Genomic DNA, 55,929 nt, shown 5'->3' with positions numbered 1-55,929 from the left:
ACGAGGGTGAGTTGGCGGCCGCCCAGAGGTAGGGGTGGGCCTTCGTGCTGCGCTTGCAGTCGCTGCCGTCGGAGATGTAGCTGCCGGCTCCGACGCCGGAGGCGTAGGAGTCGCCGAGGGCCACATAACCGTCGGCTGCGGCCTGTCGGGACGCCTGCGCCGACGCGGCCCCGGCCAGGGCGGTGGTGACGGCGAGGAGGAACGAGCCGAGGAAGAGGACAATTCGGGAACGTCTCATGGAACCTCCCTTTAGCAGGATCTCTGCCGCGACCGTCGTACCAGTGACGCGTGTCGATCGGAAGCGTTCATGCCAAAACTGTTGCTGTTCGGTCCTGGGTGGAATCCGGTCGTGGGAACTTTCCGGCCTTGACGGCCCTTACGGGGTGCGTCACATTGAAGCCCGGCATCCGACACTTCAGGGGGCAAAGTCGGCCATGCAGATCCACGCATCCGGGCAAGAGGCCCACGCAACGGCCAAACCGACGAAAGCGTGATCGACCGTTCCAGGTCTTGCCATTCGGCTTCAATCGTCAATACCGTCATACATCTCACTCGCACCGGTCCGTCGACAAGCGGCTCCAGGGGAGGGCTCAGGACCGCGACGAACCGGCGCGGGGCGCGGTAGGGGGGTGCCGCGCCCGGTGACCGCATGCGGTGGCCGGGCCGTGCCGCGCGGTCGGCTGCCGTTCTCGCGGCCGACCAGATCTGCCAGCTCACCTGGCGTGCACGTCGGTTCCGTCCGCCGTGTCGTGGGGTGAGAACCCCCCTTTCGAACCGGACGAACAGCCGGGCCGCCCGAGGGGCGGGCGGTCCACCGGACGAGAGGGACCAGACTCATGAGTTCCGTCCTGCAGCCGGCGGCCGAGGACCAGGATCCGCCGACCGCCCGAACGTACCGGCCCGTCTCCTCCCACCTGGCCATCGCGCCGCCGGTGAGCGTGGTGATACCGGCCATGAACGAGGCGGAGAACCTGCCGTACGTCTTCAAGACGCTTCCCGACTGGATCCACGAAGTGGTCCTGGTCGACGGCAACTCCACCGACGACACCGTCGAGGTGGCCCGCGGACTGCGGCCCGGCGTCAAGGTCGTCGGCCAGAGCGGCAAGGGCAAGGGGGACGCACTGCGCTCCGGCTTCGAGGCCTGCACCGGCGACATCATCGTGATGGTCGACGCGGACGGCTCGGCGGACGGCAACGAGATCGTCAGCTACGTCTCCGCGCTGGTCTCCGGCGCGGACTTCGCCAAGGGGTCCCGCTTCGCCAACGGCGGCGGCACCGACGACATGACGTTCATCCGCATGCTGGGCAACCGGGTGCTGTGCGCCGTCGTCAACCGCAAGTTCGGCGCCCGGTACACCGACCTCTGCTACGGCTACAACGCCTTCTGGCGGCACTGCCTGGACAAGATCGACCTCGACTGCACCGGTTTCGAGGTCGAGACCCTGATGAACATCCGGGTCGTCAAGGCCGGCCTCAAGGTGCAGGAGATCCCCAGCCACGAGTACCTGCGCATCCACGGCACGAGCAATCTGCGAGCCGTGCGCGACGGACTGCGCGTGCTGAGAGTGATCCTCGGGGAGCGTTCCAACCGGCGCGCGCTGCGCCGGCGTCCGCGCCCCTCGCCGCTGCTCGACACGGTCCGGGGGAAGGTGTCTTGAGCGACCCCGGCACCCCGGGCGTCTCGGTCGTGATCTGCGCCTACACCGAGGACCGCTGGGAGGACGTCCTCGCGGCGGTCGCCTCGGTACGGGCGCAGTCACGGCCGGCCCTGGAGACCCTGCTGGTCGTCGACCACAACCGGGATCTCCTGGACCGTCTGGGCAAGGAGTACGAGAAGACCGACGACGTGCGGGTGCTCGCCAACACGGGCCCCCGCGGTCTGTCCGCCGGCCGCAACACCGGGATCGCCGCCTCGCGCGGGGAGGTCGTCGCCTTCCTCGACGACGACGCGGTGGCCGAGCGCGACTGGCTGAAGCACTTCGCCGAGGCGTACGACGACCCGCGCGTGATGGCGGTCGGCGGGCGCACCGAGCCCGTCTGGGCGTCGGGCCGACGGCCCGCCTGGTTCCCCGAGGAGTTCGACTGGGTGGTGGGCTGCACCTACCGGGGCCTGCCGCGCGGGCGGGTGCGGGTGCGCAACGTGCTCGGCGGCAACGCCTCCTTCCGGCGCGAGGCCTTCGACGCGGCGGGCGGCTTCGCCACCGGCATCGGACGCGACGGGAACAAGCGCCCGCTGGGCGGCGAGGAGACGGAGCTGTGCATCCGCCTCAGCCACGCCCGCCCCGGCGCGGTCCTGCTGATCGACGACCGCGCGGTGATCCACCACCGGGTGCCCGAAGTCCGGGAGCGCTTCCGCTACTTCCGTACGCGTACCTACGCCGAGGGGTTGTCCAAGGCGCTGGTGGCCCGCAGCGTGGGGGCGGAGAAGGGACTCGAGTCCGAACGCCGGTACACCACGCGCGTGCTGCCGGCCGGAGTGGCGCGGGGACTGCGCGACGCCCTGCTGGCCCGCCCGGGCGGCGCGGGGCGCGCGGGGGCGATCGTGGCCGGGGTGCTCACGGCGGCCGGCGGCTACCTGGTGGGGAGCGTGCGGGCCCGGCGGGGCGGGGTCACGTTCTTCGTGGTGGGCGTCGGGAAGGACGGCCATGACTGACGTACGCGTGCCGATCCTCATGTACCACGCGGTCGCGGGCGATCCCAGTGGGGCGACCCGCAACCTGTCCGTGTCCCCGGAGGCGTTCGCCGAGCAGATGGCGGTGCTCGCGGACCGGGGACTCACCCCCGTCACCACGGCCGCACTGGCCGCCCACTGGCGCTCGGGCCGCCCGCTGCCCGCCCGGCCGGTCCTCGTCACGTTCGACGACGGCTACGAGGGCGTGCACCGGCACGCGCTGCCCGTGCTCGCCGAACACGGTTTCCCGGCCACCCTGTTCGTCTCCACCGGCTGGCTGAGGGGGCCGTACGACACCGGCGGCGGCCCGGACGCCATGCTCGACTGGGACCAGGTGCGCGAACTGGCCGGCGCCGGCGTCGAGATCGGCGGGCACAGCCACAGCCATCCGCAGCTCGACCAGCTCGACGACCGCCGGCTGCGCTCCGAACTGGTCCTGTGCAAGGAGATCGTCTCGGACCAGCTGGGCTCCGCACCCGCCTCGTTCGCGTATCCCTACGGCTACTCCAGCCGCCGGGTGCGCCGGGCGGTGCGCGAGACGGGGTACGCCCAGGCGCTCGCCGTCGGCAACGGCCTCGCCCGCCGCGCCCAGGGACCGTACGCCCTGCGGCGCGTGACGGTGCGACGGTCGACGGACACCGCCGAGTTCGAACGGCTGGTGGAGGGGCGGGGCGTCGCGCGCGCCTTCGCCCGGGACCGCGCGCTGACCAAGGGGTACGCGGTGGTGCGCCGGACCCGGCGGGCACGGGGGCTGATCCGCCGGCCGCCGGACCGATGAAGGGCGACCGACGACGGCCGTGCGCCGTGCGCACCCCGGAAAACGGGTGCGCACGGCGCCCGTGTGACCGATCATGGCGGCATGTCCGCGCACCCACACGACGCACTGCCGATCCGGCTCAACGTCGACGACAGCGACTCCCCGTCCGACGTCGTCGACGCGCTGTTCCTCGGCCGCTTCGCGACGGGCGAGCAGCCGTACTCGCACGCCGTCAACATCGACCGCGTACGCTCCGGCGCGACCCTGCTGCCCGCGAACGCGCGGGTGCTGCGGATCGCCAGGGACGACGACCGCAGCGCCACCCTGGCCGAGGGCGAGGGCTGGACACTGCTGGCCTCCCGCTGGAACCGGGGGGCCGACGTCACGGTCACCGCGACCAGCGCCGACCTCGCCGCGAGGGTCCTGGACGAGGCCACCGACGGCGCGGCGGACGAGCCCGCACCGCAGCCGGAGAACGTCACCATGGGTTTCTGGTACGTCTCCCCGCGGCGCGGCCCGCACCGCACCACCCGGCAGATCTCGGCGGGCGCCTGGGAGGAGGTCCGGCCCAACTACACGGCGCCGGTGGCGGACGCGATGGACCGCCTGATGAGGACCACACCCGAGGACGTCTCGGGCCGGCTGCTCCTGCTGCACGGCCCGCCGGGCACCGGCAAGACCTCCGCGCTGCGCACGCTGGCCCGGTCCTGGCGGGACTGGTGCCAGGTGGACTGCGTGCTGGACCCCGAACGGCTGTTCAGCGACGTCGGCTATCTGATGGACATCGCGATCGGTGAGGAGGACGCGACGGGCAAGGGCCGCTGGCGGCTGCTGCTCCTGGAGGACTGCGACGAGCTGATCCGGGGTGAGGCCAAACACACCACCGGGCAGGCACTGTCCCGGCTGCTGAACCTGACGGACGGTCTGCTCGGCCAGGGCCGCAACGTCCTGGTGGGCGTCACCACCAACGAGGACCTGGAGCGCCTGCACCCGGCCGTGGTCCGGCCCGGCCGCTGCCTCGCCCGGATCGAGGTGGGCCGACTGACCCGCGCGGAGGCGGTGAACTGGCTGGGCGCCGAGGAGGGCATCGGCCGCGAGGGCGCGACCCTGGCCGAACTGTACGCCCTGCGCCGCGGCGCCTCCCCGACATCCCTCCCGGAACCACGGGGCGACACGGAAGCGGGCCTGTACCTGTAGGCGCAAGGACTGGCACGGGGGAACGAACACAACCGACCCCCGCCTCCCAGGGGCGCGGGGCTGTGCCGACTTGCGGCTCCGCCGCGCGGGCGCGACCAGCCGCAACGGACCCGCGGCCGGGGGCGAACGCCCACCGCCCCCGCGCTCACCCGTAAGCCGCACGCAGTGCATCCCGCACGGCAGCCAGTGCCTCCCCCTCTCCCAGCCCCAGCCGCCGTGCCCGCGAGGCGAAATCCTGCGCGGCGGACGCCAACTCCCGCTCCGCCGCCTCCCCCGCGGCGGCGATCAGCGTCCCGTTGCGCCCCCGCGTCTCGATCACCCCGTCCGCCTCCAGCGCCCGGTACGCCTTGGCCACCGTGTTCGCGGCGAGCCCGAGCGTCTCGGCCAGCCCCCGCACCGTCGGCAGCCTGTACCCCACGGGCAGCGCTCCCGACCGTGCCTGCTCGGAGATCTGCGCCCGTACCTGCTCGTACGGGGGCGCGCCGTCGTCGATCCGGATCTTCAAGGTCACGGCCCGATTGTCGCCCACCCCGACGGAAAAGAGGAGGCACCCCGGGCGCGGCCCCCGTAGCGTGCGCCTCCATGACAGTGTCCGTCCGTGATCTCCGCCCCGACGCCCGAGCCGACCTGGAGGGCTTCGCCCGCGTCCGGCACGCCGCGCTGCCGTTCGTCCTGGTCACTCCGGAGTCCCTGGCCCACGACCTCGACCGCCTCCACCCCGACGCCCACTACCGCCCGCTCGTCGCCGTGGCCGACGGCGAGGTGATCGGCACGGCGCAGGTGCACCTGACCCACGAGAGCGCCGAGCCCGGCCAGGGCAACATCAACGTGTACGTGCACCCCGAGCACACCCGCCGGGGCGCCGGGACACTGCTGGTGCGCGCCGCCGAGGAGCACCTGGCCGCGCACGGGGCGACCCGGCTGTTCGCCTGGGTGGTGGACGAGCCGGGCAACCGCTTCTTCGCCGAAGCGCACGGCTACCGGGCGAGCCGCGCCGCCCACTTCCTCCGCCTGGACCTGGCGAACGGCACCCTGCCCCCGCTCCAGGACCCGCCACCGGGCATGGAGCTGCGGCCGGCCTCGGACTTCGTCGCCGATCCGCGCCCGCTGTTCGAGCTGGACGCGGAGACGACGGCGGACGAGCCGAGCGACGTGGACACGGAGTTCACCGACTACGAGGCCTGGCTGGAGGAGACCTGGCGGCACCCGATGTTCAGCCCCGGGCTGACCACGGTGGCGCTGGTCGACGGCCGTCCCGCCGCGTTCTCCGCGGCCCGCACGGACGGCGGCACCCGGTACAGCACGGTCATGACCGGCACCGCCCGCGCCCACCGCGGCCGGGGTCTGGCCAAGCTCGCCAAGAACGACTCCCTGCATCGCGCCCGCGCGGCCGGGTACACGGAGGCGTTCACGGGCAACGACACCGGGAACGGGCCGATGATCGCGATCAACAAGTGGTTCGGGTACGAGATCTGCGGGACGGAGGTGCGGTATGTCCGCGCGCTCGGCTGACGGGCCGACGCTGGTGGAGGTGGTCCTCGTCAAGGCGGGACGGATGAAGATCCGTTACCCGGCCGAACTGCTCGCCGACGACGGCACCCGCGCCACCGTGCGCGCCCCCTGGGCAGGTGACGGCGTGCGCGACTTCGGCTTCGTCCGCTTCGAACCCGGTGACGTCTTCACGGAGCACTACTGGCGCGACCGGTGGTACTCGGTGAAGGAGGTCCGCGCCGCCGACGGCACCCTCAAGGGCCACTACTGCGACATCACCCGCCCGGCCGAGCTCTCCGGCGGCCGGCTGGTCGTCGAGGATCTCGACCTGGACCTGTGGGTCTCCGCGGACGGCACGGACGTACGGCGGCTGGACGAGGACGAGTTCGCGGCGAGCGGACTGCTCACCGCGGATCCCGAGGCGGCGGCCGTCGCGGTGGCCGCCCTCGACGAACTGGACGCCCGGGCCCGCGAGGGCGGGTCCGGCGCGCTGCTCGTCTGAGGGCCCGGGTCAGTCCGGGACCGCGACCACCGCGTACCGCTCGTCGTCCACGCCCCGGCCCCACGGCGCCGTGTCCTCGGACAGCCGCTCCACGTCCACCCGCCCGCCGAGCGGGGCCAGGAGGGCGGTGAGCCGGTCGGCGGGTATGCCCACCGGGCTCGCCGTCCCCCACACTCCCTCGACCAGCACCAGCCGTCCTCCTGGCCGCAGCAGGTCCCGCCAGTGCCGCAGCGCCCGGCCGGGCTCGGGCAGCGTCCACAGCACATGCCGGACCAGGACAGCGTCGTAGCGCTCCTCGCCGACCGGTGGTGCCGTCGCGTCGCCGACGAGGAACACGGCGTCACGCCCGGCGAGCTTCCGCCGGGCGAGCGTCACCATCGCCGGGGACCGGTCGACACCGGTCACCCGGTGTCCCCGCTCCTCCGCGAGGAGCGACGGACTGCCGGTGCCGCAGCCGAGGTCGAGGACATCGCCGGGCCGCCCCGGCAGCCAGGCCCGCAGCCGCGCCGCCCAGGCCGCGCGCACCTGGGGGTCGCGCAGCCCGTGGTCCGGCTCCTCGTCGAACGCGGCGGCCTCCACGTCCCAGTCGACACCCTCCGTACCCGATCCGTCACCGCCGTGGGTCGTCATGGCCCCAGAGTGACACCCACCACTGACAATCGATTCGTGACAGCGGACACAGACAGAACGGGACCGATGAGGAACTCTCCCCCGAAAGGTCTACCTCCGTGAGAACACGGAACCCGGTGGACCCCGAAGGAGGCAGCCATGCGCCGTGTCACCGTGCAGAAGCCCCCGAGGAAGACGGACGCCCGCCGGATCCGCGAGGAGGCCGACGAGCGCCCCGCGGGACGACCCGAAGTCCGCAAGGACATCGCCCGCATCTGGTGGCCCGACGACTGACCGTCCGGACACCTGCCCGATCCGGGCACTTACCTGATCCCAGCCTGAGCACTCCCTTAACGCGGCGATAAGGATCTCTCCGCGGCCTTCGACAGGCGATCTCGCTGGTTCGGGGGGCTAGTTTCCGAGCCACCCCCACGGGATTCCCCCCGCCCGATCCTGTGATCACTGTCGAGGAGTTGCCGCCCCATGCCCGCACGCCGCAAGGCCGCTGTCGCCACCGCCGTCGGTCTCGTTCCGCTCGCCCTGACCGGTCTGTCCGCCGCGCCGGCGTCCGCGCACGGCTCGATGGGCGACCCGGTCAGCCGGGTCTCGCAGTGCTACGCCGAGGGTCCGGAGAGCCCGAAGTCGGCGGCGTGCAAGGCGGCGGTCGCGGCCGGCGGCACCCAGGCGCTGTACGATTCGCCAGCTTGGCCCACTCGGCGTCGGAGTCCGTGCGGTCCGCGGTGACGACGACCTTGTTGACGGCCGGGTCGGTCGCCCGGGCGGTGCCCGGCATGATGGCGTCCCGCTCGAGGTGGTGCGCGCGCTCCTCAGCCCGGCGAGGGGGTTCGCCACGGCTCTCGCCCTGGCGCCGGCCGGCTCGACGGTCTCGGCGGCGGCCTCGTCGAGCACGTTCACCACGAGGGACGTGCCCCGGGACCGGCGGTGCGGGGTGCCGGACGCGTTCGTGGCCGGCTCCGGCCCGGCAGGCCGTGGACCTCCCATGGTGCCGGGCGGAAGGACGTCCCCGGCTCCCGCCGCGGTCGGTCCGCACGCCCCGGCCGACGGCGGACTGTCGACGCGCACCCTTCGACGGCGGCCCCGCGCCCCGGGCAAGGGCGAGCCCCCGCACGGCTGTCGCGTGCGGGGGCTCGTCGTGCTGCCGGCTGCGAGGTGGGACACGTGGGGCCGGCGGCGCCGGCCGGCCCCGGTGTCCGCTCCTAGGTGAGGGTGACGCCGTAGGCGCTCAGGGCCTCCGTCACCGGCTGGAAGAAGGTCGTACCGCCGAAGGTGCAGTTGCCGCTGCCGCCGGAGGTCAGACCGTACGCGGTGCCGTTGCTGCCGTAGAGCGAACCGCCGGAGTCACCGGGCTCGGCGCAGACCGTGGTCTGGATGAGGCCGGAGACGATGTCGCCGCCGCCGTAGTTGACGGTGGCGTTCAGAGCGGTGACCCGGCCGCTGCGGGTGCCGGTGGTGGAGCCGTCGCGGATGACGGTGGTGCCCACGCTCGGGGTGGCCGCACGGGTGATGTCCACGCCGTTCGCGGTGCCGGGCCGGCTGACGGACCCGGTGTACCGGACGATGCCGTAGTCGTTGCCCGGGAAGCTGGTGCCGGCGGTCGAGCCGAGCACCGTGGTGCGGCTGGAGTTGCCGTACCAGGTACCCGCGCCCTGGGTGCAGTGACCGGCGGTCAGGAAGTAGTCGACCCCGCTGCTGGAACGGACGTTGAAGCCGAGGGAGCAGCGACCGCTGCTCGAGTAGATCGCGTCGCCGCCCTGGATGAGCTTGCTGAACGTACCCGGGGTGCGCTTGACGGTGATCGCGTCGGCGTCGTCCCCGGCCTGCTGCTTGATCTTGTTGATCTCGGCCTGGGAGACGGTGCTGTCGACGGTGAGGAGCACCCGGTTGGTCTTGCTGTCGACGGCCCAGGCGGTGCCCGGGACGTCGGCCTTCAGCACCGAGCCGCTGACGCTCTTGAGCTCCGCGGAGCTGAAGGTGGCGGGGGTGTCGGCCGCGTTCGCGCTGGGGATCGCGATCGCGGCGGCGGCCACGAGGCCGGTGGATACGGCGATCAGCCGAGTCCGTCTCGAGAGGCCGCTGCGGGGGGTGGTGCGCTTGATCCTCACTTCTCGTTCCTCCACAAAGGAAGTAGGGGGGCCCTCGTGGGGTTGCGGGCCCGGTGAGGCGCAGCCAGGGAACCGGGTGCCCGGATTCCGAACACGCCGTGCTCCTGACAAGCGCTGTGGGCGAGTATTCGGCCGACCGACCGTTCGGCGCAAGGGTGCCTTTTGGACGTCGCCCTTTGAACGGTCTAGGAGATTTGGTCCGGGTGTGAAACCGCGTCATCAGTGGTCACACCCGCAGCACGACCGGCCGAACAACCGCGCGGTGTCCGGAATTCGACCCTCCGGATAATCGGCCCCGTCAGCAGTCGCAGCCGCAGCAGCCGTCCTCGCCGCAGCAGTTGCAGCACTCGCAGCAGTTGCAGCAGTCTCCGCACCCGCCGCAGGGACCCTGCCTGGACTCGCGGGTCCAGGGGTCCTCGTAGGTGCCGCAGCACAGCCGGCAGGTGCAGGCGAGCCCCAGCCACACGGCGCAGCCGGCCAGCAGCCCGCGCCGGTCGCGGCGCGGCGGTCCGGGGGGCAGCGGGCCACCGGGAGTGCCGGGCGGCGCGTAGAGGCCGGCTCCGTGGGCACAGGAGACCGTACCGAAGGCGCGATGAACGGAGTTGGGCAATTCATGGACGAGCAGCCGGTGCGCGAGACCGCCGTCCTCGAACTCCACCTCGCGCAGGGCGAGCCGGATGCCGTGCACCGCGTCGTCGGCGAGCCGGCGGGCCTCCTCGAGCGGGGTCCTGGTGGCGGTGAGCGGGTTCCAGGCGCCCGAGGCCGCGTCGGCCTCCCGGTCCTCCACGGCGTCCAGGAGGTGCGCGAGACGCCCGAAGAGGCGTCCGGCCTCCGCGAGCGGTACGGCGTTGTGCGGCCGACCGGCCAGCACCGCGGTGTGCGCGAAGGCCGCGGCCGTCGCGGTCTCGGTCGGCTCGGTGACGGTGAGGATCGGGGTGCCGGGCGCGGCGAGGGTCTCGATGCCGGCCTGCCGGTCCACGGCGTCGACGAGGACGGCGGTGTCGAACCCGACGGCCGAACCGCTCCGCGCCCCCGCCCGGTCCCAGCTCGCCGCGAGCCGGCGCGCGGCGAGCGCGACCGGCCTGCGCGCCAGCACCCCGTCGCCGTCGGCGACATGGTCGCGCACCTTGGCGGAGGCGAGGACGAGGGAGACGGCCGCCGCGAGCCGCGCGCCCTCACCGTGCACGACGGACGCGGTGCGCATACCGCGCAGCGGACACGGACCCGCGGTGCGCCGTCCCGCGGCCGGTTGTTTCGCCTGAGCCTCCGTCAGGACGGATATGAGGAGCCCGTCGTAGTTGGTGACGATCCGCGCGAGCTGTCCGTGGTCCCCGCGCAACGCGAGGCACAGCCCGCACAAATGGGCCGTCCACTGGACGGTGAGCTTCTCCCCGAGCCGGTGCCGACACGGCCTGACCATTCCGAACACGACGTTCCCCCGTGCAGTTGTACGACGTTGAGCGGCGGCAGCGTATCGACCCGGGCGTTCACCCGTACGCACCTGTCTTCACCCGTACGCCGGGAAGAATCATATTTCACTCACAGTCAGCAGCCGTTTGCCCCAGGACCCTTGGGAAACCCGGACTCTCGACGGATCAGCTGTGCACCAGTACCGTCACAAACCCCCCGCGCGGCGTCTATCCACTTGGCGCGACGTCCGCATCATGGACGACCATAGGGATGCGGAAAGACAAAAAAGACCGCTGTGAGAGGAGGCGTCCATGGGATCGGTACGCAAGGCGAGTGCCTGGCTTGGCCTCGTCGACGACAACGAAGACGAGCGTTATTACGACGACGACTACTCCGACGGGACCGAGCCCGGCGAGGCCTGGGTCACCGATCCGCGGGTCAAGGTGGCCGCGGACGTCGCCGAGGAGAGGGGCCGCCGGATCGGCACGGTCACCCCGGACAGCTTCCGGGACGCCCGCGCCATCGGCGAGCTGTTCCGCGAGGGTGTTCCCGTCATCATGAACCTCACGGCCATGGACGCCGGTGACGCCAAGCGCGTCGTCGACTTCGCCGCGGGCCTGATCTTCGGCCTGCGCGGTTCCATCGAGCGGGTCTCCAACCGGGTGTTCCTGCTCAGCCCGGCCGACACCGAGGTCGTCAGCGGTGAACCGTCCGCGCACCGGTCGGACGGCTTCTTCAACCAGAGCTGAGGCAGGGCCGTACACCGGTCCTGCCTCCCCGGAGGCTCACCGGAAGGCGTCGAGCCCGGTGAGCGCCTTGCCCAGCACGAGCTGGTGCATCTCTACGGTGCCCTCGTAGGTGAGCACCGATTCCAGGTTGGTCGCGTGCCGCATCACCGGATACTCCAGCGAGATCCCGTTGGCGCCCAGGACCGTCCGCGCCGTGCGGCAGATGTCGATGGCCTCGCGGACGTTGTTGAGCTTGCCGAAGCTGACCTGTTCGGGACGCAGGCGGCCGGCTTCCATGCGCCGCCCCAGGTGGTGGGCGAGCAGAATCCCCTTGTGCAGTTCGACCGCCATGTCGGCGAGCTTGGCCTGGGTGAGCTGGAACCCGCCGATGGGCCGCCCGAACTGCTCCCGCGACTTCGCGTAGTCGACCGCCGCCTCGAAGCAGCTCCGCGCGGCGCCCATCGCGCCCCAGACGATCCCGTACCGGGCGTGCGACAGACAGCTGAGCGGGCCCTTCAGACCGGTCGCCCCGGGCAGCACGGCGTCGGCGGGCAGTCGTACGTCGTCGAGGACCAGCTCGCTGGTGACGGAGGCGCGCAGCGACCACTTGTGCTTGATCTCGGGCGCCGAGAACCCGGCGCTGCCGGCGGGCACCACGAAGCCGCGGATCCCGTCGTCGGTCCGCGCCCACACCACGGCGACACCGGCCACGGACCCGTTGGTGATCCACATCTTGCGCCCGTTGAGCACCCAGTCGGTGCCGTCCTTCTTGGCGTGCGTGCGCATCGAGCCGGGGTCGGAGCCGATGTCGGGTTCGGTGAGCCCGAAGCAGCCGATGACCTCGCCGGACGCCATCCGCGGCAGCCACCGCTGCTTCTGTTCCTCGCTGCCGAAGCGGTGGACGGCGTACATGGCGAGCGAGCCCTGCACGGAGACCAGCGACCGGATCCCGGAGTCGGCCGCCTCCAGCTCCAGACAGGCGAGTCCGTACTGGACGGCGCTCGCGCCCGCGCAGCCGTAGCCGTCGAGGGACATGCCGAGCGCGCCGAGCGCGCCGAGTTCCCGGGCCAGCTCCCGGACGCCGGGCAGCTCACCCTTCTCGTACCAGTCGGCGACGTACGGGAGCACGCGGTCGGCGGCCCAGGTGCGCACGGTGTCCCGGACGGCCAGGTCCTCCGGCTCCAGCAGGTCGTCGAGGCCGAGGGGGTCGGCGGGGTCGAAGGGGGGCGACTTCACGGACGCGGACATGAGGCATCCTCCGGGGCTGGTCCGGGGTATCGACCAGCGCTGCTGGCCGCGGCTCGGGGCGACGCTACGACGCGGCCTCCCGCACGTCCACCCGGCCGGGGTGGGGTACGGGTCACACCTTCAGCTCGGAGCCCCGGCACTCCGCGGCCTCCCGCGGCGCGGGCACCTCCACGGCCGGCGGCTCGCACTGCATCGTCCGCGGCAGACGCGACGCCATCACCGCACCGAGCAGCAGCAGACCCGCGCTCACCAGCAGGGTCACGTGCAGTCCGTGCACGAAGGAGTGGCGTGCCGCGTGGCGCAGGGCGGTCCCGGCGGGTCCGCCGAGCCGGTCGGCCACCTCGTAGGCCTCCCCCAGCGAGTGCGAGGCCGCCGAGGACGCCGCCGGGGACACCCCGGGTATGCCGGTGAGGCCGGGGGCGTAGGCCGCGTTCATCACGCTGCCGAGGAGCGCGATGCCCATGCCGGCGCCCAGCTGGTAGGAGGTCTCACCGATCGCGGCCGCCCCGCCGGCCCGGTCCGGCGGCGCTTCGCTGAGCATCGACTCGTAGGCCCCGAACAGGGTGGTCTCCAGGCCGAAGCCGAGCAGCACGAAACCGGTCAGCAGCAGGGGCCAGTCGTCCTGTCCGCCCATCGCGGTCAGGACCACCACCGCGGCGGCCGTCAGGCAGAAGCCGGAGCAGACCATGCGGCGCGGGCCGAAGCGGCGCAGCATCCGCGCGCCCGCCAGGCCCGCCGCCATCGCCGCGAGCGTCAGCGGCAGCAGACGCAGCCCGGTCTCCAGCGGGGAGAGCCCGAGCACGAGCTGGAGGTACTGGGCCGCTATCAGCTCCAGGCCCACCAGGGCCAGCATCGCCAGCACGATGCAGCCCACGGACGTACTGAACGCCGGCCGGGCGAACATCCTCAGGTCGACCAGCGGATGCGCGCGGCGCCGTTGCCGGCGCACGAAGACGGTCAGCAGTCCGGTGCCCACGAGCAGCAGCAGCACGGTCCACACGCCGGAGGCGCCGCCGCCGAGCCGCTTCACGCCGAGGACCACCGCGAACAGCCCGGCGGCGGCCGTCAGCGCGCCGGCCACGTCCCAGGGTCCGTCGTCGTCGCCCTTCGACTCGGGCAGCAGAAGCCGCCCGACCGGGAGGCTGACCAGCATCAGCGGAATGTTGACCAGGAACACCGAACCCCACCAGAAGTGCTCCAGCAGGAAGCCGCCGAGCAGCGGGCCGACCGCCGCGCCCACGGCGGCGACCGCGCTCCAGACCCCGATGGCCAGGGCCCGCTCGCGCCGGTCCGGGAAGACCTGGCGCAGGATCGACAGCGTCGCCGGCATGATCATCGCGCCGCCGACGCCGAGCAGCGCCCGCGCCACGATCAGCACCTGGGCGTTGTCCGCCAGGGCAGCCATGCCCGAGGCGACGCCGAACAGGGCGTAGCCGAGCAGCAGGACGCGTCTGCGGCCGACCCGGTCGCCGAGGGTGCCGAAGAGGATGAGCAGCGAGGCGCAGACCAAGGGGTAGACGTCGACGATCCAGAGCAGTTCCATCGCGCCGGGCCGGAGGTCCTCGGTGACGGCGGGGACCGCGACGTGCAGCACGGTGGCATCGACGGCGACCAGCAGCAGGCTGACGCACAGGACGACGAGCACCACCCAGCGGTTGGCACCGGCCCCGGCCGCCCGACGGCGCAGCGCGACGGCGGCCGTGGTCGTCCCGGACATGTACGTACCTCCCAGATGTTCCCTCGCGATCGACGGGCTCACGGGGTCGGGGACTCCCCCGTGACTCGGCCGGAGAGGAGCGGTGGTCTCCGGCTCGTGCGGCGAGCGGCGAGTGACACGTCAGAGTACGCGAGGGAGAGCCGGGATCGAGTGGCGGGTCTCTCACTGCTCCGGCGGATCGGTGTGGCGTGCACCACTCGCTTTGTCGGGGTCGCGCGCCCCACCGGGCGGGCCGGTTCCGTGCCGGGTCGATAATCGGGCGCGTGAACGATCTCGATGTGCGCGCCGCCCCGGCCCGCCCCGGAGCGCTGCGCCGCGCCGCGCCGGCACTCCTCGGGTACGCCGCCGTGCGCGCCCTGGGCCTGGCCGTGCTGGCCCTGTGGAGCGGGGCGCGCGGCAAGGACGCGTACACCCTGCTGACCGCCCGCTGGGACTCGCTCTGGTACGCGAGGGTCGCCGAGTCCGGGTACGGCTACGAGGTGCGGCTGCCGGGCGGCGACGTGCACTCCGACCTGGCGTTCTTCCCGCTGCTCCCGTGGCTGGAGCGACTGGTGGCGGCGGTGTCCCCGCTGTCGTACGCCGACGGGGGCTTCGTGGTGAGCCTGCTCGCCTCGCTCGCGGCGGCCTGGGGGATCTTCGCGGTGTCCGACCACGTGTACGGGCGCCGGACCGGGGTGTGCGCGGTGCTGCTGTGGGCGGTGCTGCCGGTCGGGATCGTGCAGTCGATGGCGTACAGCGAGTCCCTGTTCACCGCGGTCGCCGCATGGTCGCTGTACGCCGTACTGACGGGACGCTGGGTGACGGCGGGCGTCCTGGCGGGCCTGGCGGGGCTGACCCGCCCGGTGGGGGTGGCGGTGGTCGCGGCGGTGTGGGCGGCGGGCATCTCCCCGTTCCTGTGCGAACGCGTCCGTGCGCGGGGGCACGTCCTCACGCGCGGCCGCTCCTCCCCCGCCCGGGAGCGCACTCCTTTCGCGCGGGATCGCAGCGCGGCGCCGGAGGACGGCGCGCGGGCCGGGGAACGCGCCGGTGCTTCCGCGATCGCCCGGCGCGTCCATCCGCCGGAGGGCGCTCCGCACTCGGCGGACGCCCCCGGCGTGCGCCTGCGCCGGGTGCTCGGCGCACTCCTCGCGCCCCTGGGAGCCGCCGGTTACGTCCTGTGGGTCGGCCACCGGACCGGCGACGGACCGCTGGGATACCTCGGTGTGCAGGCCGGGTGGCGGAACGGTTTCGACGGGGGGTACGCCTTCGCCCGCTTCGTCGCCGACAAGTTCACGTCGTTACCGTCCGCCCCGGCGGGTCTCGGTCTGGTGGTCGGCGTCGGCCTCGTGGTGTGGCTGTACGTCGTCTGCGTGCGGCAGCGCCAACCGCTCCCCCTGCTGGTGTACGCCGGGGTCGTCACCGCGCTCGCCCTGTGCGCGTCGAGCTACTTCGGTTCGAAACCGCGACTGCTGCTGCCCGCCTTCCCCCTGCTGCTACCCCTCGCCCTGGCCCTGGCCCGGCTGCGTACGCCCAGGTCCGCGCTGATCGTGGGGGCGGTCGCGGCGGCCTCGGCGGTGTACGGGGCCTTCTGGCTGAACGGCTCCGGTCCGCCCTGACCTGACCAAAACGGACGGTGAGCGCCGGGGAAATTCCGCACCAGCCCCCGGTGAACGAATTCAAAAGCGCGATAAAACCGTCCCCCCCGGAATGATCAAAGGAATTGAAGTCCACAGCATCCGGGGTTTGCGGATTCACCGGCGATAAAGGCCCTCCTGAGAGGAATGCCACATCACATCGTCATCACAAAGAGCCTGATTCGACGGGGTTCCGTACTCACTCGCTGTAACGTCGATTGGGTGCGTACCGAACGGAAGCCCACCCGTCTGGACCGGGTGTTCGCGAGGCTGGATCGTGAGCCGGAACGACCGGCTCACATCGGCGTGCCGCGAATGAGCCGGCACCGGGTGGTGTTGTTCACCGCCGCCCTGGCCTTCTATCTGGCGATCGTGTGGGCCGTGCTGATCACCTCCTGGCTGGTCCGGCTGGACTGGCAGGTGATGTTCTTCCGCCCCTACCAGCAGTGGTCCGAGATCCACGCGTTCGTCGACTACTACGTGGTTCTCGGCCAGCGCGGCCCGACGGCGGTGATGGTGGCGTCCTGGCTGGGCTGGCGCTCCTGGCGGCAGCACACCCTGCGCCCGCTGCTCGCCCTCGGCGTCTGCCTGTTGCTGCTCAACGTCACCGTGGGGGCCGCGAAGTACGGCATGGGGCGTCTCGGACCGCACTACGCGACCGAGATCGGCTCGAACGAGATGTGGCTCGGCGGAGACATATTTCCCAGCGGCCACACCGCCAACGCCGTGGTGACCTGGGGGATCCTGGCCTATCTGGCCTCCACCCCGAGAGCCCGCCGCTGGCTGTCCGCGCTGTCGGCCGTGACCTCGCTCGGTGTCGGACTGTCCACCGTCTACATCGGGACCCACTGGCTGAGCGATGTGCTCCTGGGCTGGGTCGCGGGCCTGCTGATCCTGCTGGCGCTGCCCTGGTTCGAGCCGGTGATCGCCCGCACGGAGACGCGGATCTTCGACCTGCGCGCCCGCTGGCGGGACCGCCGGAAAGGCTCGGCGCAGACCGGCCCGCTCGAGCGGCCCGTCATGCTCAAGCCGCTCACCGACCGCGCGGACACGGCTCCCGAGCCGGTCACCACGGGCCGTCCGGCCACCCGGTCACCCGCCTATCTGGCGCCCGGGCCGCACACGGGCCGCGCGGAGCGCTCCCCGGTCACCCCGGCGGGCAGCCGCCGCCCGCCGCACGCGGAGCGCCACCCGCGCGGCACGACGTCGGCGACCCGTCCCTGACGGACGCACACCACGGCCCCGGCTCTCCGACGAGGGAGCCGGGGCCGTGACCGTGTGTCAGCCCTTCCAGGCGCGCGCCACCAGGCCGTCCCGCACCTCGAAGTTCAGCCGGCCCGTGCGGTACTCCATGGTGATGACCGCCCCCGGGGGCAGCGCCCGCACCGTCGACCAGCCGCGCTCACGCGCGAGGTGCTCGGCCCGGTCCGCCGCGAGGCCGACGTAGGCGTCCGGACTGTCGTGGGGTTCCGCGGAAGGTGTCGGAATGGGTGCCATGCGGCCACGCTAAGCCCCGGAGCGGGGGAGCCGGAAGCCCGGACACCGGGCCGGATCTCCGGCGGTCACACTTCTGTCACAGGATCACGACAGACGTTCGCGACGGCGACCGTCACCCGGGCGGGCGTTTCGGTACGCCTTCCGCGGGAATTCGAACGTAATTCCCGTACGCCACACCACAGACCCGATTAACTCCGGTGGAAAGTTCCGGTGGAAGTACTCCCGGAGCCCATTCCCCTTTCCCCTGCCGCGCATGCTCACCCAGACCGGTGTGCACAGAAAATACGTAGTTCCGCCACACGATCCGCCACGTCCTCTGTCGGAGACCGACAGGAGCGAGCATCATGGCGTGGGCCCGGGGGTACATGTGGCGCTGATCTCCCCGCGGGCGAGAAGCGAAGGGGCGAATGACATGGGGACGCAGACCGTCCAGGCCGCGGCGCGGCCGGCGCGCCGGCCGCGCCGCGGTCGGCTGGTGATCGACTGGCTGACCACCACCGACCACAAGAAGATCGGTCACCTCTACCTGATCACGTCGTTCGCATTCTTCCTGATCGCCGGTGTGATGGCGCTGCTGATGCGCGCCGAACTGGCCCGGCCAGGGCTGCAGCTCGTCGACAACCAGCAGTTCAACCAGATGTTCACCCTGCACGGCACGATCATGCTGCTGCTGTTCGCGACCCCCAGCTTCGCGGGGTTCGCCAACGAGCTGATGCCGCTGCAGATCGGCGCGCCCGACGTGGCCTTCCCGCGACTGAACATGTTCTCGTACTGGCTGTTCCTCTTCGGCGGCCTGATCGTGCTCGGTTCCCTGCTGGTGACCGGGGGCCCGCCGGCCTTCGGCTGGTTCGCCTACGCGCCGCTGAACAGCATGCAGTACTCCCCCGGCCTGGGGCCGGACCTGTGGATCATGGGCCTCGCACTCTCCGGCTTCGGCACCATCCTCGGCGCGGTCAACTTCATCGCCACCATCGTCGGGATGCGCGCCCCCGGGATGACGATGTTCCGGATGCCCCTGTTCACCTGGAACACGCTTTTCACGTCGATCCTGATCCTGCTGGCGTTCCCGGTGCTCGCGGCGGCTCTGCTGGTGCTGGAGGCGGACCGGCGGTTCGGCTCGCAGGTCTTCGGGTCCGCCCACGGCGGGGCGGTCCTGTGGCAGCACCTGTTCTGGTTCTTCGGCCATCCCGAGGTCTACATCATCGCGCTGCCGTTCTTCGGCATCGTCACCGAGATCATCCCGGTCTTCAGCCGCAAGCCGCTGTTCGGCTATCTGACGCTGGTGGGCGCCACCATGGCCATCACGGGCCTGTCGGTCGTGGTGTGGGCGCACCACATGTTCGCCACCGGCGCGGTGCTGCTGCCGTTCTTCTCCTTCATGAGCTTCCTGATCGCGGTGCCGACGGGCGTGAAGTTCTTCAACTGGACCGGCACCATGATCAAGGGGTCGCTGTCCTTCGAGACGCCGATGCTGTGGGCGACCGGCTTCCTGGTGTCGTTCCTGTTCGGCGGACTGACCGGGGTGCTGCTGGCGTCGCCGCCGCTGGACTTCCACGTCACGGACTCGTACTTCGTCGTCGCGCACTTCCACTACGTGGTCTTCGGCACCGTCGTCTTCGCGACCTTCGCCGGGTTCTACTTCTGGTGGCCCAAGTTCACCGGGAAGATGCTCGACGAACGGCTCGGCAAGATCCAGTTCTGGACGCTGTTCGTCGGCTTCCACACCACGTTCCTGGTGCAGCACTGGCTCGGCGCCGAGGGCATGCCGCGCCGCTACGCCGACTACCTGGCGGTGGACGGCTTCACCGCGCTGAACACCGTCTCCACCATCGGCGCCTTCCTGCTCGGCATGTCCACGCTGCCGTTTCTCCACAACGTCTGGAAGACCGCCAGGTACGGCGAGAAGGTCGAGGTCGACGATCCCTGGGGCTTCGGGCGGTCACTGGAGTGGGCGACCTCGTGTCCGCCGCCCCGGCACAACTTCACGACGCTGCCCCGGATCCGTTCGGAGTCGCCGGCGTTCGACATGAACCATCCGCAGTACGCGGCCGTGACGTCCCAGCCCGAGCCGGAGGGCGAACAAGCCGGCTCCGGGCCTCGCTGATCGCGTCGGTCGGCCGGGGGCGGCCGGCCTGCCGAGATGTCCACCGTGCGGGCGGCCCGCCGGCCGCCGCGGACGGCCACCGTCCCGGAGGGGGCGGCGGCCGGGCTCGTGGGCCGACCGCGGCACCGTGAAGCAGGTGCGGTTCATGCTGCCCTGCGGCACCCGGCCCTCCCCGTCCCGCCGGCGCGCCACGGACGGGCAAGGTCCGGGGAGGGCCGGCGGCTCGGACGACCGCCGGAACGAGCGGAGCGGCCAGTCGGCGCTCCGGGCGGGTGCGGGCGGGCGCTCGTCGTGCTCGAGAACGCTCTGCGGCAGCCGGCTGCCGCAGGCCGCGGTCAGAGCGAGGAGCGCGGCCTGCGGCAGGGGTCTCAGCAGCCCGGAATGTCCGGTGGCGATCCATCACCGCTCAGCTGCACCAGCGCGCACAGGGACTTGACCGACACCTTCCAGGTGCCGCCGTCGTCGACGGACGTTCCGGAGGCGTCCGGGAGGGCGGTGGCGCCCCTGAGGGCGACCGTGAACCTCACGTCCGCCTCGGTCGGCGAGGTGAACGTGACGTCGGTTACCTTCGCCTGGAGCTGTCCGACGCGGTTGTCACCGCTGAACGCCTCGAGCACGGGGCCCAGCAGTTCACCGTTCTGCAGGAGCTGCTTCTTCTCGTCCACCGGGGTTTCGGGGTCGAAGAACTTCTCCCAGTTCCGCCGGATCTCCCGCTCGGCCGCCTCCCGGTCCGCGGGCGCGCTGACCGGTGCGCTCGTCGTGCCGTCCGCCGACGAGGTGGGGGACGGGCTGTCGCCGCCGTCGCCGCCGCACGCCGCGAGCCCAGGCGCGAGGACCAGGGACAGCGCCGCGGCCAGCGCCGTGCCCCGTCCCGTCGCCCGTGGGCGGCGCCCCGTCCGCGGGTTCCCCCGCCCGGTGCCACTGCCGAGAACCATCTGGCCCACCAATCGGGTGCCGGTCCGGACCATGCGCCCGGTGCTTTCAGGGTCGGCCGCCAGGAGACGTAGCGCAAACCATGCGGACGGTCCCACTGCGGACCGCACACCTCGTCCTCCGGGCGGGCTGGACCGCGCTCGCCGCCGGCGCGGTGCCGTGCGTCATCGGCTGGTACGGCGTCCCGGGCGAGCGCTACGCCGAACGGCAGCTGCCCGTCCGGTCTCCTGCGGCCTCCCCGAGCCGTGCTGATCGCCGCCGGGGCGGCGTCGCTCGCCCACGGCCCGGACGCGGTCGCCGCGAGGGGTGTGGCGGAACTGTACGGCCTGCCGGCCGCCGCCGAGCAGCGGCTGCCGCCCGTCCCGCACGGCCGGCCCGCCCGCGTGCACGTGCTGCGCCGGGGCGCGGTGGTGTTCGCCGGGGGCCGGCGGACCCGGCCGGTCCGCCTTCGCGCGGTGGCCGTAGGGCCCGTCCGGCCGGCCGGACGGGGCGCCGTGTCCGGGCGGGGGGCGGCTCAGGTGCTGCTCGTGGTGCGGTCGGCGGACGTACCCGAGCGGTGTTCACTGCACACGGCGAAGGAATGCGAGGACCCTCCGGTACCGAAGTCAAACAACGCCCTTCCGTATCAAACCAGTTGACACTTACCTTGGGTAGCGACGATTTCGAGCCAACCACTTCGTTCCCTGATTTCCGGATTTGTCGACCGCCGGACAGGGCGCCCCCTGAGCCCCCTCACCTGCTCAACCGCAGTACATCAAAGGAAAGTTGACACCGAGCGGCCGATCCCGCGCCAGGCGTGACCGTACGCGCCGGATGGTTCGATTCCGTTCGCCCCGGGGCGTGACCACCGCCGCAGATCGCCCGTTGTCTTCTTCATGAGCCGGGACCCACCCGGACCACGGGCCGGGAGCCACCCGGCCTCGCCACGCACCGCATCCCGAGGGAGCCACCCGTGCCGCGCATGCTCGACGTCAGCGACGAGGTACGCGCCGAGATCGGCGACGAAGAAGCAGCCCGCCTGCTCGCCGGAGAGTCCGCCCCGGGCAGTTACGACTGCACCTCCTGCCGCACCCCGGGCGACACCCAGCAGGAGCGCACCAGCACCGTCCTGTTCGTCGGGGAAGAGACCGCCGTCCTCGCCTTCGCCCACGCCGGCTGCCTGCCCTCGCAGGTCGTCCAGGTCACCGAGGAACAGCTCCAGGGGGCCGTGCGGGCCATCGGCGGCGACACCGGGGGGCCGGCGTCCGCGCAGGCCGCACCCGAACAGGCCGTGCTCGGGGTGACCAGCGGACTGGTCCTGATCTCGGAGGAGTTGCATCCGGCGCTGGTCGTGGAGCCGACCGCGCCGGTCGCGCGGCCCGGTTCGCCCGGGTCCGGCGACGACTTTCTGCCGCTCCTCATCGAGCAGGGCTTCATGCCCCTGACCGAACTGTCGGCCGTACCGCCGACGCTGCACGGCTGGTCGGTGCTGCTCGCCGCGGGTCAGCTGCACGCCGTGCTCCAGCCGAACCCGGCCGGCGGCCGTCCGGTGGCCTGGTGGCAGGCGCACCAGCCGCTCCAGGTCACCGACGGCTGGCGGTCGGCCGCCAACAAGCACCAGCAGGTGCTGATGTTCGCCGCCCCGGTCGGCTCGATCGGCCGCCAGCCGCGCGAGGACCTGCTGCGCGACGCACTGGACAAGGCGGCGGCGAACGGCAAGCTCGTCGCCGCCGCGCTGCCCCTCGCCGGCCTCTGACCGACCCCGCCGCCCGACCGGAGCACTGCCGGCGAATGCCGCAAAAGGACCGCATCCCTTACGCCACGAGGTCGTTTGGACATACGTGCACGCATACGACGTTCCCCGCCGCCAGTCCTTCGTCTCGGTCCCCACACCCGTGCGCCCGGCGCAGGTCTCCCGGAGCGGCCTCTCGGCCACACCGATCTACGACGCCCTCTACACCGAGTACGTCAGGTCCTTCCGTTCGCTGCCGGGTGACCGCAGCGGCGAGGAGGAGCTGGGTTTCACCGCCTTCGGGAACATCCCGCGCGGTACGGGCTCGTACGGCGACGAGAGCCCGAACACGTTCGGCGCCTCCCTCGTGAGCGGCGCCCACGGTGCGGGGGCCGACGGCGGCCGCCAGGGCACCGGGCCGCAGTGGCAGCGGGTCGGCACGGTCGGCCGGCCCGCCTCCGGGATGCACCACGTGCCGGCCGGGCTGCCGCCGACCCCGCGCAGAGGCGCCTGACCCGAGGCACGGCGGAGGGGCGGCCCCACCGGGGCCGCCCCTCCGCCGTGCCTGCCGTCGGCTACTTCTTCCTGCCGCGCTTCTCCCGCACCCGCACCGAGATGTGGATCGGCGTCCCCTCGAAGCCGAACTCCTCGCGCAGCCGCCGCTCGATGAAGCGCCGGTAGCCCGCCTCGATGAAGCCGGAGGCGAACAGCACGAACCGCGGCGGCCTGGTGCCGGCCTGGGTGCCGAACAGGATGCGCGGCTGCTTGCCGCCGCGCACGGGGTGCGGGTGGGCGGCGACCAGCTCACCGAGGAAGGCGTTCAGCCTGCCCGTCGGGACCCGGGTCTCCCAGCCCTCCAGGGCCGTCTCGATGGCCGGGACCAGCTTCTCCATGTGCCGGCCGGTGCGCGCCGAGACGTTCACCCGGGGCGCCCACACCACCTGGCCGAGCTCGGTCTCGATCTCCCGCTCCAGGTAGTAGCGGCGCTCCTCGTCGAGGGTGTCCCACTTGTTGTACGCGAGGACGAGGGCGCGGCCCGCCTCCACGGCCATGGTGACGATCCGCTGGTCCTGCACCGAGATGGAGTCGGCGGCGTCGATGAGCACGACGGCCACCTCCGCCTTCTCGACTGCGGCGGCGGTGCGCAGCGAGGCGTAGTAGTCGGCGCCCTGCTGGAGGTGGACACGCTTGCGGATACCCGCCGTGTCGACGAACTTCCAGGTCTTGCCGCCGAGTTCGATCATCTCGTCGACCGGGTCACGGGTGGTGCCGGCGAGCTCGTTGACGACGACCCGTTCCTCGCCCGCGACCTTGTTCAGCAGCGAGGACTTGCCGACGTTGGGCCTGCCGATCAGGGCGACCCGGCGCGGGCCGCCGACGGCGGTGCCGAAGGTCTGTGCCGGGGCCTGCGGCAGCACCTCCAGGACCTGGTCCAGCATGTCGCCGGTGCCGCGGCCGTGCAGGGCGGAGACCGGGTACGGCTCCCCCAGGCCCAGGGACCACAGGTACGCGGCGTCGGCCTCGCCGCTCGGGCCGTCCACCTTGTTGGCGCACAGCACGACCGGCTTGCCCGCCTTGCGCAACAGCCGGACGACGGCCTCGTCGGTGTCGGTGGCACCGACCTTGGCGTCCACGACGAAGACGACCGCGTCGGCGGCCTCGATGGCGTACTCGGCCTGGGCGGCCACGGAGGCGTCGATGCCGAGGACGTCCTGCTCCCAGCCGCCGGTGTCGACGACCTTGAAGCGGCGTCCCGCCCACTCGGCCTCGTAGGTGACGCGGTCGCGGGTGACGCCCGGCTTGTCCTCGACGACCGCCTCACGACGGCCGATGATGCGGTTCACGAGGGTCGACTTGCCGACGTTGGGGCGGCCGACGACGGCGAGCACGGGCAGCGGGCCGTGGCCCGCCGCCTCGATGGCGCCCTCGACGTCCTCGAGGTCGAAGCCCTCCTCCGCGGCGAGCTCCATGAACTCCGCGAACTCGGCATCGCCCAGCGCCCCGTGGTCGTGCTCGTGCGCACCCTCGTACGCGTCCGAGCCGTCGGGCTGGATGTGGTCGTTCATGAAGTCCGTACCTCTGCGTTCATCGTGGTGATCGGTGGAACGTCCTCATGCGCGAGGCCGGTCCACTACTCAGTGTCGCCTAGCGCCCGGTGAGGCGCCTGGCGTTTTCCAGGTGCGCGGTGAGCTGCTTCTGGATGCGTTCGGTCGCCTCGTCCAGCGCCTTGCGCGTACGTCTGCCGCTGCCGTCGCCCGCGTCGAAGGGGTCGCCGAAGACGACGTCGACGCGGGAGCGCAGCGGGGGCAGTGCCTTTATCAACCGTCCGGGCCGCTCGGAACTTCCCAGCACGGCCACGGGAACGATCGGCGCGCCGCCGCGTACGGCGAAGTACGCGAGTCCCGCGCGGAGGGCGGCGAAGTCGCCCTCGCCCCGTGTGCCCTCGGGGAAGATGCCGAGGACTCCGCCCTGCTCCAGCACGCCCAGCGCCCGGGAGATCGCCGTGCGATCGATGCTGTGCCGGTCCACCTTCAGCTGGCCGATGCCGGTCAGGAACGGGTCGAGCGGGCCGACGAACGCCTCCTTCTTGATCAGGAAGTGCGTCGGCCGGGGTGCCACGCCCATGACCATGGGTCCGTCGATGTTGTGGGAGTGGTTCACCGCGAAGATCACCGGTCCGGTGACGGGGACCCGCCAGGCGCCCAGCACACGCGGCCTCCACAGCCCGTACATCAGGCCGACGCCGATGCGCCGGCCGACCTCGGCGCTCCGCACCGATGGGACGTCGGTCACTTCCCCGCCCGCTTCTCCTCGACGAGGGTGACGAGACACTCGATGACCTGCTGGAGCGTGAGGTCGGTGGTGTCCACCTCGACCGCGTCGCCGGCCTTGGCCAGCGGGGAGGTCTTGCGGCCGGCGTCGGCCGCGTCCCGCTTGATCAGGGCCTCACGGGTGGTGTCCAGGTCGGCGTTTTTGAGCTCACCGCTGCGGCGGGCTGCACGGGCCTCCGCACTGGCGGTGAGGAAGATCTTCAGGTCGGCGTCGGGCAGCACGGTGGTGCCGATGTCGCGGCCCTCGACGACGATGCCGGTGACGGCGGAGGCGGCGATGGACCGCTGCAGCTCGGTGATCCGGGTCCGTACGTCGGGGACCGCGGAGACCGCGCTGACCTTGGAGGTGACCTCCTGTCCGCGGATCGGTCCGGCCACGTCGACGCCGTCGACGGTGATCGTGGGGTTCCGGGGGTCCGTACCGGAGACGATCTCCGGCTTCCCGGCGACGGCGGCGATCGCGGACGGGTCGTCCGTGTCGATGCCGTTGGTCACCATCCACCAGGTGATCGCCCGGTACTGGGCGCCGGTGTCCAGGTAGCTCAGGCCGAGCTGCGCCGCCACGGCCTTCGACGTGCTCGACTTGCCCGTGCCGGAGGGGCCGTCGATGGCGACAATCACGGGCTGGGCGGCGCCGTTTTCCACGGGGGAACACCTTCCTGGTGCAATGGAGTGGTGTGTGCGGGACGCGGACACGCCCCGCACCAGATTACCGGCCCCCCGGAACCCTTCCGACAAGCGGACGATCCGGCCCCCCGGGGAAGGGGCGTTCCCGGGGCCCTCCCCCTCCCCGGGGGGCGCCCCGGCCCGTCACTGCCGGATCGCCCAGCCCCGCTCCCGCAGCCCCGCGGTGAGGACCGGGGCCGCCTTGGGGTCCACCGCGAGCTGGACCAGACCGGCCTGCTGTCCGGTGGCGTGCTCGATGCGGACGTCCTCGATGTTGACGCCGGCGCGTTCGGCGTCCGCGAAGATGCGGGCCAGCTGGCCGGGCTGGTCGTCGATGAACACCGTCACGCTCTCGTAGGCGCGCGGTGCGGACCCGTGCTTGCCGGGGACGCGGACCTGGCCGGCGTTGCCACGGCGCAGCACGTCCGCGATGCCGGTGCTGCCCTCGCGGCGCTCGTCCTCGTCGGAGGACTGCAGCGCGCGCAGGGCGCGCACGGTCTCCTCCAGGTCGGCGGCGAAGTCCGTGAGCAGGTCGGCGACCGGCCCCGGGTTCGCGGAGAGGATGTCGATCCACATCCGGGGGTCGGAGGCGGCGATCCGGGTCACGTCCCGGATGCCCTGCCCGCACAGCCGTACGGCGGCCTCCTCGGCGTGCTCCAGGCGTGCGGCGACCATGCTGGACACCAGGTGGGGCATGTGGGAGACGAGGGCCACGGCCCGGTCGTGGGCGTCGGCGTCCATGACGACGGGCACGGCCCTGCAGTGCGAGACCAGTTCCAGGGCGAGGTTCAGCACCTCGGTGTCGGTGTCCCCGGTCGGGGTCAGCACCCAGGGACGCCCCTCGAAGAGGTCCCCGGTGGCGGCCAGCGGGCCGGACCGCTCGCGGCCGGACATGGGGTGGGTGCCGATGTACGGGGTCAGGTCGAGCCCGCGCTCCTGGAGTTCGCGGCGTGGTCCGCCCTTGACGCTGGCCACGTCGATGTAGCCGCGTGCCGCACCGCGCCGCATGGCGTCGGCGAGCACGTCGGCCACATGGGCGGGCGGGGCGGCGACGATGACCAGGTCGACCGGCCCGTCGGGCGTCTCGTCCGTGCCGGCGCCCAGCGCGGCGGCCGTACGGGCCTGCTCCGGGTCGTGGTCGGCGAGGTGGACGACGACGCCCCGTCCGGACAGGGCGAGCGCGGCGGACGTACCGATCAGTCCGGTGCCGATGACGAGCGCGGTTCTCACTGGGCGACGTCCCTGCGCGGGGCCGCCGCGGCGCCGGGGCGGACGTACGCGACCTCGGCGCGGGGCTTGCCGGACCCGGTGCGCGCGGGGACCCGGACGACGCGGGGCCGGGCACCGTCGACGTCCGGTTCCTGGGCGCGGGTCGGGGGGCCGTCGACGGTGCCGAGCTTGCGGACGGCGGCAGGGAAGTCGCCGTGCGGGTCGGGCGTGGCCGTGAACCGGAGGCCGGTCAGGTCGTCGGTGTGCAGGCCGTTGCGCTCCGGGACCGCGGTGAGCGGCGCGCCGACCCGCTCCTCCATGTGACCGGCCTCGCCCCGCTCCGACTGGACGGCCCCCCGGACCGCGCGTACCGCCACGACGATGCTCCTTGCTGACGTGCGTGTGTGCTGTTCCGTCGTCCAGCGTAGTCAGCCCGCGCGGGGGCGGCGCCGGACGCCCGTCCGCTGAGACGGGCGGTGCACGCCTTCGGCGATGCTCTTCCGCGATGTGCTTCTTGTCCGGCGCATTCGGTGCCAGGATGCGGGAACCGCGGCTTGCGGGAGTGATGACACGGCCCCTCGTGCGACGCGCCGCACGGTCCTTCCCCCGACAGGTGCGGCGGCGCCGGCTGCGGGCCGCGGCTCGGACGGCGGGACGGCGCCTCGTCGGACACCGCCGGGCAGGAGCTGATCCCGGCCGCCGAACGTCCCCGTGGACGGGAGGATCGTGGTCACCCGGCCCGAGGAGGGCGACTTCAAGGCGTTCCCGGCGATCCGCACCCATCAGGACCGTGCGGTGGCCGACGTCGCGGACGGCACCGCCGGCCGCGCCCGCCACGGCGGCCGGTGCAGGAACACCGACGGCTCGGTGGAGCGGGGCCCGCGACCCGGCCGCTGCCCGAGGCAGCGGATCACGGCGGAGGGGAATCCGGTCCACCGGGCGTGATCCACCGCGTACGCTCCCGGGCATGCGCCCCGAGACCCTGGTCGGTGACCACACGATCTACGCCTGTGTCATGGGCTCGCGTGCCTTCGGTCTGGCCACCGAGGGCAGCGACACCGACCGCCGGGGCGTCTTCCTCGCGCCCACTCCCCTGTTCTGGCGCTTCGAGAAGCCGCCCACGCACATCGAGGGCCCGGCCGAGGAGCAGTTCAGCTGGGAGCTGGAACGCTTCTGCGAGCTGGCCCTGCGCGCCAACCCCAGTATCCTGGAGTGCCTGCACTCCCCGCTGGTGGAGCACGCCGACGCCACCGGCCGCGAGTTGCTGTCCCTGCGCGAGGCGTTCCTCTCCCGCAGGGTCCACGAGACCTTCACCCGCTACGCCCACGGCCAGCGCCGCAGACTGGAGGCGGACGTCCGCGCCCACGGCGCCCCTCGCTGGAAGCACGCGATGCACCTGCTCCGCCTGCTGATCAGCGCCCGCGACCTGCTCCGCACGGGCGCCCTCACGATCGACGTGGGCGAGGACCGCGAGCCGCTGCTCGCGGTGAAGCGGGGCGAGGCGTCCTGGTCCGAGGTGGAGTCCTGGATGGCCCGGCTGGCGGAGGAGGGCGCACGGGCCGCCCTGCGCAGTCCGCTGCCCGAGGAGCCGGACCGGCGCCGGGTCGAGGACTTCCTCGTCCGCGCCCGCCGCGCCTCGGCCCTCCAGGCGGATCCGTACGACGAGGTCGTGCAGGGCGTCGTAGGCGGAGGGGGCACCGGGCAGGACTGACGCGGCCTGCGCCGCGCCGCCGCGCGCCTCGGGAGCGTCGGGCAGCAGGGCGGCGAAGGCGACCCGCATCCGGGGGGCGCGGTCGGGTTCGCTGTAGGTCCGCAACCGCTCCGGACGCAGCCCGGACACGTCCGTCAGCCCGGTCTCCTCGCCCAGCTCGCGCCGCGCGCTCCGCGGACTCGTCCGGCCGGACGAAGCCCCCGGGCAGCGCCCACCGTCCGGCGTACGGCTCCTGGCCGCGCTCGACCAGCAGCACGGTGCAGCGCGCCCGCGCGGAGGGTGAAGACGGCGAGGTCGACGGTGACGGCGAACGGTTCGAAGGCGTGCCTGTCGTAGCCGTCCATGGCCCGCGCCCCCTTAATGGCCGAGGGGACGGTTAAGGGGGTGCGGGCCGGTCCCGCAAGCCCCTAGAGGTCGACCTCCTGCATCAGCATCCCGACCTCGGTGTTGGACAGCCGGCGCAGCCAGCCCGACTTCTGGTCGCCCAGGGTGATCGGCCCGAAGCCGGTGCGCACCAGCTTTTCGACCGGGAAACCGGCCTCGGCGAGCATGCGGCGCACGATGTGCTTGCGGCCCTCGTGCAGGGTCACCTCGACGAGGTAGTTCTTGCCGGTCTGCTCCACGACCCGGAAGTGGTCCGCGCGGGCGTAGCCGTCCTCCAGCTGGATGCCGTCCTTGAGCTTCTTGCCCAGGTCACGCGGGATCGGGCCCACGATGGCCGCCAGGTACGTCTTCTTCACGCCGTACCTGGGGTGCGTCAGCCGGTGCGCGAGCTCCCCGTGGTTGGTGAGCAGGATGACGCCCTCGGTCTCGGTGTCCAGCCGTCCGACGTGGAAGAGACGGGTCTCGCGGTTGGTGACGTAGTCACCGAGGCACTGCCGGCCCTCCGGGTCCTCCATGGTCGACACGACACCGGCGGGCTTGTTCAGCGAGAAGAACTGGTACGACTGCGTGGCGACGGTCAGGCCGTCGACCTTCACCTCGTCCTTCTCCGGGTCGACCCGCTTGCCCTGCTCGAGCACGATCTCGCCGTTGACCTCGACCCGCGCCTGCTCGATCAGCTCCTCGCAGGCGCGCCGGGAGCCGTAGCCCGCGCGGGCGAGCACCTTCTGCAGCCGCTCCCCCTCCTGCTCGGCGCCGGGGAAGGTCTTGGGCAGCTTGACGTCCTTCTTGCCCGCGTACCGCTCCCGGTTGCGCTCCTCGACCCGCGTCTCGTACTCACGGGACCTGGCGGGGGCCGTACGGGCCCCGCCGCCCTGCCGGGGGGACTGCTTGGGGCCGCCCTTGGCGCCCCCGCGCGCGGAGCCGCCCCGACCGGACTTCGGGCCGTCCTGGGTGGCCCCGGGGCCCACGTCGTAGCGGCGCTCCTCGGGGCGGGGCTTGCGGGGGCGGCCCTGCCCCTGCTTCTGGTCCCTGTCGTTGCCGGCGCCGCGGTGATTACCGCGTCCGCCGCTCTTTCCGCTGCCGCTGCTTCGCATCAGAATTCCGTCGTCGTCGTGTTCGTCGGTGGACCGTCGTCCGGGTCCGGGGCGTCCGGATCGAACGACGGCACGCCTTCCTGTGTCTCGGCCTCGATCGCCTCCGCCTCCGGGAGGAAGGGCGCGAGTTCCGGGAGCTCGTCCAGACCGCGCAGGCCCATCCGCTCCAGGAAGTAGTTCGTCGTCGTGTACAGGATCGCACCTGTTTCGGGTTCCGTGCCCGCCTCCTCGATCAGACCGCGCTGCAGGAGGGTGCGCATCACGCCGTCGCAGTTGACTCCGCGCACGGCGGAGACGCGGCTGCGGCTGACCGGCTGCCGGTAGGCGACGACCGCGAGGGTCTCCAGGGCGGCCTGGGTGAGCCGGGCCTGCTGGCCGTCCAGGACGAAGCCCTCGACGGCGGCGGCGTACTCGGGGCGGGTGTAGAAGCGCCAGCCGCCCGCGACGAGGCGCAGTTCGAAGCCGCGGCCCTGGAGAGTGTACTCGTCGGCCAGCTCACGCAGCGCGTCCGCGACCCGGCGCTCGGGGCGCTCCAGGATCTTCGCCAGGTGCTCCTCGGTCGCGGGCTCGTCCACGACCATGAGGACCGCCTCCAGGGCCGGCTTGAGGGCGAGTTCCGCTGCGGTGCGCGGCCCGGCGGGGGTCCCGGTCGTCTCCTCGCTCACGGCTTCCTCTCCTCCTCGGGCCGCTGCGGCGGCCGGTCGAACTCGTCGGTGACCGTCGGCACGGCGTTCCCGTCCCCGCCGGTCCAGCGCACGGTCAGTTCGCCGAGCGCGGTCTCCTGGTCGAGGGCGACGGCCTTCTCGCGGTACAGCTCCAGCAGGGCGAGGAACCGGGCCACGACGGTCAGGGGGTCGTCCGTGTCCTCGACGAGGGCCCGGAAGTCCGCCTCGCCGAGTTCCCTGAGCCGGGCGACGACGATCCCGGCCTGCTCCTGCACGCTGACCAGCGGGGCGTGGATGTGGTCGACGTACACCTGCGGCTTGGGCCTGGGCTGCATCGCCTTGACGGCGAGCCCGGCGAACCCCTCGGGGCCGATGCTGATGACGACCTCGGGCAGCAGCTCGGCGTGGTGCGGTTCGAGTCCGACGGTACGGGGGTGACGGCGGCCCTCGTCGTCGAGACGCCGGCTGAAGATCTCGGCGATCCGTTTGTACGCGCGGTACTGCAACAGCCGCGCGAACAGCAGGTCCCGGGCCTCGAGGAGCGCGAGGTCGGCCTCGTCCTCCACCTCGGCGGCGGGCAGCAGCCGGGCCGCCTTGAGATCGAGCAGCGTGGCCGCCACGACCAGGAACTCGGTCGTCTCGTCCAGGTCCCAGTCGGGTCCCATGGCCCGGATGTACGCCATGAACTCGTCGGTCACCTCGGACAGCGCGACCTCGGTGACGTCCAGCTTGTGCTTCGAGATCAACTGGAGCAGGAGATCGAACGGCCCCTCGAAGTTCGCCAGCCGAACCGTGAACCGCCCGTCGTCGTCCTCACCGGCGCCCGCCCGGGGGACACCGCCTCCGGGCTCCGCCCCGGCCGTGTCCTCGGTGACGTCCGCCGCCGGCCCCGACGCACTCGAGACCGTCCCCACGCCCTCCGCCCGCGCCGACGCCCCCGGGGAGGACTCCCCGGGCACGGCGGTCCCGAGCTGTGGCGCACCCACCGGTTCGACCGGCGAGAAACGTCCCGGCGCCCTCGGGTCCGGCTCGTCCGCCCCCGCGGGCCACGCGGGCGGCGCGGCACCCGCCGGGTCCGGCTGCGGGGCCGGGGCCCTGTCCCGCGACGTCACCTCCGGTGGGGGCGGCGTGGCGGTCCCCGCGCCCTCCTCGGGCGCCCCGCGCCCGGCGGCCGGGGCGTCCGGCGTCGCGCCCGCTCCCCGGCCCAGGGTGCGGCGGCGGGGCGGCCGGGCGCCGGGGGCGGGTGCGTCGTTCGAGGTCATGACCTCCGCAGGCTACCGCTACCGTCCCCGCAGGCGTCGTACGAGGATGCTGGCGTCCCCGCGGCTCTCCAGGTCGGCGAGGACCACGGCGACCGCCTCGCGGACGATCCGGCCCCGGTCCACCGCCAGCCCGTGCTCGCCGCGCAGCACCAGACGCGCGTGTTCGAGGTCCATCAGCTCCTCGGCGGACACGTACACGGTGATCTTCTCGTCGTGCCGCTCACGGCCGCTGGGCCGCCGCGCCGCCGCCCGCCCCCGCTTGCGCTGGGCCGCGCCGTCCTGTGCCGTATGACGCCGCCCGGAGCCCGCCGCGTCGCGGCTGCGGGACTCCCCGGCCCCGTCCGGCTCCGCGTCCGCCGCGACGTGCTCCGCGCCCTCGCCGCCCTGCGCGGGCACCGACTGCGGCGCGTCCTCCACGGCGGCCGCCGCGTCGCCCTCCCCCGCGGGTGCGGGGACACGGGCGTCGCCGTTGGCCTGGCGCCTGGGGGTCGACGCCTGGAGCGCCATCCCCCCTGTCGTACGGAAGAGTTCGTCGGCCCCCGGCAGACTCACTCGGCGTGACACCGGGCGAGCACCTCCCTGGCGAGCTGGCGGTAGGCGGCGGCACCGACGGAGTTGGACGCGTAGGTGGTGATCGGCTCACCGGCGACCGTGGTCTCCGGGAACCGGACCGTGCGCCCGATGACCGTGTGGTAGACGTGGTCGTCGAACGCCTCGACCACCCGCGCGAGCACCTCACGGCTGTGCACCGTGCGCGAGTCGTACATCGTGGCGAGGATCCCGTCGAGCTCCAGGTCGGGGTTGAGCCGCTCCTGGACCTTCTCGATCGTCTCGGTCAGCAGCGCCACACCGCGCAGCGCGAAGAACTCGCACTCCAGCGGCACGATCACCTTGTGCGCGGCGGTCAGCGCGTTGACCGTGAGCAGGCCGAGCGAGGGCTGGCAGTCGATCACGATGTAGTCGTAGTCGTCCATCAGCGGCTTCAGCGCCCGCTGCAGCGTGGACTCGCGCGCGACCTCGCTCACCAGCTGCACCTCGGCAGCCGACAGGTCGATGTTGCTGGGCAGCAGGTCCATGTTGGGGACCGCGGTCTTCAGCAGCACCTCGTCGGTCGCCATGCCCCGCTCCATGAGCAGGTTGTAGACGGTGAGGTCGAGTTCCATCGGGTTGACGCCGAGACCGACCGACAGCGCGCCCTGCGGGTCGAAGTCGACGAGCAGCACCCGGCGTCCGTACTCCGCGAGCGCGGCGCCCAGGTTGATGGTCGACGTGGTCTTGCCGACGCCGCCCTTCTGGTTGCACATCGCGATGATCTTCGCGGGACCGTGCTCGGTCAGCGGACCCGGGATCGGGAAGTACGGCAGCGGGCGCCCGGTCGGGCCGACGCGCTCACGGCGCTGGCGCGCCGCGTCGGGCGCGAGCGTGGCCGCGTACTCGGGATCGGGCTCGTACTCGGCGTCGGGATCGTAGAAGTGCCCCTCGGGCAGTTCGTCGTAGTCGGCGAAATGGTTGTGGGGCGCGCCACTTCCGTCGCCGGCCATGGCGTTCACGTGATGGCCATCCATGCTCTGGTGTCCTGGTTGAGTCACCACCGAAGTCCGGTGTCCCCGGTGGGCTGCGAAGGTGCGCACAGCCACGGAGCCGACAGCAGCGGATCCCGTGGGCCCCTGGTCCGGCGCAGGCATTCCTGGTTGGCCACCCCCGGGAGTAAATGTCGACTCATTCACAAGTCGTCTTACCTCCTTGGTGACCAGGAAACTTCTAGACAGGTCAGCGTGGCACCATGCCGACGATTGGCGACTCTATGGCGTGTCGACCGTTCGCAGCAACACAATCCGCCGGACCCGACCCGATGTGTCGGCATTGAAACATCCCTCTGTCAAGGGCGTACGGCCGTCGCACGGCAGGTCTCACGAGTGTGCGAATCGGTGGAAGGGTTATGTTCCGGACGAGTTGTCCAGAAATCAGGAAGTGACCATACACACATAGGGCCGGACCTTGTGGGCAAGGTCCGGCCCGGTGCACGGCGTTGACGACACATGTTGACGTATCGCCTTTGACGGCCGCTGAATTGGTCGACTTACCGGCCCGGTGGATCAGCCGAGCAGCGAGGCGAGCCCGACGTGTTCCAGGCCGTGCGCCTCGGCGACCTCCTTGTAGACCACCTTGCCGTCATGCGTGTTGAGGCCCTTGGCGAGTGCGGGGTCGCGGCGCAGCGCGTCCGCCCAGCCGCGGTCGGCGAGTTCGACGATGTACGGCAGCGTGGCGTTGGTGAGCGCGTAGGTGGAGGTGTTGGGCACCGCACCGGGCATGTTGGCGACGCAGTAGAACACCGACTCGTGGACCCGGAAGGTCGGCTCGGCGTGCGTGGTCGGGCGGGAGTCCTCGAAGCAGCCACCCTGGTCGATCGCAATGTCGACAAGGACACTTCCCGCCTTCATCCGCGAGACCAGCTCGTTGGTGACCAGCTTCGGCGCCTTGGCGCCCGGGACCAGCACCGCGCCGATCACGAGGTCGGCCTCCAGGCAGGCCTTCTCCAGCTCGAAGGCGTTGGAGACGACGGTCTGGATCTTCGTGCCGAAGACCCTGTCGGCCTCCTTGAGCTTGTTGATGTCCTTGTCGAGCAGGGTCACGTGGAAGCCCATGCCGATGGCGATCTGCGCGGCGTTCCAGCCGGAGACGCCGCCGCCGATGACGACGGCCCGGCCGGCCAGCACACCGGGGACACCGCCGGGCAGCACACCGCGGCCGCCGTGGGCGCGCATCAGGTGGTAGGCGCCGACCTGGGTGGCCAGCCGGCCCGCGACCTCGGACATCGGGGCGAGCAGCGGCAGCGCGCGGCCGGGCAGCTCGACGGTCTCGTAGGCGATCGCGGTGGTGCCGGACTCCAGGAGGGCGTCCGTGCACTCCTTGGACGCGGCCAGGTGCAGGTAGGTGAAGAGGGTCTGGTCCTTGCGCAGGCGGTGGTACTCCTCCGCGACGGGCTCCTTGACCTTCAGCAGCAGGTCGGCGGTGGCCCAGACCTCGTCGGCGGTGTCCAGGATCCGCCCGCCGGCGGCGACGTACTCGCCGTCCGGGATCGAGGAGCCCACGCCGGCGCCGCGCTCGATGACGACCTGGTGGCCGTGGCGCACCAGTTCGTGGACGCCGGCGGGGGTGATGGCCACCCGGAACTCGTTGTTCTTGACCTCGCGGGGGATGCCGACCTTCACGTCGATCACGGTCCTTGGCTCAGAGGGTACGGGGATGTCACTACGCATACCCGGGCGCGCTTGGGCACACCGGGAGAGACCGCGGAAGATTGCGCGGCAGAGCCAGTCTAATGAAGGTGTTCCCGCTGTCTAGCCTTTCATTACTTCATCCTTCAGCGGATGGGCTACGGATTTCGCAGGTGTTAGCTCTGTGTTCCGGTTCCGAGTCCTCCTCCAGGGCCTCCTCTGCCAGCATGCGCTCGGCGGTGCCCCGGTGCAGCGCGGCCGACGCGGGGTCGCCGAGGTGCTGGAAGGAGTCGGCGAGCCGCAGGTGCAGCGCGGCCTGCAGGCGGGTGTCCTCCGCGCGGCCCGCCCACTCCACGGCCTCCTGGCAGGTGCGCAGCGACTCGTCGAGCCGCCCCGCGTACTCCTGCACCCGGGCCAGCTCGCTCAGCGCCCGCGCCTGTGCGGCCACGTCACCGTTCCTGCGGTGCCCGGCGACGGCCGCGCGCCAGTTGCGCAGTGCCTCTCCGTAGCGGCCCGCGTAGGTGTGGGCGGCGCCGATGCGGCCGTAGAGCCGGGCGGCGTCCTCGCCCTCGCCGCGGGCCAGCCGCTCGGCCAGGGCACGGCCGAACCAGTCGGCGGCCCGGTCGTAGTCCCCGAGCTCCAGATGGGCGCCGCCCACGGATTCCATCGCGCGGCCGGTCGCGTACGGGTCGTTCGCCTCACGCCCGGCGTCCAGCGCGGCCCGGTAGCGCCCCAGGGCGTCGGCGGTGCGGCCGGTGCGGGCGTCGAGGTCGCCGAGGTTCAGCAGGGCCGCCGCCCGCTCTCGGGGCAGGTTCCGGCGCTCGGCGACGTCGAGCACCAGGTCGTGGATGTCGTACAGGTCGCTCGCGGCGGCCCGGGTGCCGAAGTGCGCCACCATGGCCCGCACCAGCTGGGACATCAGGCGCCGGGCGAGGGTGTCCAGCTCTCCGTCGGCGACCGCGAGCCGCGCGGAGGCCAGCAGCGCGGGACGGCGGGCACGCAGCCAGTCGGCGGCGGCCCGCGGGCCGGGGAAGCGCAGGGAGCGCGGCATCTCGAGGAGCTTCTCGCGCGCCCGGAGGCTGTCGGTCTCGGTGATGGCCCGGCACGACTGGAGCAGCCGTACCGTCCGCTCCAGCATCCGGGCACGGGCCAGCCGGAGCTCGGCGGGCCGCTCGTGGTCCTCGGCGAGGGCGCTCAGCAGGGGGTGCAGACAGCACGGCACCTCGTACTGCGGCAGCGGCGAGCCGCCCACCGGGTGCAGCAGTCCGTGGGCGGCGAAGTCGTCCAGGGTGGTGCGGGCGGACTCCACCGAGCAGCCGGCCAGGGCGGCGGCGGTGTGCGGGTCGACCAGACCGGCCGGGGCGAGGCTGAGCAGCCGCAGTGTGCGGGCGGCCGGTGCGGGCAGCGAGGCGTGCACGAGCCCCAGGACGCGGCTGACGACGGTGTCCTGGCCGGGGTCCGTGTGCAGTTGCCCGGCGAGATCGGCGACGGCGGCCTTGGGCCGGGCGGCGAGCCAGCCCCCGGCCAGCACCAGGGCGGCCGGCTGCCCCTGGCACTGCTCGGCGAGCCGTTCGGCGGACCGGGGGTCGACCGTGACGCGCACCGATCCGGTGAACCGGGACAGCACCTCCACCGCGGACTTGGTGTCGAGGCCGCCGAGGGTGCAGGGACGGACGTCCGCGATGCCGGTCAGCGGACCCGCGGAGACGGCGACGGCCAGGCAGTCCGGGTTGTCCGGCAGCAGCGCGTCGACCTGCTCGGCGTCGGCCGCGTCGTCCAGCAGGAGCAGCACCCGGCGGTCGGCCAGCCTGGTGCGCAGCGCCTCACCGAGCTCGTCCTCGGCCGCTCCGGCGGGGGCGGGCGCCTCCAGCGCGTCGAGCAGCTCCCGCGCGGCACGCCCGACGGGCACGCGCGTGCCGTCGGGTTCGCTCAGCCGGGCGCGCAGCACGCCGTCGGGGTAGCGGTCGGCGACCTGGCGTACGAGTTCCCCGGCGAGGGCGCTGCGGCCGGAGCCGGGCCGGCCGGCGATGAGCAGCACGCGTGCGCGGGGCGCCTTGCGGCCGGAGAGGGTGTCCAGTCCCGCGCGCTCGATGTCGGCGCGCAACTCCTTCAGCTCCCTCGTACGGCCCAGGAATCGACCCTCGTCGGCGGCGTCCCGAAGGAGCCGCACACCGTCTGGGTCCACCGCCTGATCCGTCACGGGCCTCACTCCCGTCCCACCGCGCGCAAGCCCGCCGGGACTCCGGACCGGGCGTTTTCCAGAGCCTAGTTCACGCTCTGCGACGTTCCCGGTGGAGCGCGGCGGGCGTATCCCCCGATCGGATCAGCTGATGGTCATATCACCATGTATGCAGGAGGGGATCAGGCCTCGAACGGACGCGCCGGCCACGGCGCCTGAGCCGGACGCAGCGCGTCCAGGCCGTCACCGGCCCGTGCGGTGACCAGCGCGAGGACGCCCACCGCCAGGCAGTTGTTGTGCAGATCACCGGCCAGCACGCCGCGCACCAGCTCCTCGGCCGGGACCCGGGCCAGCTCCATGTCGGCCTCCTCGTGCTCGACCTCGAAGCGCGCGCCCTCGGCCTCGGACAGCCCCCGGGCCAGGAAGATCCGTACGGCCTCGTCGCAGCCGCCGGGCGTGGTGTAGACGTCGGTCAGCACCCGCCAGTCCTCCGCCTTGACGTGCGCCTCCTCGTACAGCTCGCGCTGGGCGGCGTGCAGCGGGTTCTCGCCGGGGACGTCGAGCAGGCCGGCCGGGATCTCCCACAGCTTGTGGCGCACGGGGTGGCGGTACTGGCGCAGCACCAGGACCCGGTCGGCGTCGTCGAGGGCGAGGACGGCCACGGACCCCGGGTGGACCTGGTAGTCGCGGTGGACCACGGTCCCGTCGGGCATGACCACATCATCGGTGCGGACGGAGGTCTTGTTGCCCGTGAACGGGGTCCGGGTCCCACGGATCTCCCACTCCTCCGGAGTGTCCTTGATCGTCATGGCTGTCCTTTCCGGCGTACGGCGGTCGTGCGCGTGCCGTGCGTGAGCATGTGCGAAAAAGTGGCCGGGGCGCACACCTGTGAAGGTTCGCGCCCCGGCCACCGTACAACCGGGTGTGCTACTTCGAGATCTTCCGCTCGACCGAGGCCTTCACCAGGCCCGCGAAGAGCGGGTGCGGACGGGTCGGACGCGAGCGCAGCTCCGGGTGCGCCTGGGTCGCGACCAGGTACGGGTGGACCTCGCGCGGGTACTCGACGTACTCGACGAGCTTGCCGTCCGGGGAGGTGCCGGAGAAGACGATGCCCGCCTTCTTCTCCAGCTCCGCGCGGTAGGAGTTGTTCACCTCGTAACGGTGCCGGTGACGCTCCTCCACGTACTCCTTGCCGTCGTACACCTCGCGCACGATCGAGCCCTCGGCCAGCTTCGCCGGGTACATGCCGAGCCGCATGGTGCCGCCCATGTCGCCCTCACCGGCGACGATGTCCAGCTGCTCGGCCATGGTGGAGATCACCGGGTGGGCGGTGCCCGGGTCGAACTCGGTGGAGTTGGCGTCCGAGATGTCCGCGAGGCTGCGCGCGGCCTCGATCACGATGCACTGCAGGCCCAGGCACAGACCCAGCAGCGGGATCCGGTTCTCGCGGGCGTACTTGATCGCGCCGACCTTGCCGAGCACACCGCGGTCGCCGAAGCCGCCCGGGATGCAGATGCCGTCGACGTCACCGAGCTGCGCCTGGGCGCCGGCCGGGGTCTTGCAGTCGTCGGAGGTGACCCACTTGATCTTCACGCGGGCCCTGTTGGCGAAACCGCCCGCGCGCAGCGCCTCGGTGACCGAGAGGTAGGCGTCGGGCAGGTCGATGTACTTGCCGACCAGGGCGAGGGTGATCTCGTGGTCGGGGTTGTGGACGCGGTCGAGCAGGTCGTCCCAGGTCGTCCAGTCCACGTCCCGGAACGGCAGGTCCAGCTTGCGCACCACGTAGGCGTCCAGGCCCTCGGAGTGCACGACCTTCGGGATGTCGTAGATCGAGCGGGCGTCGGGGCAGGCGACCACGGCGGCCTCGTCGACGTCGCACATCAGCGAGATCTTCCGCTTGATCGCGGTCGGCACCTCGCGGTCGCAGCGCAGCACGATCGCGTCCGGCTGGATGCCGATGTTGCGCAGCGCCGCGACCGAGTGCTGGGTCGGCTTCGTCTTCAGCTCACCCGAGGGGCCGATGTACGGCAGGAGCGAGATGTGCACCACGAACACGTTGTCGCGGCCGACCTCGTGCCGGACCTGGCGGACGGTCTCCAGGAACGGCAGCGACTCGATGTCGCCGACCGTGCCGCCGACCTCCGTGATCACCACGTCGACCTCGTCGGTCGCCATGCGGCGGATGCGGTGCTTGATCTCGTTGGTGATGTGCGGGATGACCTGGACGGTGTCGCCCAGGTACTCGCCGCGCCGCTCCTTGGCGATCACCGTCGAGTACACCTGGCCGGTGGTGACGTTGGCGGAGCCGTCGAGGTCGCGGTCGAGGAACCGCTCGTAGTGGCCGATGTCCAGGTCGGTCTCGGCGCCGTCGTTGGTGACGAACACCTCACCGTGCTGGAAGGGGTTCATCGTCCCCGGGTCGACGTTGAGGTACGGGTCGAGCTTCTGCATCACGACGCGCAGACCCCGGGCCTTGAGCAGCATGCCCAGGCTGGAGGCGGTGAGCCCCTTGCCGAGCGAGGAGGCGACACCCCCGGTGACGAAGATGTGCTTGGTCGTCGAGGATTTGGGTGGCATGGCCAAGAGGGGGCTCCCGTGGTCGCGGCTTGTGGGTGCGGTTCCGGGGCTTTCTGGCCCACCGGTCCACGGGCTACCAGCGTAACAGCGCCTCGGGGCGACGGCTCCCGAACACGCTCCGCACGCGTGCCGTCACTGAAGATTACCGCACACGGGCCCCCACCCCCTGGTCACTCCTTCGGCGGACCCGGGTTGTCCCGAGCGGCACACAGATCATCTACGTGCGTCGTATCCTGCTCGGACACTTGCTGCCGAGCCCGGCCGGCCGAACGGCGCCACCCCCGCCCGTGACTTCCGGAACAACGTGAGCTCGTCAGTTCGTTGAGCAGAGATCGACGCTTTGCCCCCATGGCCGAGCGACTGTTGTGCCTCACGGCTCAACGACGTATTTCAAGACCCCTTGACCGCACTAGCGACAGCCCCTTACGGGGTAACGTGGCCGTTCGACTGGAGTTGCACGTGGCCGGGCGCATCGAAGACTACGCACTCATCGGAGACATGCAGACCGCCGCGCTGGTCTGCCGGGACGGCACGGTGGACTGGCTGTGCCTGCCCCGTTTCGACTCCCACGCCATCTTCGCCGGCCTGCTGGGCACCGAGGAACACGGCTTCTGGCGGCTGGGCCCCGCACACGCCGGGGACGCCGAGCCACCCACGGCGACCCGGCGCGGCTACCGCGGCGACTCGCTGATCCTGGAGTCGGAGTGGGACACCCCGCGCGGCACGGTCCGGGTGACGGACTTCATGCCCCCGCGCGACGGCGCCCCCCAGCTGGTCCGGATCGTCGAGGGCCTCTCCGGCCGGGTGCCCATGCGTTCGGCGCTCCGGATGCGTTTCTCGTACGGCAGGGTGGTCCCGTGGGTGCACAAGCACGAGGGACGCACGGTCGCCGTCGCGGGCCCGGACTCCGTGTGGTTCGACACCTCCGTGCAGACCTACGGCGAGTCGCTGACCACCTACGCGGACTTCACCGTCGCACCGGGGGAGCGGATCGCGTTCACCCTCTCCTGGGAGCCCTCGCACAAGCAGCCGCCGCCGCTGCCGGAACCGGAGCAGGCGCTGGAGGCGACCGAGGAGTTCTGGCGCGGGTGGGTGGAGCACTGTACGTACCACGGCCCCTACCGGGAGGCCGTGATCCGCTCCCTGATCACGCTCAAGGCGCTGACGTACGCCCCGACCGGCGGCATCGTGGCCGCGCCCACCACCTCCCTGCCGGAGGACATCGGCGGCGTCCGCAACTGGGACTACCGCTACACCTGGCTGCGGGACGCGGCGATCACCCTGTCCTCGCTGCTGCGCACCGGCTACCGCGAGGAGGCCCGCGCCTGGCGCGAGTGGCTGCTGCGCGCGGTGGCGGGCGACCCGGAGAACCTGCAGATCATGTACGGCATCGCCGGTGAGCGCGAGCTCGGCGAGGCGGAGCTGGACTGGCTGCCCGGCTACGAGAACTCCGCCCCGGTCCGGGTGGGCAACGGCGCGGCGCACCAGCTCCAGCTGGACGTGTACGGCGAGGTCACCGAGGCCCTGCACCTGGCCCACATGACCGGTCTGGCCCGCAACGACTACGCCTCGCTGCTCCAGCTGAAGCTGATCCGCTACCTGGAGAAGCACTGGCAGGAGCCGGACGAGGGCATCTGGGAGGTGCGCGGCCCGCGCCGCCACTTCGTGCACTCCAAGGTGATGGCCTGGGTCGCCGTCGACCGCACCATCAAGCTGATCGAGTCCGGCGACGCCCACGGCCCGCTGGAGGAGTGGAAGCAGCTGCGCGACGACATCCACCGGGACGTGTGCGAGAAGGGCTACGACAGGCAGCGCAACACCTTCACGCAGTCCTACGGCTCCAAGGAGCTGGACGCCTCCCTGCTGCTGATCCCGCAGGTGGGTTTCCTGCCGCCGGACGACAAGCGGGTGATCGGTACCGTCGAGGCGATCCAGCGCGAGCTGTCCACGTCCGACGGGTTCATCCTGCGCTATCCGACGGAGGGCAAGGACGAGGGCGTCGACGGCCTGCCGGGCGACGAGGGCGCGTTCCTCGCCTGCTCGTTCTGGATGGCGGACGACCTGGCGATGATCGGCCGGGTGGACGAGGCGCGGAAGCTCTTCGAGAAGCTGCTCTCCCTGCGCAACGACCTCGGCCTGCTGGCGGAGGAGTGGGACCCGCACCTGAAGCGCCAGGTCGGCAACTTCCCGCAGGCCTTCAGCCACGTCCCCCTCATCGACACGGCCCTGCGGCTGACCGCCTCGGGGGCGTACGGCGGCTGAGGCCCGCCAGCCCGGCGCGAGCGCCCTCAGGGTGCGCTCGCCGCCGGGTTCGCCCGCCGTGGCGGGGGCCGGGGCGATCCCGTCCGGGCCGGCCGGCGGCTGGGCGGCGGCGTCCACGGGCCTGCGGCATGCGGCATGCGGCGGAGACGGCGACGGCGGCGCAGGGGTTGCCGGACCGCCCCTGGCACGACGCCCGGCGGCTGGACATCGACCTGCTGCTGTGGCGGTCGCGCGACCATCCGGACCTGGCCGACTTCGTGGACCGCGCGATCGGTCCGGTGCTGGACCACGACCGCCGCTCCAAGCCGCCCCTGCTGCCCACCCTGGAGAGTTATCTGGCGCACGCCGGACGCAAGGCGGAGACGGCCCGCGAACTCCACCTGAACCGGCAGACGCTCTACAACAGGCTGGCCCGCATCGGCGAGTTGCTGGCCACCGACCTCGACGACCCGCACACGGTCCTGACCCCGGGTCTGGCCCTGCGGGCGCGACGGCACGTGCCCTGACCGGGGCCTCCGGTTCAGAGCGGCCGGGGCTGGGTCAACTCGTCGTACACGCTCAGCACCTGGGCGACCGTCTCGTCCTCGGTCGGCCAGGTGGCGGCCTGTCGCACGCCCCGCTCCCTGAGCGCTTCCCGGCGCTCCGGATCGCCCAGCAGCCGCACGACGGCGTCCGCGAACGCCCGCGCGTCGCCGTACGGGACGAGTTCGGCGGCGTCGCCGACGAGTTCGGGGGTACCGCCGACGGCGGTCGCGACGAGCGGAACGCGCGCGTGGAGGGCCTCCTGGGCGAGCGGCGAGCGCGACTCCCACCGGCTCGGCAGCAGCGCGATGTCGGCGGCGGCCAGCAGATCCGTGATGTCGTCGCGCCGCCCGATGAGCCGGACCGGCAGCCCCTCGTCCTCGATCCTGCGCCGCAGTTCGCCGCGCAGCGGCCCCTCCCCGGCGAGCACCACCAGCGGCACGGGGTCGAGGCACCGCCACGCGTGCACGGCGTCCAGCAGGACGTCGTAGCCCCGGTGCCGTTCGAGGGAGCCGACGGCGATGAGCAACGGGCGTTCGACGGCGCCGAGTTCGGCCCGGACCTTGGGCCGCAGCCGGTCTGGGTCGTCCGGCGCCGGGGAGGTGCGGGCCCCGGGGAGGGACGCCGCGGCCAGTCGGGCGTCCCGCGCGCCCGTGCGGCGCGCCCGGTCGACGAGGACGGAGGTCGTCCCGAGCACCACGGTGGCCGCCTTGACGACCCGCCGCTCCAGCACGCGCAGGAAGTGGGCGCGCGGCCCGTCGGCGTGCGCCCGGTCGTGCCAGGTCACGATCAGCGGGGTACGCCGTCCGCTCAGGGCCAGCACGGTGCGGAGGGAGGCGTGCAGCCCGTGCGCGTGGACCAGGTCGGCGCCCGTGCAGGCGGCCCGGAGCACGGCCACCGATCCCGGGTCGCTGCTGCGCGGCACGTGCACGTGGTCGGCACCGACGCCGGTGAAGTCGTAGGTGTGATCCGCCTCGCGGGGGGCGCACACCGTGACCCGCACGCCCCTGGCGACCAGCCCCGCGGCCAGCGAGCGCACATGGGCGCTGCCGACGGCGTCGCCACCGCCCAGCACCTGCACGGTGCGCAGCGGTGAGTGGCTGCTCACGGGGATCACGTGGCCGGGCTCCTGGTTCGGTTCGTGCGGTCCCGAAGAACGTACAGAAGGATCGGGCGCGTTCCTCGCCGTACTCCGTCAAGGATGCCAGGCCACAAGGCCGTTGCGGTGACGCCGGCTTCCCGGGCCCGCAGCGGACCGTAAGTCACCCACCCGAGTGACGGAACCTCGCTCTCCCCGGTACGGTCCCGCGGCTACGCGTCCGCCCGTGCCGTCGCCAGCAGCTCCTCCGCGTGGGCGCGTGCCGTCTCGGAGTCCTCCTGGCCGGCGAGCATGCGGGAGAGCTCGCGGATGCGGTCCTCGCCCTCGAGCACCTTCACGCCGGAGCGGGTGACCGAGCCGTCGTTGGTCTTCTCCACCAGCAACTGCCGGTCGGCGAACGCGGCCACCTGGGGCAGGTGCGTGACGACCACGACCTGCGCCGTCCTCGCCAGCTTCGCGAGCCGCCGGCCGATCTCGACCGCCGCCTTGCCGCCGACACCGGCGTCGACCTCGTCGAAGAGGTACGTCGGCACCGGGTCCGTGCCCGCGAACACCACCTCCACGGCCAGCATCACGCGCGACAGCTCACCGCCCGACGCGCCCTTGGCGATGGGCCGGGGCGGCGCCCCGGGGTGCGGGGCGAGCAGCAGCTCGACCTCGTCCACGCCCGACGGCCCGTAGGCCACCGTGCGCCCGCCCACCTCGACGCCCTCCGGGTCCTCGGTCTGCCGGATGTCGAACGACACGCGCGCGTGCGGCATCGCGAGCGAGGCCAGCTCGGCGGTGACCGCCGACGCGAACCGCTCCGCCGCCTCCGTCCGCGCGTCCGTCAGCTCCTGCGCCAGGACCCCCAGCTCCGCGCGGAGCGCGTCACGCTCGGCGGTCAGCTCCCCGATCCGCTCGTCGTCGCCGTCCAGTTCGGCCAGCCGCGCGGCGCCCTGCTCGGCCCACTCCAGCACCGCCGCGATGTCCTCGCCGTACTTCCGGGTCAGCGCGGTGAGCGCGGCCCGCCGCTCCTCCACCGCCGCCAGCCGCAGCGGATCGGCGTCCAGGTCGTCGGCGTAGCCCGCCAGCTCCCCGGCCACGTCGCGCAGCAGGATGCCGACCTCCCCGATCCGGTCGGTCAGCGCGGCCAGCGCCGGATCGTGCGTCCGTACGGCTTCCAGGGCCCGCTGGGCGCCCGCGACGAGCGTCCCGGCGTCCACGCTCTCGGGGTCCTCCGGATTGCCCGCCAGCGCGGCGTGCGCGACCGCCGCGGCGGACGCCAGCGCCTCGGCGTGCCCGAGCCGCTCGGCCTCCTCCGCCAGTTCCACGTCCTCGCCCGCACGGGGCTCCACGGCGGCGATCTCCTCCAGCCCGAAGCGCAGCAGGTCGGCCTCCTGGGCCCGCTCACGCGCACGCGTGGTGATCTGCTCCAGCTCCGTGACGACGGCCCGCAGCCGCTTGTACGCCTCGCTGTACTTGCCGAGCGGCACGGCGACCGCGTACCCGGCGTAACGGTCCAGCGCCTGCCGCTGCCGGGACAGCTTCAGCAGCCCCTGCTGGTCGGTCTGCCCGTGTACGGCCACCAGGTCGTCGGCGAGTTCGGCCAGCAGCCCCACGGGCACGCTCCGCCCGCCCAGGTGGGCCCGTGACCGCCCCTCGGCGGAAACCGTCCGGCTGACCAGCAGCGTCCCTTCGTCGAGCTCGGCCCCGGCCTCCTCGGCGCGTACGACGGCCGTGGAGCTGTCGGGCACGGAGATCCGTCCCTCCACCACCGCGTTCCGCGCGCCGATCCGCACCAGGGCCGCATCCGCCCGTCCCCCCAGCAACAGGCCCAGGCTGGTGACCACCATGGTCTTGCCCGCGCCCGTCTCACCGGTGACGGCGGTGAACCCGGGCGACAACTCGACGACAGCGTCATCGATGACCCCGAGCGACCGTATCCGCATCTCCTCAAGCACGCACACGACCTTACGAGGTCGAAGCCGGGGAGTGCGACCGCCCCGCCCTTGTCACCCACGGGAGTGGATGTCCCAGGGGCTCGGGGCCGTGCCGGCGCACGACTCCGCCGCGCGGGCGCGACAGGCCACGGACCACTCCACCGGGACGGCTAATGCGGTGCGCCCCGCCACCCGGACACGGGCAGGGCGAACTTCGCCACCAGCCGGTCGGTGAACGAGGCATGGTGCAGTCTGGCCAGTCGTACCGGCACCGCCCCCCGCCGCACCTCCACCCGCGCGCCGGCCGGCAGCTCCACCGTCCGCCGCCCGTCGCACCACAGCACCCCCGGCGGGATGTGCGGCAGCACCTCCACCGCCAGCACCGAGTCCGGCGAGGTCACCAGCGGCTTGGCGAACAGCGCGTGCGCCGAGATCGGCACCATCAGCAGCGCCTCGACCTCCGGCCACACCACGGGCCCGCCCGCGGAGAACGCGTACGCGGTGGACCCGGTGGGGGTCGCGCACACGATCCCGTCGCAGCCGAAACCGGTCACCGGCCGCCCGTCGATCTCCAGGACGACCTCCAGCATCCGCTCGGCGGACACCTTCTGCACGGCCGCCTCGTTGAGCGCCCAGTCCGTGTGCACGATGTCGCCGTTGCGGTGCACCACGACGTCGACGGTCATCCGCTCCTCGACCTCGTACGCCCGGCTCACCACCCGGTCGACGACCTTGTCCAGATCGTCCCGCTCGGCCTCGGCGAGGAACCCGACCCGTCCGAGGTTGACGCCCAGCATGGGCACCCCGGAGGCGCGGGCGAACTCGGCGCCGCGCAGCAGCGTGCCGTCGCCGCCCAGCACGATCAGCAGCTCGCAGCCGTCCAGGCACTGCGGGGTGGCCTCCTTGGCGGTCTCCACGTCGTCCGGCAGCGGCAGGTCGCGGGCCTCGTCCTCCAGGACCCGTACCCCGAGACCGGAGCGCAACAGGCCCTTGACCACGAGCTCGGCGCTGCGGATGGCCGCGGGCCGCCCGGTGTGGGCCAACAGGAAAACAGTACGAGCTCGGTTCTGTGTCAACGCGGCCCCTCCGCAACAGCACGGTCAACGTCGGCCGGGTCCAGTTCCGGAGCCCCGGCCCGCAGCCACAGAAAGTACTCGACATTCCCGGAGGGGCCGGGCAGCGGACTCGCCGTCACGCCCCGCGCTCCGAGCCCCAGCTCCCAGGCCCGGTCGGCCACCCCGCGCACGGCCTCGGCGCGCAGCCGCGGGCTGCGGACGACTCCGCCGCTGCCCAGCCGCTCCTTGCCCACCTCGAACTGGGGCTTCACCATCATCACCAGGTCGGCGTCCGGTTTCACGCACCGCTTCAACGCGGGCAGCACCAGTCCGAGCGGGATGAAGGACAGATCCCCCACGACAAGGTCCACAGGCTCCCCGTCGATGACCTCGAGCGTCAACTCCCGTACGTTCGTACGGTCCCTGACCGTGACGCGTTCATCCTTCTGCAGGGTCCAGGCGAGTTGTCCGTATCCGACGTCCACGGCGACCACGTGCGCGGCCCCGGCCCGCAGCAGGACGTCGGTGAAGCCACCGGTGGAGGCGCCGGCGTCGAGCGCCCGGCGCCCTTCCACGACCAGCCCCCGCGGCACGAAGGCGTCCAGGGCGCCGGCCAGCTTGTGGCCGCCGCGCGAGACGTAGTCCGGGTCGCCGGCGTCCTCGGCGACGACGATCGCGGCGGCGGTCTCCACCTGTGTGGCGGGCTTGGTCGCGACCGTCCTGCCCACGCTGACCCGCCCGGCGGCGATGAGCTGGCTGGCGTGCTCACGCGAGCGCGCGAGCTTGCGGCGGACCAGCTCCGCGTCGAGACGGCGGCGTGCGACTCCTGCCACGTTCGGTTCAGCTCCTGTGTCCGTGTGTCGAATGGGACGGGGGGCCCGAAGGGCCTCGTCGAGGGGTTGTGGTCGGGTGACGGGAGGGACCCGGAGGTCCCGGGCGGGCGTCGAGCGCGGTGAGCGCGTCGCGCAGCCCCCGGTGTACATCCTCGTACACCTCGACGTGGCCGTCCGTGGTGAGGTGGTCGGCGTCGGCCAGCCGCTCCACGTGGGCGTCCACCTCACGGTGGCCGGTGGGGGTGCGCGGCACGCCCAGGGGCGCGGGGGCGGCGGGGTCGTCCTCGGGCGGCGGCTGCACGGTGCCCGTGCCCTCCGCCTCCGGCACTGCGTCGTTCATGCCCCGACGCTACCGCGAACGCCCGGTGTACCGTCGTCCGCGATGGCCACGATCGGGGAGTGCCGTGCCGCACTCGACAAGCTCTCGGACAGCCTGCGGGGCGCCGAGGGGGACGTCCGCGCGGCCGCGGCGCTGGACCGCTCGGTCAGCTGCCACGTCACCGACCTGGACGTGACCTTCGCCGGCCGGCTCGCGGGCGGAGGGATCGAGGTGCACGACACCTTTCCCGGCCCGCCGCGCGAGAGGGCGCGGATACGGCTCGCGATGACGGGTGACGACCTGGTGGCCCTGGTCGACGGCGAACTGCACTTCGCCAGGGCCTGGGGTTCGGGCCGGGTGCGCCTCGAAGCGGGGCTGCGGGACCTGTTCCGCCTCAGGAGGCTTCTGTAGCTCCCGCCTTCTCCGCCGCGCCCTTCGCCCGTGCCGTGCGGGCGGCCGGCACCACCAGCGGGGTGCCCGTCTCGGGATCGTCGATGACCTGGCAGCGCAGCCCGAAGACCTCCTCGACCAGACCGGCGGTGACGACGTCCTTCGGGGCGCCCTGGGCGATGACCTTCCCCCGGCGCAGGGCGATGAGGTGGGTGGCGTACCGGGCGGCGTGGTTGAGGTCGTGCAGCACGGCGACGAGGGTGCGTCCCTGCTCCTCGTGCAGGTCCGCGCACAGGTCGAGCACGTCGATCTGGTGCTGGATGTCGAGGAACGTGGTCGGCTCGTCGAGCAGCAGCAGCGGGGTCTGCTGGGCCAGCGCCATGGCGATCCACACGCGCTGCCGCTGACCGCCGGAGAGCTCGTCGACGTAGCGTTCCGCCAGCTCGGCGACGCCGGTACGGGCCATCGACTCCTGGACGACGCGCTCGTCCTCGGCGGACCACTGGCGCAGCAGGCCCTGGTGCGGGTACCGGCCACGGCCCACCAGGTCGCCGACGGTGATGCCGTCGGGCGCGATGGACGACTGGGGCAGCAGGCCGAGGGTGCGGGCGACCTTCTTGGCCGGCATCGACTGGATGACCTGCCCGTCGAGCAGGACCCGCCCCTCGCTCGGCTTGAGCATCCGCGACAGCGCCCGCAGCAGCGTCGACTTGCCGCACGCGTTGGGGCCGACGATCACGGTGAAGGAGTTGTCCGGGATCTCCACCGACAGCTGTTCGGCGATGACCCGCTGGTCGTAGGCCAGGGTGACGTTCTCGGCGGACAGTCGGTTCACGGTGCTCCTTCGATGGTTCGTCCCGCTGCCGGCGGTGTCGCCGGCTCTCATATCCGTCCCGCTCTGCGCTCGGTGACCAGCAGCCACAGCAGATAGGCACCGCCGAGCACGCCGGTGACCACGCCCACGGGCAGCTGCCCGGCGCCGAACACCCGCTGCGACGTCCAGTCGGCGGTGACCAGGAGGGCGGCGCCCATGCACAGCGAGGCGGCCAGGTTGGGGCCGGGCGAGCGGGTCAGCCGCCGGGCGAGCTGCGGTGCGGTGAGCGCGACGAAGCTGACCGGTCCGGCGGCGGCGGTCGCGGACGCGGTGAGCAGCACGGCCGCCAGCATCAGCAGCAGCCGTACGCGCTCCACGCGCACTCCGAGCGCGTACGACACGTCGTCGCCCATCTCCATCATCCGCAGGCCGCGCGAGTTGGCCAGGACCAGCGGTACGAGGACGGCGCACAGGGCGAGCAGCGGCCAGACCTGGTTCCAGTCCCGGCCGTCGAGGGATCCGGTCATCCACACGACCGCGCGGGCGGCGTCGACGATGTCGGACTTGGTGAGCAGATAGCCGTTGACCGCCGTGACGATCGCCGAGACACCGATGCCGACCAGGACCAGACGGTAGCCGTGCACGCCCCGCTTCCAGGCGAGCGCGTAGATGGCGAACCCGGTCACCAGTCCGCCGGCGAGCGCGCCGAGGGCGACCTGGTTGGCGCTCCCGGAGAACAGCACGATCACCGTGAGTGCGCCGGCCGTCGCCCCCTGTCCGAGGCCGAGCACGTCCGGACTGCCCAGCGGATTGCGGGAGACGGACTGGAACAGCGCGCCGCCGAGCCCGAGGGAGGCGCCGACGAGCAGCCCGACCAGGACCCGGGGCAGCCTGAGCTCGGTGACGATGAACTCCTGGCCGGGGTCGCCCTCGCCGACGAGGGTCCGCAGGACGTCGCCGGCGGGGATCGGGAAGTCGCCGGTGCCGATCAGCACCACGCTCGCGGTGAGCGCCGCGAGGAGGAGCAGGGCGACGACGGTGAGGGAGCGCACGTCCAGCCGGACCGAGATGCCGCCGGGGGTCCGCACCGCGCGGTTGGTCTTCACAACTGGGCCGTCCTCCGCCGTCGTACGAGAAAGATGAAGACCGGGCCGCCCAGGACCGCGGTGACGATGCCGACCTGGAGTTCGGCGGGCCGGGCCACGATCCGGCCGATCACGTCGGCGCCGAGCAGCAGCACGGGCGACAGGACCGCCGCGTACGGCAGGATCCAGCGCAGGTCGGGTCCGGTGAAGGAGCGCACGACGTGCGGCACCATCAGGCCGACGAAGACGATCGGCCCGCAGGCGGCGGTCGCGGCCCCGCACAGGACGGTCGCGGCGAGCATGGACAGCGCCCGGGTGCGGTTGAGGTTGGCGCCGAGGGCCTCGGCGGTGTCGTCGCCCATGGCCATGGCGTTGAGCGGCCGGGCGAGCGCCAGCGCCAGCAGGGAACCGGCCAGCAGGAACGGCAGCACCTGGGTGACGGTCGAGTCGGTCCCCGAGGCCAGCGAACCCACCGTCCAGAAACGCATCCTGCCGAGGGCGGCGTCGTCCAGGATCATGATGGCCTGGAGATAGCCGTACAGCGCCGCGCTGATGGCCGTACCGGCGAGCACCAGCCGCACCGGCGTCGCGCCCCGGCTGCCGCCGAGGAACCACACCAGCGCGCCGACGGCCGCCGCTCCGAAGAAGGCGAACCACACGTATCCGGACAGCGAGGTGACGCCGAAGAAGGTGATGGCGGTGACGACGGCGGCGGACGCGCCCGCGTTGAGGCCGAGCAGTCCGGGATCGGCCAGCGGGTTGCGGGTGAGCGCCTGCAGGACCGATCCCGCCAGGCCGAGCGCGGCTCCTGCGAGCACCCCGAGGACGGTTCGTGACAGCCTGTCGGCCACGACGACGTCGCCGTAGGTGCCCGAGTCCTCGAACAGGCCGTGCCAGACCTGCGCCAGGGACAGCTCCTTCGCCCCGATCGCGATGCTCGCCAGCGCGACGAGCACCAGGATCACGACGGAGACGAGCAATCCGAGGACACGTATCGCCCGGCGGTTCGGGGGCGCGGGAGCGGTCTCCGCGCGCTGTTCGGGGGGACTCTCGACCAACACGCAGTTAGGTTAGCCTACCCTGCCAACCGATCAAGCTTCCCAGGTCCGGTTCTCCAGGTGGCCCGGGAGTCCCCGGGAATCCGGAAGGCCCGAAGGCCGGGGAGACCGGACCCCTCACAGCCCCAGCCGTGCCAGCGCCTTCCCGCCGCCCAGCTCGCACACGTCGTCCCCGGCCGCCGTCCACGCCGCCGCGCACAGCGCGCGCAGCCCGTCCAGCGCGTCGCCGGTGCCCTCCAGTTCCAGCTCCCCGGCGCCGGCCGCCGCCGTCCAGCCACCGCACCGGAACCCGGCGCCCGCCCGGGTGACCTCCGGCTGACCGGTGAGCATCCCGCGCAGATCGGCGTCGACATACGTCGGCCGGTGCTGCGGCGGCGCGGCGAGCAGCCGCGCGCCGTCCGTCACTCCGGTCAGCACCAGCAGCGAGTCCACCCCGCCGTTGAACGCGCCCTCGATGTCCGTGTCCAGCCGGTCCCCCACCACCAACGGCCGCTCGGCGCCCGTCCGCAGGATCGTCTCCCGGTGCATCGGCGGCAGCGGCTTGCCCGCGACCTGCGGCTCGGCACCCGTGGCGATCCGTACGACCTCCACCGCCGCGCCGTTGCCCGGGGCGATGCCCCGTCCGCTGGGAATCGTCAGGTCGGTGTTGGACGCGAACCACGGCAACCCGCGCGCCACGGCGTACGACGCCTCCGCGAACCTCCCCCATGGCAGCTCGGGACCGCCGTACCCCTGCACGACCGCCACCGGGTCGTCGTCCGCCGACTCCACCGGCACGAGCCCGCGCTCACGCAACGCCACCCGCAGCCCCTCACCACCGATCACCAGCACCCGGGCGCCCTGCGGCACCTGCTCACCGACCAGCCGCGCGACCGCCTGCGCGGAGGTGATGACGTCGCCGGCCTCCGCCGGTATCCCCAGCTCGGTCAGATGAGCGGCCACGGTGCCCGGGGTACGCAGGGCGTTGTTGGTCACGTAGGCGAGACGCATACCGCCCTCGCGGGCCGCGGCCAGCGACTCGACCGCGTGGACGATCGCACTCCCGCCCGCGTACACCACGCCGTCGAGGTCGAGCAGCGCCGTGTCGTACGCCTCACTCAGGGCCTGCCCACTGCCTTCGGGCCTCGTCCTGACGCTCCGGCTCATTCCGCATCGCTCCTCGTTCGACGGCTTTCCCCCGATCATCCCCCATACCACCGGCACCCGTACGATGCCGGGATGAACACTGCAGGTCACTCGACGGCAAAGGCGCCCCGGGGCCTGGAACTCACCCCGTTCCGAGGCCTTCGTTACGACCCCGAACGGGTCGGCAGCCTGGCAGCCGTGACATCCCCGCCGTACGACGTCGTCGTCCGCCCCGACGGCCTGCACCACCTCCAGTCCGCCGACCCGTACAACATCGTCCGGCTGATCCTGCCCGAGGCCGACACGCCCGAGGCGCGCAACGCCCAGGCCGCCGACACCCTGCGCCGCTGGCGCGCGGAGGGGGTCCTGACCGTCGACCCGGAGCCCTGTCTGTACGTCTATGAGCAGCGCGACGGCGACGGCATGGTGCAGCGCGGCCTCATCGGCGCACTGCGCGTCTCCGACCCCGACGAGCGGCTGGTGCTGCCGCACGAGGACGTCATGCCGCACATCGTCGCCGACCGCGCGGACCTGATGCGGGCCACCTCCGCCAACCTCGAACCGCTGCTGCTCACCTACCGGGGCGACGGGGGCGGCGACTCGGCGGCCGTCACGGCCGATCTGCTCGAACGCACGGCCGAGCGGCGGCCCCTGCTGGCGACCACCACGGAGGACGGTTTCCACCACCGTCTGTGGTCCGTCACCGACCCCGTCGACCTGACCGCGATCCAGCGGGAACTCTCCGGTCACCAGGCTCTCATCGCCGACGGCCACCACCGCTGGGCGACCTACCGGCGACTCCACGCGGAGCACCCCTCCCCCGGCCCCTGGGACCACGGCCTGGTCCTCCTCGTCGACACGGCCCGCTATCCCCTGCGCGTCCGTGCCATCCACCGACTGCTGCACGACCTGCCGGTCGCGGACGCCGTCTCCGCGCTCGACGGCCTGTTCCGCGTCCGCCGCCTGGACGCACCGCAGGCCGAGGCGATGGACGCCCTCGCCGAGGCCGCCTCGGCGGGCAACGCCTTCCTCCTCGCCGGGGACGGTGCCTTCCACCTCGTCGACCGCCCGGACCCGGAGCTGCTGGCCCGCACGATCCCGGTGGACCGTCCGATAGCCTGGCGCACCCTGGACGCGACGGTTCTGCACGCCACGCTCCTGGACCACGTCTGGCGCGTCCCCGACTCCCCCGCCCACATCGCGTACATCCACGACACGGCGGCCACGATCGAGAAGGCGGAACGCGACGGCAGGACGGCCGTCCTGATGCACCCGGTGCACGAGGACGTCGTCCGCGACCTGGCCCGCCAGGGCGTCACGATGCCGCGCAAGTCGACGTCGTTCGGCCCGAAACCGGCGTCGGGCCTGGTCCTGCGCGCGCTCGACCTGTGACGAAGGGGCGGGCCCTCCTCAAAGTCCCGCCCCTTCGTCCCCGCCCTGCGCCTCGGACGTCAGTCCTTGTCGTCCGAGGCCGCCTCGGTGTCGTCGGCCTCGTCCTCGCCGAGGGCGTCCGTGAACTCCACGCCGTCCAGCTCGGCCAGCCGGTCGGAGGCGTCCGTGCTGCCGTCCCGGTCGGCCTCCACGGCCTTGGCGAACCACTCCCGCGCCTCGCCGCTCCGGCCGGCGGCGTGCAGCGCGTCGGCGTAGGCGTAGCGCAGCCGCGCGGTCCACGGCTGGACCGAGCTGGACGCCAGCTCGGAGCTCTGCAGCGTCACGATCGCCGCGTCCAGCTGGCCCATGTCACGCCGAGCGCCGGCCGCGACGAGCCGCATCTCGACCTGTCCGGCCTTGTCCAGCTTCTGCACCTCGGGCGCCCCGGCCATGTCCAGCGCCTTCTCCGGCCGACCGAGCCCACGCTCGCAGTCGGCCATGAGGGGCCACAGCTCCACGGTCCCGGTCATCCGTCGCGCGGCCCGGAACTCGGCGAGCGCCTCGGTGTACTTCTGGTTCGCGTACGCGGCGAACCCGGCGGCCTCCCGTACGGCGGCGACACGCGACGCCAGCCGCAGGGCCACCCTGGAGTAGCCGTACGCGCCCTCGGGGTCCTCGTCGATCAGCCGGGCGACCATCACCAGGTTCTTGGCGACGTCTTCCGCGAGCGTCTTGGGCAGGCTCTGCAGCTCCTGCCGTACGTCCTTGTCGATCTCCTCGCCCGTGACGTCCTCGGGGATCGGCAGCCGCTTGATCGGCTCCCGGTCGCGGTCCCGGTCCTCGCGGAACCGCCCGCCACCGTGCCGGTCGTCCCGCCCACGGAACCCACCGGGCCGCCCGCCCCGGTCGTCACGCCGAGGCCCGCGCCCACGGTCGTCCCGGTCGTCCCGGCCCCGGTAACCGCCGCGCTCGCCGCCGCGGCTGTCGTCGCGACGGAAGCCACCGCGTTCCCCGCCGCGGTTGTCGTCCCGCCCACGGTAACCACCCCGGTCGCCACCGCGGTCGTCACCTCGCCGGTCGTCACGGCGGTCGTCACGGCGGAAACCACCACGGTCGTCACGGTCGTCGCGACCACGGAAGCCACCGCGGTCGTCACCTCGCCGGTCGTCACGGCGGTCGTCACGGCGGAAACCACCACGGTCGTCACGGTCGTCGCGACCACGGAAGCCACCGCGGTCGTCACCTCGCCGGTCGTCACGACGGCCGTGACCCCGGTCGTCGTCCCGACGGAAACCACCACGGTCGTCACGGCGGTCGTCACGGCGGGAACCACCACGGTCGTCACGGTCGTCGCGACCACGGAAGCCACCGCGGTCGTCACCTCGCCGGTCGTCACGACGGCCGTGACCCCGGTCGTCGTCCCGACGGAAACCACCACGGTCGTCACGGCCACGGAAACCACCGCGTTCTCCGCCACGGTTGTCGTCCCGCCCACGGTAACCACCGCGCTCCGGCCGGCCATCAGTGCGGTCGTCACGGCGGAAGCCCCGATCGCGGTCATCGCCCCGTCCCGGGCCACCACGCTGGCCACCACGGTCGGAGCGTTCAGGACGGTCACCACTGTCCCGTCGGCGCTGGTCGCGCTCCGGTCGGTCGTCGGGAGAGTTGGTGGACATGGGTGACTCCTGTCTTCGGTACTGCAAGCATAAATAAAAAAGGACCCCTGGTCCCAGCTGAACGCTGGTGACCAGGGGTCCTTCCAAAGATTGTTCGGCGGCGTCCTACTCTCCCACAGGGTCCCCCCTGCAGTACCATCGGCGCTGTAAGGCTTAGCTTCCGGGTTCGGAATGTAACCGGGCGTTTCCCCTACGCTATGACCACCGAAACCCTAATGGTTTCGAGCGAACAAGCACACTTTTCTATTGTCTGTTCTGCTCAAAGCCGACAACGGTCGTTGTCTCAGAACT

At 72.4% G+C, this 55,929-nt stretch carries 52 protein-coding genes, 1 rRNA gene and 5 pseudogenes (1 of these 58 only partly in view); 21 read left to right on the top strand and 37 right to left on the bottom strand.

All coding sequences use genetic code 11. The annotated features are described in order from the left end of the window. Window positions 1-238, bottom strand: partial view of an SGNH/GDSL hydrolase family protein gene (locus KYY02_RS26835; RefSeq protein ID WP_371242275.1) — the beginning only. The gene continues 569 nt to the left of window position 1, outside the view; only the first 238 of its 807 coding nucleotides appear in the window; the start codon lies at window positions 236-238; its stop codon lies beyond the left edge, outside the window. A gap of 598 nt (window positions 239-836) precedes the next feature. Here KYY02_RS26835 and KYY02_RS26830 point away from each other — a divergent pair. The 4 genes from KYY02_RS26830 to KYY02_RS26815 all read left to right on the top strand — a co-directional run bounded on the left by KYY02_RS26830 (window position 837) and on the right by KYY02_RS26815 (window position 4,625). After that, the gene (locus KYY02_RS26830; protein ID WP_371242273.1) at window positions 837-1,658 is read left to right on the top strand and encodes a glycosyltransferase family 2 protein; all 822 of its coding nucleotides are present in this window, start codon (window positions 837-839) and stop codon (window positions 1,656-1,658) included. Continuing rightward, window positions 1,655-2,653: a glycosyltransferase family 2 protein gene (locus tag KYY02_RS26825; RefSeq protein ID WP_371242271.1), complete on the top strand. Its 999-nt coding sequence runs from the start codon at window positions 1,655-1,657 to the stop codon at window positions 2,651-2,653. The genes KYY02_RS26830 and KYY02_RS26825 overlap by 4 nt, the downstream gene beginning before the upstream one ends. Continuing rightward, window positions 2,646-3,449, top strand: a complete 804-nt coding sequence (locus KYY02_RS26820) for a polysaccharide deacetylase family protein (protein ID WP_371242269.1) — start codon at window positions 2,646-2,648, stop codon at window positions 3,447-3,449. The genes KYY02_RS26825 and KYY02_RS26820 overlap by 8 nt, the downstream gene beginning before the upstream one ends. Window positions 3,450-3,530: 81 nt before the next feature. Next, window positions 3,531-4,625 (top strand): DUF5925 domain-containing protein, encoded by a 1,095-nt coding sequence (locus KYY02_RS26815; protein WP_371242267.1) that lies wholly within the window; start codon window positions 3,531-3,533, stop codon window positions 4,623-4,625. A 145-nt stretch (window positions 4,626-4,770) separates the two neighbouring features. Here the strand turns inward: KYY02_RS26815 and KYY02_RS26810 are convergent, their stop codons facing one another. Then, a complete protein-coding gene (locus KYY02_RS26810) occupies window positions 4,771-5,136 on the bottom strand; it encodes a GntR family transcriptional regulator (RefSeq protein ID WP_371242265.1) in 366 nt (121 codons plus the stop codon). Between the two features lie 71 nt (window positions 5,137-5,207). On the opposite strand from KYY02_RS26810, the gene KYY02_RS26805 reads away from it, so the two are divergent. After that, window positions 5,208-6,137: a GNAT family N-acetyltransferase gene (locus KYY02_RS26805; RefSeq protein WP_371242263.1), complete on the top strand. Its 930-nt coding sequence runs from the start codon at window positions 5,208-5,210 to the stop codon at window positions 6,135-6,137. Then, a complete protein-coding gene (locus tag KYY02_RS26800; protein ID WP_371242261.1) occupies window positions 6,118-6,618 on the top strand; it encodes a ribonuclease FAU-1 family protein in 501 nt (166 codons plus the stop codon). The genes KYY02_RS26805 and KYY02_RS26800 overlap by 20 nt, the downstream gene beginning before the upstream one ends. A 9-nt stretch (window positions 6,619-6,627) precedes the next feature. Here the strand turns inward: KYY02_RS26800 and KYY02_RS26795 are convergent, their stop codons facing one another. Further along, on the bottom strand, window positions 6,628-7,248 hold the full coding sequence (locus tag KYY02_RS26795; protein WP_371242259.1) for a class I SAM-dependent methyltransferase: 621 nt from the start codon (window positions 7,246-7,248) through the stop codon (window positions 6,628-6,630). Between the two features lie 138 nt (window positions 7,249-7,386). Here KYY02_RS26795 and KYY02_RS26790 point away from each other — a divergent pair, with 138 nt between their 5' ends. Then, the gene (locus KYY02_RS26790; RefSeq protein ID WP_371242257.1) at window positions 7,387-7,521 is read left to right on the top strand and encodes a hypothetical protein; all 135 of its coding nucleotides are present in this window, start codon (window positions 7,387-7,389) and stop codon (window positions 7,519-7,521) included. A 189-nt stretch (window positions 7,522-7,710) separates the two neighbouring features. Next, window positions 7,711-7,923: pseudogene (locus KYY02_RS26785) on the top strand (lytic polysaccharide monooxygenase); the annotation flags it as partial. Window positions 7,924-7,963: 40 nt separating this feature from the next. Here KYY02_RS26785 and KYY02_RS34015 read toward each other — a convergent pair. The 3 genes and pseudogenes from KYY02_RS34015 to KYY02_RS26770 form a co-directional block, all read right to left on the bottom strand. Then, window positions 7,964-8,020, bottom strand: a pseudogene (locus tag KYY02_RS34015) (hypothetical protein); the annotation flags it as partial. 424 nt (window positions 8,021-8,444) lie between these two features. Next, a complete protein-coding gene (locus KYY02_RS26775; protein ID WP_371242255.1) occupies window positions 8,445-9,350 on the bottom strand; it encodes a S1 family peptidase in 906 nt (301 codons plus the stop codon). A 298-nt stretch (window positions 9,351-9,648) separates the two neighbouring features. After that, window positions 9,649-10,779, bottom strand: coding sequence for a DUF5685 family protein (locus KYY02_RS26770; protein ID WP_371242253.1), 1,131 nt, complete (start codon window positions 10,777-10,779; stop codon window positions 9,649-9,651). A 292-nt stretch (window positions 10,780-11,071) separates the two neighbouring features. Between KYY02_RS26770 and KYY02_RS26765 the strand changes: the two genes are divergently transcribed. Next, complete coding sequence (locus KYY02_RS26765) at window positions 11,072-11,509, top strand: cell division protein SepF (RefSeq protein WP_371242251.1); 438 nt, start codon at window positions 11,072-11,074, stop codon at window positions 11,507-11,509. Window positions 11,510-11,545: 36 nt separating this feature from the next. On the opposite strand, the gene KYY02_RS26760 is transcribed toward KYY02_RS26765, so the two are convergent. Both KYY02_RS26760 and KYY02_RS26755 read right to left on the bottom strand, forming a co-directional pair. Further along, complete coding sequence (locus KYY02_RS26760; RefSeq protein ID WP_371242249.1) at window positions 11,546-12,736, bottom strand: acyl-CoA dehydrogenase family protein; 1,191 nt, start codon at window positions 12,734-12,736, stop codon at window positions 11,546-11,548. A 112-nt stretch (window positions 12,737-12,848) separates the two neighbouring features. Continuing rightward, complete coding sequence (locus tag KYY02_RS26755) at window positions 12,849-14,453, bottom strand: MFS transporter (protein ID WP_371242248.1); 1,605 nt, start codon at window positions 14,451-14,453, stop codon at window positions 12,849-12,851. A 263-nt stretch (window positions 14,454-14,716) separates the two neighbouring features. Here KYY02_RS26755 and KYY02_RS26750 point away from each other — a divergent pair, with 263 nt between their 5' ends. Beyond that, the gene (locus KYY02_RS26750) at window positions 14,717-16,048 is read left to right on the top strand and encodes a glycosyltransferase family 39 protein (protein ID WP_371242247.1); all 1,332 of its coding nucleotides are present in this window, start codon (window positions 14,717-14,719) and stop codon (window positions 16,046-16,048) included. 240 nt (window positions 16,049-16,288) lie between these two features. Then, entirely contained in the window at window positions 16,289-17,290 is a 1,002-nt protein-coding gene (locus tag KYY02_RS26745) for a phosphatase PAP2 family protein (RefSeq protein WP_371242245.1), read from the top strand. A gap of 57 nt (window positions 17,291-17,347) precedes the next feature. Here KYY02_RS26745 and KYY02_RS26740 read toward each other — a convergent pair whose 3' ends face one another. Continuing rightward, on the bottom strand, window positions 17,348-17,563 hold the full coding sequence (locus KYY02_RS26740; protein ID WP_371242243.1) for an I78 family peptidase inhibitor: 216 nt from the start codon (window positions 17,561-17,563) through the stop codon (window positions 17,348-17,350). Between the two features lie 412 nt (window positions 17,564-17,975). Here KYY02_RS26740 and ctaD point away from each other — a divergent pair, with 412 nt between their 5' ends. After that, window positions 17,976-19,667, top strand: coding sequence for an aa3-type cytochrome oxidase subunit I (gene ctaD, locus KYY02_RS26735; protein ID WP_371242241.1), 1,692 nt, complete (start codon window positions 17,976-17,978; stop codon window positions 19,665-19,667). A 368-nt stretch (window positions 19,668-20,035) separates the two neighbouring features. On the opposite strand, the gene KYY02_RS26730 is transcribed toward ctaD, so the two are convergent. Continuing rightward, window positions 20,036-20,602: an MTB12 C-terminal domain-containing protein gene (locus KYY02_RS26730; protein WP_371242239.1), complete on the bottom strand. Its 567-nt coding sequence runs from the start codon at window positions 20,600-20,602 to the stop codon at window positions 20,036-20,038. 243 nt (window positions 20,603-20,845) lie between these two features. Between KYY02_RS26730 and KYY02_RS26725 the strand changes: the two genes are divergently transcribed. From KYY02_RS26725 to KYY02_RS26715, 3 genes are all read left to right on the top strand, one after another. Then, a complete protein-coding gene (locus tag KYY02_RS26725; protein WP_371242237.1) occupies window positions 20,846-21,238 on the top strand; it encodes a hypothetical protein in 393 nt (130 codons plus the stop codon). 314 nt (window positions 21,239-21,552) lie between these two features. Further along, window positions 21,553-22,335: a DUF8842 C-terminal domain-containing protein gene (locus tag KYY02_RS26720; RefSeq protein WP_371242235.1), complete on the top strand. Its 783-nt coding sequence runs from the start codon at window positions 21,553-21,555 to the stop codon at window positions 22,333-22,335. 85 nt (window positions 22,336-22,420) lie between these two features. Then, a complete protein-coding gene (locus KYY02_RS26715) occupies window positions 22,421-22,825 on the top strand; it encodes a hypothetical protein (protein WP_371242233.1) in 405 nt (134 codons plus the stop codon). Window positions 22,826-22,886: 61 nt separating this feature from the next. Here the strand turns inward: KYY02_RS26715 and der are convergent, their stop codons facing one another. From der to KYY02_RS26690, 5 genes are all read right to left on the bottom strand, one after another. Next, on the bottom strand, window positions 22,887-24,377 hold the full coding sequence (gene der, locus KYY02_RS26710; protein ID WP_371242230.1) for a ribosome biogenesis GTPase Der: 1,491 nt from the start codon (window positions 24,375-24,377) through the stop codon (window positions 22,887-22,889). Between the two features lie 79 nt (window positions 24,378-24,456). Continuing rightward, a complete protein-coding gene (locus tag KYY02_RS26705) occupies window positions 24,457-25,104 on the bottom strand; it encodes a lysophospholipid acyltransferase family protein (protein ID WP_371242228.1) in 648 nt (215 codons plus the stop codon). Beyond that, the gene (gene cmk, locus KYY02_RS26700; RefSeq protein ID WP_371242226.1) at window positions 25,101-25,787 is read right to left on the bottom strand and encodes a (d)CMP kinase; all 687 of its coding nucleotides are present in this window, start codon (window positions 25,785-25,787) and stop codon (window positions 25,101-25,103) included. The genes KYY02_RS26705 and cmk overlap by 4 nt, the downstream gene beginning before the upstream one ends. A gap of 165 nt (window positions 25,788-25,952) precedes the next feature. Beyond that, complete coding sequence (locus KYY02_RS26695) at window positions 25,953-27,038, bottom strand: prephenate dehydrogenase (RefSeq protein WP_371242224.1); 1,086 nt, start codon at window positions 27,036-27,038, stop codon at window positions 25,953-25,955. Beyond that, window positions 27,035-27,394, bottom strand: a complete 360-nt coding sequence (locus KYY02_RS26690) for a chorismate mutase (RefSeq protein WP_371242222.1) — start codon at window positions 27,392-27,394, stop codon at window positions 27,035-27,037. Before KYY02_RS26690 ends, KYY02_RS26695 begins: the two co-directional genes overlap by 4 nt. 334 nt (window positions 27,395-27,728) lie before the next feature. Here KYY02_RS26690 and KYY02_RS26685 point away from each other — a divergent pair, with 334 nt between their 5' ends. Then, window positions 27,729-27,962 carry a Rieske (2Fe-2S) protein gene (locus tag KYY02_RS26685; protein ID WP_371242220.1) on the top strand — a complete coding sequence of 78 codons (234 nt, stop codon included), beginning with the start codon at window positions 27,729-27,731 and terminating at the stop codon, window positions 27,960-27,962. 22 nt (window positions 27,963-27,984) lie between these two features. Then, on the top strand, window positions 27,985-28,728 hold the full coding sequence (locus tag KYY02_RS26680) for a nucleotidyltransferase domain-containing protein (protein WP_371242218.1): 744 nt from the start codon (window positions 27,985-27,987) through the stop codon (window positions 28,726-28,728). On the opposite strand, the pseudogene KYY02_RS26675 reads toward KYY02_RS26680, so the two are convergent. From KYY02_RS26675 to pyrG, 10 genes and pseudogenes are all read right to left on the bottom strand, one after another. Continuing rightward, window positions 28,630-29,072, bottom strand: a pseudogene (locus tag KYY02_RS26675) (NUDIX domain-containing protein); the annotation flags it as partial. The gene KYY02_RS26680 and the pseudogene KYY02_RS26675 overlap by 99 nt on opposite strands. Before the next feature lie 63 nt (window positions 29,073-29,135). After that, a complete protein-coding gene (locus KYY02_RS26670) occupies window positions 29,136-30,206 on the bottom strand; it encodes a pseudouridine synthase (protein ID WP_371242216.1) in 1,071 nt (356 codons plus the stop codon). Continuing rightward, complete coding sequence (gene scpB, locus KYY02_RS26665) at window positions 30,206-30,871, bottom strand: SMC-Scp complex subunit ScpB (protein ID WP_371242214.1); 666 nt, start codon at window positions 30,869-30,871, stop codon at window positions 30,206-30,208. Before scpB ends, KYY02_RS26670 begins: the two co-directional genes overlap by 1 nt. Next, entirely contained in the window at window positions 30,868-32,133 is a 1,266-nt protein-coding gene (locus KYY02_RS26660; RefSeq protein WP_371242212.1) for a segregation and condensation protein A, read from the bottom strand. The genes scpB and KYY02_RS26660 overlap by 4 nt, the downstream gene beginning before the upstream one ends. Window positions 32,134-32,151: 18 nt before the next feature. After that, a complete protein-coding gene (locus KYY02_RS26655) occupies window positions 32,152-32,697 on the bottom strand; it encodes a hypothetical protein (RefSeq protein WP_371242210.1) in 546 nt (181 codons plus the stop codon). Then, on the bottom strand, window positions 32,682-33,683 hold the full coding sequence (locus KYY02_RS26650) for a ParA family protein (RefSeq protein ID WP_442538167.1): 1,002 nt from the start codon (window positions 33,681-33,683) through the stop codon (window positions 32,682-32,684). The genes KYY02_RS26655 and KYY02_RS26650 overlap by 16 nt, the downstream gene beginning before the upstream one ends. A 546-nt stretch (window positions 33,684-34,229) precedes the next feature. Continuing rightward, window positions 34,230-35,354, bottom strand: coding sequence for an alanine dehydrogenase (gene ald, locus KYY02_RS26645; protein ID WP_371242207.1), 1,125 nt, complete (start codon window positions 35,352-35,354; stop codon window positions 34,230-34,232). A gap of 136 nt (window positions 35,355-35,490) precedes the next feature. Continuing rightward, the gene (locus KYY02_RS26640) at window positions 35,491-37,551 is read right to left on the bottom strand and encodes a tetratricopeptide repeat protein (RefSeq protein ID WP_371242205.1); all 2,061 of its coding nucleotides are present in this window, start codon (window positions 37,549-37,551) and stop codon (window positions 35,491-35,493) included. A 161-nt stretch (window positions 37,552-37,712) separates the two neighbouring features. Continuing rightward, a complete protein-coding gene (locus KYY02_RS26635; protein WP_371242203.1) occupies window positions 37,713-38,339 on the bottom strand; it encodes an NUDIX domain-containing protein in 627 nt (208 codons plus the stop codon). 118 nt (window positions 38,340-38,457) lie between these two features. After that, entirely contained in the window at window positions 38,458-40,107 is a 1,650-nt protein-coding gene (gene pyrG / locus KYY02_RS26630; protein ID WP_371242201.1) for a CTP synthase, read from the bottom strand. A 459-nt stretch (window positions 40,108-40,566) separates the two neighbouring features. Between pyrG and KYY02_RS26625 the strand changes: the two genes are divergently transcribed. Both KYY02_RS26625 and KYY02_RS26620 read left to right on the top strand, forming a co-directional pair. Continuing rightward, window positions 40,567-42,369: a glycoside hydrolase family 15 protein gene (locus tag KYY02_RS26625; protein ID WP_371242199.1), complete on the top strand. Its 1,803-nt coding sequence runs from the start codon at window positions 40,567-40,569 to the stop codon at window positions 42,367-42,369. Between the two features lie 85 nt (window positions 42,370-42,454). Further along, window positions 42,455-42,875 (top strand): annotated as a pseudogene (locus KYY02_RS26620) (PucR family transcriptional regulator); the annotation flags it as partial. A gap of 14 nt (window positions 42,876-42,889) precedes the next feature. Here KYY02_RS26620 and KYY02_RS26615 read toward each other — a convergent pair. The 5 genes from KYY02_RS26615 to KYY02_RS26595 all read right to left on the bottom strand — a co-directional run bounded on the left by KYY02_RS26615 (window position 42,890) and on the right by KYY02_RS26595 (window position 48,140). Next, on the bottom strand, window positions 42,890-44,008 hold the full coding sequence (locus KYY02_RS26615) for a glycosyltransferase family 4 protein (protein ID WP_371242197.1): 1,119 nt from the start codon (window positions 44,006-44,008) through the stop codon (window positions 42,890-42,892). A gap of 194 nt (window positions 44,009-44,202) precedes the next feature. Continuing rightward, a complete protein-coding gene (gene recN, locus KYY02_RS26610; protein ID WP_371242295.1) occupies window positions 44,203-45,921 on the bottom strand; it encodes a DNA repair protein RecN in 1,719 nt (572 codons plus the stop codon). Window positions 45,922-46,082: 161 nt separating this feature from the next. Further along, window positions 46,083-46,988, bottom strand: a complete 906-nt coding sequence (locus tag KYY02_RS26605; protein ID WP_371242195.1) for an NAD kinase — start codon at window positions 46,986-46,988, stop codon at window positions 46,083-46,085. Next, window positions 46,985-47,800 carry a TlyA family RNA methyltransferase gene (locus tag KYY02_RS26600; RefSeq protein ID WP_371242193.1) on the bottom strand — a complete coding sequence of 272 codons (816 nt, stop codon included), beginning with the start codon at window positions 47,798-47,800 and terminating at the stop codon, window positions 46,985-46,987. Before KYY02_RS26600 ends, KYY02_RS26605 begins: the two co-directional genes overlap by 4 nt. A 7-nt stretch (window positions 47,801-47,807) precedes the next feature. Further along, the gene (locus KYY02_RS26595) at window positions 47,808-48,140 is read right to left on the bottom strand and encodes a hypothetical protein (protein WP_371242191.1); all 333 of its coding nucleotides are present in this window, start codon (window positions 48,138-48,140) and stop codon (window positions 47,808-47,810) included. 42 nt (window positions 48,141-48,182) lie between these two features. On the opposite strand from KYY02_RS26595, the gene KYY02_RS26590 reads away from it, so the two are divergent. Beyond that, a complete protein-coding gene (locus tag KYY02_RS26590) occupies window positions 48,183-48,530 on the top strand; it encodes a sterol-binding protein (RefSeq protein WP_371242189.1) in 348 nt (115 codons plus the stop codon). Here the strand turns inward: KYY02_RS26590 and KYY02_RS26585 are convergent. The 4 genes from KYY02_RS26585 to KYY02_RS26570 all read right to left on the bottom strand — a co-directional run bounded on the left by KYY02_RS26585 (window position 48,514) and on the right by KYY02_RS26570 (window position 52,612). Beyond that, window positions 48,514-49,395, bottom strand: coding sequence for an ABC transporter ATP-binding protein (locus tag KYY02_RS26585; protein WP_371242187.1), 882 nt, complete (start codon window positions 49,393-49,395; stop codon window positions 48,514-48,516). The genes KYY02_RS26590 and KYY02_RS26585 overlap by 17 nt on opposite strands. Continuing rightward, window positions 49,392-50,429, bottom strand: coding sequence for a FecCD family ABC transporter permease (locus KYY02_RS26580; RefSeq protein WP_371242185.1), 1,038 nt, complete (start codon window positions 50,427-50,429; stop codon window positions 49,392-49,394). The genes KYY02_RS26585 and KYY02_RS26580 overlap by 4 nt, the downstream gene beginning before the upstream one ends. Continuing rightward, window positions 50,426-51,469: a FecCD family ABC transporter permease gene (locus tag KYY02_RS26575; RefSeq protein ID WP_371242183.1), complete on the bottom strand. Its 1,044-nt coding sequence runs from the start codon at window positions 51,467-51,469 to the stop codon at window positions 50,426-50,428. The genes KYY02_RS26580 and KYY02_RS26575 overlap by 4 nt, the downstream gene beginning before the upstream one ends. Window positions 51,470-51,583: 114 nt before the next feature. Beyond that, the gene (locus tag KYY02_RS26570; RefSeq protein ID WP_371242181.1) at window positions 51,584-52,612 is read right to left on the bottom strand and encodes an HAD hydrolase-like protein; all 1,029 of its coding nucleotides are present in this window, start codon (window positions 52,610-52,612) and stop codon (window positions 51,584-51,586) included. A gap of 72 nt (window positions 52,613-52,684) precedes the next feature. On the opposite strand from KYY02_RS26570, the gene KYY02_RS26565 reads away from it, so the two are divergent. Further along, window positions 52,685-53,983, top strand: coding sequence for a DUF1015 domain-containing protein (locus KYY02_RS26565; protein ID WP_371242179.1), 1,299 nt, complete (start codon window positions 52,685-52,687; stop codon window positions 53,981-53,983). Window positions 53,984-54,042: 59 nt separating this feature from the next. Here the strand turns inward: KYY02_RS26565 and KYY02_RS26560 are convergent, their stop codons facing one another. The 3 genes and pseudogenes from KYY02_RS26560 to rrf form a co-directional block, all read right to left on the bottom strand. Then, a complete protein-coding gene (locus tag KYY02_RS26560; protein WP_371242293.1) occupies window positions 54,043-54,768 on the bottom strand; it encodes a tetratricopeptide repeat protein in 726 nt (241 codons plus the stop codon). A gap of 57 nt (window positions 54,769-54,825) precedes the next feature. Next, window positions 54,826-55,599, bottom strand: a pseudogene (locus KYY02_RS26555) (tetratricopeptide repeat protein); the annotation flags it as partial. Window positions 55,600-55,730: 131 nt separating this feature from the next. After that, a 5S ribosomal RNA gene (gene rrf, locus KYY02_RS26550) occupies window positions 55,731-55,847 on the bottom strand. Between the last annotated feature and the right edge of the window lie 82 nt (window positions 55,848-55,929).

It is taken from the genome of Streptomyces pimonensis (assembly GCF_041380215.1).
GTDB classification, from domain to species: Bacteria; Actinomycetota; Actinomycetes; order Streptomycetales; family Streptomycetaceae; genus Streptomyces; species Streptomyces pimonensis.
This window is presented reverse-complemented; position numbering and strand designations above follow the sequence as displayed.

Bases quoted from the DNA above. Each gene is read 5' to 3' on its own strand.
- KYY02_RS26795 (WP_371242259.1), bottom strand. From the start codon at position 7,248: ATGACGACCCACGGCGGTGACGGATCGGGTACGGAGGGTGTCGACTGG.
- KYY02_RS26820 (WP_371242269.1), top strand. From the start codon at position 2,646: ATGACTGACGTACGCGTGCCGATCCTCATGTACCACGCGGTCGCGGGC.
- KYY02_RS26800 (WP_371242261.1), top strand. From the start codon at position 6,118: ATGTCCGCGCGCTCGGCTGACGGGCCGACGCTGGTGGAGGTGGTCCTC.
- KYY02_RS26570 (WP_371242181.1), bottom strand. From the start codon at position 52,612: ATGAGCCGGAGCGTCAGGACGAGGCCCGAAGGCAGTGGGCAGGCCCTG.
- KYY02_RS26670 (WP_371242216.1), bottom strand. From the start codon at position 30,206: ATGCGAAGCAGCGGCAGCGGAAAGAGCGGCGGACGCGGTAATCACCGC.
- KYY02_RS26765 (WP_371242251.1), top strand. From the start codon at position 11,072: ATGGGATCGGTACGCAAGGCGAGTGCCTGGCTTGGCCTCGTCGACGAC.
- KYY02_RS26760 (WP_371242249.1), bottom strand. From the start codon at position 12,736: ATGTCCGCGTCCGTGAAGTCGCCCCCCTTCGACCCCGCCGACCCCCTC.
- ctaD (WP_371242241.1), top strand. From the start codon at position 17,976: ATGGGGACGCAGACCGTCCAGGCCGCGGCGCGGCCGGCGCGCCGGCCG.
- der (WP_371242230.1), bottom strand. From the start codon at position 24,377: ATGAACGACCACATCCAGCCCGACGGCTCGGACGCGTACGAGGGTGCG.
- KYY02_RS26805 (WP_371242263.1), top strand. From the start codon at position 5,208: ATGACAGTGTCCGTCCGTGATCTCCGCCCCGACGCCCGAGCCGACCTG.
- KYY02_RS26585 (WP_371242187.1), bottom strand. From the start codon at position 49,395: ATGAGAGCCGGCGACACCGCCGGCAGCGGGACGAACCATCGAAGGAGC.
- KYY02_RS26730 (WP_371242239.1), bottom strand. From the start codon at position 20,602: ATGGTTCTCGGCAGTGGCACCGGGCGGGGGAACCCGCGGACGGGGCGC.
- KYY02_RS26755 (WP_371242248.1), bottom strand. From the start codon at position 14,453: ATGTCCGGGACGACCACGGCCGCCGTCGCGCTGCGCCGTCGGGCGGCC.
- KYY02_RS26830 (WP_371242273.1), top strand. From the start codon at position 837: ATGAGTTCCGTCCTGCAGCCGGCGGCCGAGGACCAGGATCCGCCGACC.
- recN (WP_371242295.1), bottom strand. From the start codon at position 45,921: ATGCGGATACGGTCGCTCGGGGTCATCGATGACGCTGTCGTCGAGTTG.
- KYY02_RS26740 (WP_371242243.1), bottom strand. From the start codon at position 17,563: ATGGCACCCATTCCGACACCTTCCGCGGAACCCCACGACAGTCCGGAC.
- KYY02_RS26590 (WP_371242189.1), top strand. From the start codon at position 48,183: ATGGCCACGATCGGGGAGTGCCGTGCCGCACTCGACAAGCTCTCGGAC.
- KYY02_RS26815 (WP_371242267.1), top strand. From the start codon at position 3,531: ATGTCCGCGCACCCACACGACGCACTGCCGATCCGGCTCAACGTCGAC.
- KYY02_RS26680 (WP_371242218.1), top strand. From the start codon at position 27,985: ATGCGCCCCGAGACCCTGGTCGGTGACCACACGATCTACGCCTGTGTC.
- KYY02_RS26635 (WP_371242203.1), bottom strand. From the start codon at position 38,339: ATGACGATCAAGGACACTCCGGAGGAGTGGGAGATCCGTGGGACCCGG.
- KYY02_RS26565 (WP_371242179.1), top strand. From the start codon at position 52,685: ATGAACACTGCAGGTCACTCGACGGCAAAGGCGCCCCGGGGCCTGGAA.
- KYY02_RS26790 (WP_371242257.1), top strand. From the start codon at position 7,387: ATGCGCCGTGTCACCGTGCAGAAGCCCCCGAGGAAGACGGACGCCCGC.
- KYY02_RS26595 (WP_371242191.1), bottom strand. From the start codon at position 48,140: ATGAACGACGCAGTGCCGGAGGCGGAGGGCACGGGCACCGTGCAGCCG.
- pyrG (WP_371242201.1), bottom strand. From the start codon at position 40,107: ATGCCACCCAAATCCTCGACGACCAAGCACATCTTCGTCACCGGGGGT.
- KYY02_RS26660 (WP_371242212.1), bottom strand. From the start codon at position 32,133: ATGACCTCGAACGACGCACCCGCCCCCGGCGCCCGGCCGCCCCGCCGC.